We start from the raw sequence: 50,794 nt of genomic DNA, 5'->3' as shown, positions 1-50,794 counted from the left end.
TTATATCTTGCCTATTCTAATGCACTTAATGTAGTTGAAGGGTTAGTTCTTGTACTTGCTGATTATTACCAGTTTGACATTAATGTAATTTTGTTTAAAAAATTACATTCTCATTTAACTAATCATTCTTAAACTCAATTTTAGACTTGCAAAGTAGGAAGCAAAAGAAGAGATAGTGGGTATTTCAAAATATATTTTGAATACCCACTTTTTATTTTCATAAAAGACATTGTAAAAATGTATTTAAGCTAACTGGTGCGAAAGTTCAATAAGGCGGTCATTTAAACGATTGTCTTTTTTTCTAAGAAATGTTTTTTGAATATTATGGTATTATGAAGAAGGGAACGTTAAAATACGTATATTTAGCAATCTGGAAGAGACTATTAGCATTCATACGTAATAAACTAAAAAAAAGACTTAGTGGCAGAAACTTTAAAATAGAAAAGGGAGTTTTATTATGACAAATAGGTCAACTAATGGAAGAATAGACTCTGCTTCAAGAGTGATTCTGGCATCACCACAAACCATCTCAGGCATTCTTGAATCCAGAATCGTTAGTTTTATGGCTTCCACCTAAAGGAATGTCGGGTCATATTGACATGTTTGAGCCTCGAAAAGGTGGAAATTATAGTATGACCCTCACGTACGAATTAGACCATTCAACCCCTGGAAAGACTTCGGAAAACACTGATGTTTCCCAAGGGATGTTTTTGGAGTTGGTTCCAGACAAGAAAATTGTACTATCAGTAAAATTCGATTCGAATCATCCTGCATTTTCAGGCGAGATGATACAGACGTGGTACTTAGAAGCCGTTTCAGAAGGCACAAAGGGCACTATCGTTTGTGAAAACGTACCTGAAGGAGTAAGAAAGGCGGATCATGACGAGGGGTTAATCTCCACACTGGAGAATCTAGCTACCTTTACAGAATGACAAACTATAAAAATCATTTTTAGTATCTTTATAAATAACATAGACCTTAAGCAAAGGGCACGATAGTTGAATAAACGTCGCTTTTCTTGTTCAACTATAGGGTGTGTTAGTTCAATTACACAGTTTATATTTAAGATGAAGAAACTGGAGAACGAATAAGATTTACCAAAACTGTACGACTGAAAACTATGTCCAAACGAGCAATTAATAAAGCTATTACAGATTCCGAGATAGAAACTGCCAATAAAGAGAATATAGAAAAAGGAGATAATATTACTTTTGGTAATTTTGTAGATAGATGGCTAAACAATTATGTTCGTGTAGATCTGTCTGTTAAATCAAAAGACGATTATCTATACCTCTTAAATAATGGTATATTAGACGAATTCAAAAACCATAAATTATTCAAAATGAAAACATTTCACATTGTTGAAAAGCTGAAAGAATGGAAAGAACAAAGTGAGCATATGGCATTAGCTAAGTATGTTGTTCTCAAAAGCATTTTTGCTAAAGCTATTGAGTGGAGAGTTATCAGTGATAATCCTATGAATGGTATGAAGCCTCCAAAAGTAAAAAAGAAGGAGAAGAAACTGAGATTTTACGATGGACAACAACTACAGAATCTTTTTGAAATACTAGATCACGTAAATGAGAAGCATAAGATACAAATTAAATTGGCAGCTTTGGTTGGTTTACGAATGGGAGAAATAGGCGGAATTCGACTAGAGTGTATAAACTTTAAAAACAATACCATTCTTATTGATAGATCCCTGCATTTTGATACAGAAAAGAAAAAACTTACACTAGGACCACCTAAGAACAAAATACCTCGTACAGTAAACGTGCCAGACTCGTTTATGAAAGAAGTAAAAAGTTATGTAAAAAAACAAAAGAAACTTCGAGTCGAAATGGGAAGTGCTTGGAAGCCAATGGTCGATGACGAAGGAAATATTATTAATTTTCTTTTCACGAAAGAGGATGGATATCCACAACATCCACGATCTGCAGGAGCTGCTTGGGTAAGGATTATTGAGAAATACGACCTCCCTAAAATAACTTTCCATGAGTTACGACACTCTTATGCGTCTTTCATGTTGAGTAAAGGGGTTAATTTCAAAATTCTCCAAGAACAATTAGGGCATAGCGATATCAGCATCACTATGAATATTTATAGCCATTTAACTGAAACAGACAAATCAAAAGCTAGTGACTTGTTCAATGAAATACTCTAATCTGGTCACTTTTTGGTCACTTATTAACACCAGAGCACTTATAAACATTGATATACTAGCACCTTACTATCACTGTAGCACTATTATCTAGATAAATCATGTCGTAACTCCTCTGTTTTTCAATTAACATTGGCATAGCTTATGATATTTTGCTGTATTTAAAAATAGTTATGCCTGTCTATACAGTAGAAAAGATATCCCTTTGTCAAAACAGGAATATCTTCTCTCTTTACTATTCATACGCAATATCTAATGCAGATAACAATTCATCGATTCCAACCATATCATCATCACTAATCTGATTAACAACATCTTCTAAAGACGACTGTTGCTCTTGCTCATCTATTGGGTCCACTTTCTCATCAGGAGGAAACTTTCCATCTATTACCGATATTGATGCTTTCACTTGCAATGGTTGCACCCTGCCTTCTGCGGCAGTTGACAGATGACTATCCTCCCCTGTTTGAAATGACAGATATAAAACTACTCCCCAAAGGCTAACAGTTAACGCAGACAGTGCGACTACAATCCACTTCATATCTATTTAACATCCTTTATCATGACTAATTAGCCATTTGCTGTAAAGCTTTATCCATTTCTTCAATTTTAGCCATAGCATTTGCATCTACTTGTTCTAATGCTTGCACAGCCGTTTCTAATGCTGATTCATATTTGTGGTTTCTAAACAATTTCTCCGCTTCTGCTAACTGTGCAGCAAGCTGTGGTTGTGAACTGCGGTATCTATTCCCATACTGAATTGCTAACTCAACTAAACGTGCTTGATCAAGTAATAAATTTGTTTGTTCAACGAAATGATCGACAGATTTTGCTGCTTCTGTGATACTATGTTGTACTTTCCCCATATCTAATGGTGATCTCTCTAAATAACCCAATACCACTTCACATTTTTCTGTTGACTCTTCTAATGAATTGATAATGAATGATGGTACTCCAGGTATATTACTCTTTTGCAATTTCTTCTCGGTATAAATCAATTGTTTCTTCAATTCAGCAATTTTTTCTTTTGCTTCTAGTTCGTCTTTTCTTAAATCTTTTACTTGTAATTGAAAATCTTCCTGTGCTTTCTCCAACTTACTTACTTCTTCTGAGAAGATCTCTAATTTTTCTTTAATATCTAAATGATTTGCCTTACGTCCTTCATAATCTTCTTCAATGTTTTTAAATTGATTTACTGTCTTATCTAACCATTTCTCTATACTTAACAATAATTCTAAATCTGTTTCTTCTAAATAATATGTTTTTTGTAGTTCCTTCATTTCCTCTGAAGCACTCTCAATTTGCTCCTTAACTGTTTGTAATCGTTGCTTCTCATTCGGAAAATGACTTTCAACGATTGACTTGGATGTTGCCTCTTTCTCTAACAACTGAAACATTTCATTAAGACGGTCTTCCATTTGAACAAGTGATTCCTCAATAGATTGTATTTCACCATTATCCAGCTCTTTCATTGCGGCTTTTAGCATGTTTTCATACTGTTTTAATTCTTTGTCAAATCCAAACTGCTGAACCCGATAGCCATCCTCTTCCATTTCGGCCATCCCTCTAACTAATTCCTTCATTTGTTCAGGAATATGTTGCTTACATTTGCGATAGAGCTCTGGAAAGGCACTAATACGATCATTTATTTTCTCGACTTCTTGTTTTAACTCTTCGATCAAACCTTGTGCTTCAATATAATTTCCCTCTTCTGTTAAAGAGGAATATTCAGATAGTCTCTTTTCTTGCTTCGTTAATTCAGATTCAAAAATGTTTTCTGCTTTACCAAATTGTGTTCGGTTATGTAATAAATATTTCTTCAACTCTTTTAATTTTGGCTCTAATTCTTCTATTTCATTACGCACATATTTTTCAGAATTCAACAAATGATCCAATTCTTTATACATGGTTTCAATATTATTTTCAATTTTTTGTAGTGCTTTGTCTACTTGTTGTAGGTCTTTTTTAGCTGTTTTAATGCGGAATTTATCTGCTGATTCTTCTGCATCTAATAAGTATTCTTCCAAATCAGGAAGTTCCTTTGTCAGGATATAGTCCCAATTGTCTTTCCATCCTTCAAATTTTTCTAGTGTTTCCCCTGATAAATTTAGTTTTTTTACTTTTGCTAATTCAGCAGTCACATTTCGATTCATAATGTCCATTTTCCAAGCTTCTAGCTGATCGACATTATCATAGACCTTCTTCCTAAAGATTAACCCGACAATAAGTAGTGCGATAATAATAAGAATTCCGCCGATCACGAATTCCAACATAAGTAATCCTCCTTCATAGCAACCGATAAACTTGTATATGTATATAATTTCTCCCTATTTTTAAACGACTTTATTATTACTAGTTATGATACCATGTTTCTACACCATTTTGCTAAGATTTTTACTATTTTTGAATATTTTTATCGAAATCTGTTTATTTCTATAAATATTACTGTATAGCATTCATTATTTCATTACATTCTATCTGATAAGTTGGTTAATTTGTCACTTTTTATAATCTATTGTATGATAAATAAAATTAACACTGTGTTTACTTGAAAAAGGAGCGGGGAACTATGTTCGAAACAAAAGAATATAAAGGAACAAAAGAGAAAAATTATCCAATCGTTATCAAACAATTAGATGCTTTATTATATGATGAGCCTGATGTGATCGCTAATTTATCAAACGCATCAGCTTTATTAAACCAATTTTTAGATGAAGTGAATTGGGTTGGTTTCTATCTTTGGAAAGAAGATGAATTAGTGCTTGGTCCATTCCAGGGATTACCTGCATGTGTTCGCATCAAGAGTGGCAAAGGGGTTTGTGGTACAGCTGTTGCTGAGAATAAAACACAATTAGTAGCAGATGTTCACCAATTCCCTGGTCACATCGCTTGTGATGCAGCTAGTCAATCCGAAATTGTTGTCCCAATTTTAAAAGACGGCGAAATCTTTGGTGTACTTGACATCGATAGCCCTATTAAAAACCGATTTGATGAAACAGATCAAAAATATTTAGAAGAATTCGTGAAAACACTAGAAAAATATTTATAGAATAAACAGATACTGTTGACATTAGCAGCTTTGCATCATATAATGGACTTTGTGTAAAAAAGGTAGCCTATGTGAACCGCCGGCTGACCATTCTGTTCCTTATCTAAATAAGGTGTATCGAGTAACTCTCTGCTACTAGGGCGAGGATACATGAAAACAAAATGGCTGTCAGGAGAGGGACGCACTGTCTTATTTTATGCAAAATTCATATATAAAGGAGAAGATGCACAATGGCTCGCTATACAGGATCTGTATGGAAAAAGTCTCGTCGTCTTGGTATCTCATTAACAGGTACTGGTAAGGAGTTAGACAAACGCCCTTACGCACCAGGTCAACACGGACCTAATCAACGTCGTAAACTATCTGAATATGGTTTACAATTACAAGAAAAACAAAAATTACGTTTCATGTACGGAGTGAACGAACGTCAATTCCGTAAACTATTTGATCGTGCTGCTAAGATCAAAGGTATCCACGGTGAAAACTTCATGATTCTTCTTGAATCTCGTTTAGACAACCTTGTTTACCGTCTAGGTCTTGCTAGAACTCGTCGTCAAGCACGTCAGTTAGTAAACCACGGTCATATTACTGTTGATGGAAGCCGTGTAGATATTCCATCTTACCAATTAAAACCTGGTCAAGTTATCGGTGTTCGTGAAAAATCTCAAAAGCTTGATATTATTGCCGAAGCTGTAGAGGCTAACACTTTCACACCAGAATACGTAACTTTCGACGCAGACAAATTAGAAGGTACTTTCACTCGCTTACCAGAGCGTTCTGAATTACCAGCTGAAATTAACGAAGCGCTAATCGTTGAGTTCTACTCTCGTTAATTTTAGAGAATATTTTTTAACAGTATTAGAAACCCTAGAAACCTTGTTTATCAAGTTTTCTAGGGTTTTTTGTTCATTTATCTATTTACAGTAAATTTGCGGTAGTTTAATACATAGCCCAGATCCATGAAAAGAAACTGTTTATGAAGCTCTTTGAAAACCATTATGTACAATAGCGACGAATTCATGATTACTCAAACGTTAAAATATCTAGAAAAAATTCAAACTTATCTTAACACATCTCCTGTTCTTGTACTGTAATTTAAAAATCGACTTACCAATTCGGTATCTTTTTTTATCAATACCACTTCATCATGTATAGCTAATTGACTAGGTGAAATAAATTGTTTCAGCAGGAGTTTATTTCGTTGTTTTACTTTAAAAGATGCTCTTTGATAATTTAGCAGATGAGCAATCTCAATCGTGCATCGCTTATAACTCTGTGTTACTTCAATATAATTGTACAGTACAGTAAAGTTAATTCATACATTGTATCAGGTATAAGTTCTCTGGATCACACAGATCGAAAGTTTCAATTTTCACAGGATAATCAAGCTCCAACACTTTTTGTTCGCTTTTCATTATATCGAGAGTATTATCTACACTTACTATCTCTTGTCTATTCTAAAACCCTCTTCACTATGTAACCCCGCATGAAGCTCTATATCTGCAGCAATATAATAATAGGTTAATTCATCACCTTCCTTTCGTCTATGTTTAATGCTACAATATATTGTATATAAATTCCATTCATCCAATTAATGTAATAAAAGGAGCATACATATGGAACGTTATTTCATTAAATCAGGGCTATATGGCTTTTTGTTCGGATTAGCTATCTCTATCTTGTTTGTCAGTTATACGCAAGTAAATCCGCTCGGCAACGGAGTTTCTATCATAAGTTCCTTGCCAGCAGACGAGTATATGATCACTATTTTACGTGGTGGAATAATCGGCATGTTTATCGGTCTCCTTACTGGATGGCGACTGTTTACGAAAAACAAAGATGAGCAGAAAAAGAAAACGTATTATCTTCCAATATTTTTTGTTTCTTTTGTTACTGCAAGCATTTTCATTATCTTTCTTTAGTAGTTAACAACAAGCCCCTTCCCGCTTTAACTGAAGGATATAATATAGTAATTATCGTCCGTATATCCTCTTTTGTTACAACTCGAACCGTAGATTACGGACGTTTCTCCCATGATATCCCCCTCTTCCTACAACCTTTCCCTAATCACTTTCTTCATAAATCTATTCAGGTTTTGATTCATTTTCATCCGCTCCATAAAAGAAAAACCTTCTGTAAACAAAACGAATTCTACTTGTCGACCTTGATGATCTTCTGCATATAATGCATTGTTTAAAACAAAGGCAGTAGAGCCTCCTTTTCCACCAAGTTGTGCATATTGCTGTTTGTTCACCTTATTCTCCATTGGCCATTCCATGATATTACGAAGGATACTTGCACCTTTCGGTAATGTAGCCTCATCATTAGAAATAGCATGCATCACTTTTGCATAGTCTTTCACTGTCGCATTCGGTAATCTATCAGACCATATTTTTTGCAAATTCAGCGGTATTATCTTCCAATTATCTTTCAAAGAAGAATCACCTTGTTTCAATTGGTGATGAACGGACCACGTAATCCCTCGATATTCTTCCATATCCATCGCTTGAAGCTTTTCTTTCACTTGCAAGGAACTTAATTCACTTTGATGTTTTTCTACATATGATGGAACTAGTAAAGCTGACACTAAAGGATATACAGGGTCATGATCTTTTAAAGCTAAATCTGCTATTACTTGATTAATAGAATCTGCTCCTAATTTATCTATCAAAAATTCCGTATTAGCATTGGAGCTATATTTGATCATCCCTTTTGTTATAGCATGTAATGTTACTTCATTATTGGATAGATTACCTGATGTCTTCATCTCTTTTAACCAAGCTGGATGCGCTCCTCCATCGGTATTTGGAATATAAAACTTCTCTAATTCTGCTATATTCACACGTTCATTACGAGCAAGCTTTCCTTCTACTACTTGATTCGTGTAAGCAATCGCTATCAATATTTTTACGACACTTGCAAGCGGCCGCTTTACCTCACTTCTAGCACTCATTACTTCTTTTCCATTTACGCAAATAATCAATGATACTAATTCTGGGTACTTATCGATATATCGTTGCACGTAATCTGGATCATCATAACTTAAAGACAGAATAACGATTATTATTCCAATATAAAGGCAAAACACAAATAGAGAGACGTCTAAAATTGCTATCATCCATATAGCTAGTAGAACAGCAACAGTCACAATAACTGCCCGTTTCATCTGCCAACTAGTTCTATTCTGCTTTAAAAATAAAGGTAGTACGGATAAAAAAATGATAAAAATAGCAATAAACCATAAGTAAAAAGGCATTTACTTTAATCCTTTCTTTTCTCGAATCAATTATTATTTAGTTAGACTATTTACGTGTTAATGTTTCTTCGAATATTGAGAACGGTTACTACTAATCCGTATTGTATCATAAAAAGAATAATATGGTAACGAAATTCCGCCCCACAATTTTTAAATGATAAAAGTCTGATACGTTGAATAAAAAGTTAAAACAGCCTAAACAAAAAATCTAGGCTGTTTCATATATATATTATATTTACACCGTCTGAGCACTTGATGGAAAATAACGATTCTTCAACCTTGTAGAAACCAATTCGAGAATAATCGCAATAATTAAGATTGCATATGTGATAAATCCTACTTCTCGTAAGTCGAAGTAAAAACCAGATGCCATAAACAATTCGAATCCAATTCCACCTGCACCTGCTGCAGCTCCCATTGCAACTGCTACAGAAAAATTGATTTCAAATCGTAAAAATGTCCAGGATAATAAATATGTAAATGTCGATGGTAATACCCCTTTTACCACAATATGCCACCATTTAGAGCCTGTTGCTCTTAGTGCCTCAATAATTCCTGGATCTATCTCCTCAAACGATTCGGAAAAAGCCTTTACTAAATAAGCTACAGAGTGAAATAACATCCCTAAAACAGCTGCCTCGCTTCCAAGACCTGCCGCTATTGCAAAAATCAATACCCATAATACAGTCGGAACAGCTCTAATTAATGCTACAACTACTCGAACAGAGCGTGACAACCAAGGCTTTGATAAATTTTCCGCTGCCATTAACGCAAGGAAGAATGCAATAATCGCACCTAATATTGTCGCTAGTACACCTAAACCTAACGTAATCCCCACTTGATAAAAGGCTTCCCCCCAGCTAAAGTGGTTTAACGTTGGCTCAAGAAACATCACTTTTAAGTTATGAAATGTTCCAGTAATTGCTCTTTCTAAATTTAAACCTGTATAATCAAAAAAGAAAAACGCTAATATCGTTAAAATACCTAAAATCCATATCGTCCAGTTCACTACTTTATCAATTTTATTACCTGACTTAATATTGATCTTTCCATTTTTCTTACGCTTAACTAGTGCTGTATTCAATTCTTTCGCCATTTCCATTACAAGATCACTCTCCGTATTTTATTAGAAGCTAATTCAATAAGGATAACCGTAATGATAATTGTTAATGTTATCAGTGCAACAAGATTATAATTCATTGTTTTATAGTATAAATCAAACATATAACCAATACCTGTCCCTGTTAATATACCAACAAGTGTAGCACTACGAATGTTTGTCTCAATCATAAATAGGATCCAACTTAACATCTGTGGTAAACTTTGCGGAAGCACGGCCTTACTAATCATATGAAAATAAGTAGCACCAGTCGCTGTAAGTGCCTCAACCGAGCTTTGATTTGCTTCGTCTACCGACTCAATAAATGCCCTTGTCAAGAAACCAACCGTTCCAACAAACAACGCTAAAAAGCCTGTTAACGAATTTTGACCAAATGATATTAATAGAATAAGTGACCATGCGACAACCGGTATATTCCTAGAAAACGAGGCAATTAATCTTGCAATCGCACTGAAAAAATTATTAACCTTCGTTGTTTTTGATCCCATTATTGCTAGAAATAACGAAACGACAGCAGCCAATGTAGTAGCAGCAATCGACATAAAGACTGTTTCACCTAATTTATCAAGTATTTGCGGTAGTTTTTCTAATGATTCCATAGAAACAATTAGATTCGAAAGTATCCACTCAAACGCTTTCGGTATCGTTTTTACACTATCTATAAAATGAAAATTTGTAATTGCGGCAGATAAATACGTAATAATAATGATCACAATAAAAAAGAATGTCGTTTGCCATCTGTTCTTGCGCATTTGCTTCTCATTCATCCTACTATCTTCTCCTTACACCGTAATTAATTCCCTTGATTCAATGCCATAAATATTCTCAATCTGCTCATTATATAGAAATTGACTAGCACCATCAAAAACTACTTCACCTTTTCTAAGTCCTATTATTCTACTTGCATACTCTTTGGCTACTTCTACTTGATGCAGATTGACAATACAGGTAATTCCCATTTCAGAACTAATAGACTGTAAATAATCCATTATTACTTTTGAAGAATTGGGATCTAATGAAGCAATTGGTTCATCACAAAGAATTAATTTTGGCTCTTGAATAAGTGCGCGACAAATACCTACACGTTGCTGTTGTCCACCACTCAATTGATCACAACGTTTATACGCATGTTCAGCAATACCTAGCTTCTCTAGTAAGTGAAATGCTTGCTCTTTTTCTTTCTCGGTAAACATGCCTAAAACACCTTGTAATGTTGACTTATACCCAAAGCGACCATGAAGCACATTTTCAATAACTGTTAATCGTGGAACAAGATTATAATGTTGAAAGATCATTCCAATATTTGTACGCAATTTGCGTAATTCTTTCTTTTTCATAGAGGCTACATCTAATCCATCAAACAATACCTTTCCTTCATTAATATCTACTAATCGATTAATACAACGAAGCAACGTAGATTTACCTGCACCAGATGGGCCAATTACAGATACAAACTCGCCAGATTTTATTTCAAAATTAATGTCGTTTAATACTTTTGTCTCTCCATCATAAAACTTACTTAAGCCTTCTACGTTAAGCAGTGACATGAAAAAAACTCCTTTTTTCATTTATTTGAAAATAGGGAGTATGCATTATTCACGCATACCCCTCACAGCATTTATTACGGACACTGTCTTCCTGATAAGTTTCGCTAACAATCAGTGGGAGTTAAAACTCCCACTGATTGAAGTCTCCATTTATTCAATTAGACCTTAATTTTGTGAAAGTTCACGGATTGGATTGAACCACTCATCTTCAACTGGAACAAATCTTTCCTCACCTGATTTACTAAATAGTCCTGATGCATCTGAATCACTAGGAACAAAAACATCCTCATTATTGGCCATTTCATCAGAAGCAAACGCTTCTTGAATCACTTCATAATTTTCTTCCCCTAATACATCCATATTCGCAACAAAAGGTGCATTAAGTACTGGTGTTACGCTCATTAATGTAAATTCTTCCCCGGGAACTGTATTAAAAGGTTCCTCTGCATCATCTTTTACACGATACACACTTCCAACTGTATTCTCTTCACCTTCTGCTATCTCAACATAATTATCAACACAAGAATCACAGAACGCTGCTACATCCGCACTATCATTTAATAAATTAACAGCTGAGCCCTGATGTGATCCCCCAAATAAAACTTGTGAAAATAGTGGACCGTCTTCCATCAAATCTTCTTCTGTTAAATCTTTATCCGAAAAATAATCTAAAATGGTTGATGATGGAACGACAAAGCCAGATGTTGAACTATTTGAAACAAATGAGAATCGCTTATCTTCTATCGTATCTAGAGAAAACTCACCATTGTCTTTGAAGTCGTCTGCCTCATCTACTTTTACTGCTAACCAACTATGGTACATAGCATCATCTAATGTACCAGATGAACCTGTCGATACAACTATTGGTTTAATTGCATCATTTTGTTCATTAGCTTCGATATATCCTTGTGCACCCATAAAGGCTAATGCTGCATTATTATTCACAATCGTTTCAATCGCAATCGCATAATCTGTTGTTAAGTGATGCTCTACTTCCTTTCCTGTCGCTTCAGCAATTTGCTCGCCAATTGCATCACGTGCAGTTTTTAAATCATTCCCCGACTCATTTGGATACCAGACGATATCAATTACATCACCTGCTCCACCTTCTTGTCCTTGTGCATCATCAGATGAACAAGCTGCTAAACCGAATAAAGCCACTGCAAACACTAATACTGCCATCCATTTCTTTTGCATCATAATTCCCCCATGATCAATTTAATTTAGCCATGCAGTTGTCTCTAAGAAGCTAGTCATATTAAACCACAAAAAATAGTATAAATGGTTAAATTTACATTTTATTTACATTATTTTAAGATAATTCACATTATTAAAACATAAGGCTTACACTGTTACAACTTGAACCTTAAAGTCGATATTTTATGGATGATTGTTTATGCATCCACTTAAGTTATGTATTTACTTCTTAATGCTAACGCAAAAAAATCCTTCTAATAAGTCATCAGCTTATTAGAAGGATCCCTCCATTACTTATTATCTTTTTTTTCGTCTTGTGCGCCCCACCATGAAATATTTTTTAGACCTTTAACATTTTTATAATGGAACACTGGATCTTTCCCTTGTTTTCGCTGTCCCACATAATCTTGCAAGACATCTAGAGCGATTTTACCTAGTAATAATATCGCAACTAAGTTTACTACAGCCATTAGCGCCATAAATAAGTCTGCCATGTCCCAAACAAGTTGGATCGATGCCATTGAGCCGAACATGACCATCGCTAAAACCGCTAAACGATAAATCGTTAACCAAATACCTTTTGGACTTAAGAAGCTAACGTTCGTTTCACCATAATAGTAGTTCCCAACTACAGAACTGAAGGCAAAGAAGAAAATTGTAATGGCTAAGAAAATCGATGCCCATTCACCTACTTGTGAACTTAAAGCTACCTGCGTTAACTGAATTCCATCCTCTGGTGCATTCATCACATTATCATACAAAATCACAATGAATGCTGTTAGACTACAAATGACAATCGTATCGAAAAAGACTGCCAACGATTGTACAAGTCCTTGTTTAACTGGGTGGTTGACACCTGCTGTTGCCGCAGCATTTGGTGCGCTACCCATACCACCTTCATTAGAGAAAAGCCCGCGGCGGATACCATACATCATTGCTGCACCAGCTCCACCACCAAACACTTCTTCTAATCCAAATGCGCTGTTAATAATTAACATAAACACATGTGGTATTTCCGTAATATTAATAATCACGACATAGAATGCAACAAGCATATAAATGATTGCCATGATAGGAACAATTACTCCAGCAACATTTGCAATACGTTTAATACCACCGAAAATAACTAAGCCAGCTAACACAACAAGTACTATGCCCGTCCATACTTTATCGATGTGAAAAGCTTCCTCCACAGCAGCAGAAATCGTATTTGCTTGTACGGCATTAAAAATAAATCCAAATGTAATAGTAATGAGAATCGAGAACAAGATACCCATCCATTTTTGCCCTAAAGCTTTCTCCATGTAATAAGCTGGTCCACCTCTGAAACCATCCTTATCTGGTACTTTATATACTTGGGCTAGTGTACTTTCAATAAATGCTGACGCCATCCCGATAAAGGCAATAATCCACATCCAGAAAACTGCACCTGGTCCACCAATCGCAACAGCTAAAGCTACACCAGCTAAGTTCCCTGTTCCAACTCGTGATGCGATCGTTATACTAAACGCTTGGAAAGCATTGGTTCCTCTTTTTCCACTTTGATCTGTAGCTTCTTCCGTTATTACTTTAAACATATCACCGAACAAACGGAACTGGACAAATCTTGAGCGAAGGGTAAAATACAGACCCGCACCGATAAGTAAATAAATCAGCACATAATCCCATAAAACCGAATTACCCCATTCAACTATTTTAGAAGCAATAAGTTCAATAGTTTCCAAATTGTCACTCCTCTCATATAAAAACTATCCTTCAAAAATATAAATATAATATATTTTTAGGCAAAAAACAAGTAGAGCCTTCATCCAATTTATGGACAAAGGCTGTAAACAGTAATATACCTAGCTTTTCAAGCTGGCTTATTTTTTATCCTAGTGAAAGCTTTCGCTATCCCGACTAATTGTAGTTTCACTTTACCTTGAGACTGTATGCTCCGCCATTAATCTGCTTGCAATCCTGTCAGTAAATTCAATGGTTGTTTTCGGAACAATCGATTTTAATACATTATTAATAACTGGTGCCATCATTCCACCAGCTGCAATTTGGAGGTAACCGGTAATATTTGTTACCTCTTTCCCATCTCTCTCTGCTAAGAAATATCCGTCACCTTTCACGTTCTCCCCAATGCCAGTTAAATCAAATGTTACACTATTTGGTTCCAACCATTCTTTAATCTGCACTTTTAGACCAATTGTCTTTTGAATCTTCCCTACATCCCCTTTGAAGTGCCATGTCGATTGACGTTCATCAATAATGTCGTGTTTGATATAACCAGGTACTAAAGGTGCCCACCTATTCATATCACTTACAAACTCCCATACATACTCAATCGGCAAATTTACTTTAACAAAATGTGTACCATTCGGCATAAATACAATCCCTCCTAAGTAAATAAAGTGAGACTTATCAGGAAGTTAATGTCCTTTTTTCTCCCACTTTGCCTCCTTGTTTTCACTGGAAGCTGAAAGTCAGAGGTATTCGGGCATTTCCACTGTGATAAAATCTCTTCCACCAATTTCTTGCAAGAAAATAATTGTGAAAAAGGTATATTCTAGCCGCGTCAGTTATACACTACCAATAGCTTCAAGCTAAACGGAGGATACAACTATGTATAAAAAACAAGAACGGTGGTTAATTTTTTTAGCTTTTTTCGTTGCTTTGGTCATTGGTTTATCTTTACTAAGACGTATCTTTATAGGATGAGAGGTAATAATTGATGGAAAGTGAACAAGCAGTCTTTTACAGTAGGTTGTTAACAGAATTAACTTTATCATTCCATATTATTTATGCAACAATCGGTGTAGGTATTCCATTTCTTATTTTTTTAGCCCAATGGTTAGGGATTAAAAAACAGGATGAACATTACATCCTATTAGCAAGAAGGTGGACAAGAGGCTTTATTATAACCGTCGCTGTTGGGGTTGTGACAGGTACTGCGATTGGACTACAACTTAATCTATTATGGCCTACATTCATGGAATTAGCTGGGCATGTTATTGCTTTGCCACTATTTATGGAAACATTCGCATTTTTCTTCGAAGCAATCTTTTTAGGCATCTATTTGTATACATGGGATAGATTTCGTGATCAACGGAAACATATGCTTTTATTACTCCCAGTAGCAATAGGAGCTTCCTTCTCCGCCATTTTTATCACGATGGTCAATGCGTTTATGAATGCGCCACAAGGGTTTGAATTAATGAATGGTGAGTTTATTAATGTTGAACCACTTGTTGCTATGTTCAATCCAGCCATGCCGACAAAAGTTGCACATGTCGTTGCTACCGCATATATGACCTCTGCTTTCGTGTTAGCAGCTATTGCAGCATTTCGTATGATTAAAGGCTCTAATCACGTTTATCATAAAAAAGCGTTACTATTCACCTTAAAGGTAGGGCTCGTATTTTCGATTGCCGCTGCTGTTATCGGTGACTTCGCTGGCAAATATTTAGCAGAATATCAACCGGAAAAATTAGCAGCAATGGAATGGCACTTTGAAACAGAAGAACAAGCTTCGTTAACCTTGTTCGGTTTTTTAGCAAATGGAGATGAAATTAGATTTTCTATTGAGGTTCCTTATGCATTAAGTATTCTTGCACATGGAAACCCAAATTCAGAGGTAATCGGTTTAGATCAATTTCCTGAAGATGAAGTTCCTCCACTTTATATCCATTATTTGTTTAATATTATGGTATTCGTCGGACTTTTTGCCACACTTATTGCTCTATGCTATGTTGTTGGAAATGCATTAAAAAGAAAGTTCGTAGCCAGAAAATCCTTCCTATGGCTAATTGTGAGTACAGGACCATTAACCATTATCGCCATCGAAGCAGGCTGGTGGTTAGCAGAAGTCGGCAGGCAACCATGGATATTAAGAGGTTTTTTACGAACAGAACATGCTGCCACAACAAGTAATCAAGTAGATCTCATGCTGTACCTCTTCATTGGGTTATACACTGTACTAGGAATTGCTAGTGTCATTGTGCTAACACGCATGTTTAAAAATAATCCAGTAGAAAAAGAGCTACTAGATCATGAACGGAATGGACGGTGATTGCTATGACATATGAAATAATTGGTATTAGCGTACTATGGCTCTTCTTGTTTGGTTATATCATTGTTGCCTCGATTGATTTTGGAGCAGGTTTTTTTCATGCCTATAGTGTATTAACGAATAAACAACATATCATTAGCAAAATTGTCAGGCGGTACTTATCGCCTGTATGGGAAGTTACCAATGTGTTTCTTGTCTTTTTCTTCGTCGGAATCGTTGGTTTCTTTCCTAGTACCGCTTATTTCTATGGTACTGTTTTGTTAGTTCCTGCAAGTCTTGCAACAGTTTTACTTGCGATACGTGGTGCATACTATGCTTTTACGACTTATGGTAAATTAAAAAGCAATGTTTGGACATACTTATATGGCTTTTCTGGATTATTAATTCCTGCTTCTCTCTCTATTGTCTTAACGATTTCAGAAGGCGGCTTTATTGAAAGACAGAATGATGCGCTTCTATTACAATACCAAACATTATTCACAAGCCCATTAACATGGAGTATTGTTGTATTAAGCTTGACTTCTGTCCTATATATATCCGCTGTATTTCTTACTTGGTATGCAAACAAAGCAAAAGATAAAGCAGCAACAGAGCTATTACGGAAGTACGCATTAATTTGGGCAATGCCAGCTATCATTACCGCATCAGGCATCATCTTCGAGCTTAGAACACATAACCCTACTCACTTCAATAGAATGTTCGATTTATGGTGGATGTTTGCTGTGTCTGGTGTTTTATTTATAGCCACCGTTTATTTAATATGGCGCAAGAAATCATATGGGCTTGCCTTCTTTTTGCTTACAGGACAGTTCTTTATCGCGTTTTATGCATACGGCGTTTCTCATTACCCGTATTTGCTTTATCCGTATTTAACAATAGATGAAGGTTTTACAAGTGAAGGAATGGCACTCGCTCTAATTATCGCCTTTATAGCCGGACTATGCTTATTAATACCATCTCTTTGGTTGTTACTTCGACTATTCTTATTTAATAAAGACTATGTGGAAGGCAAAATGAAATAAGCGAATCCACTCTTTCGTTAAAGAGGTTTCACCTAAAAATTAATGTAAGGAGAGACTATTCCATGGATGAATTTATCTATTTTTATGCCCCATTCATTGTGCTCATTATAAGTATTATGTTTACCTTTTGGTTTGTTACAAAGGATACGAAAATTGATCAATAACTAGAAGTCTAAGTACCCTACACGAAGTGAACATGAAATGTAACAAAAAAGGAACACTACTGAGGCAAACTCCCCTTTTAAGTGTTCCTTTTTTCTTACTGTTTATTTTGTGAAGCGAATTAAGAAGTATTTCTTTTTCCCTCTTCGAATAATCGTAAATTTGTCTTCAATACGGTCTGCTTCTGTTAATTGGTGTGTTAATTCTTGGTTTCTTACACCGTTAATATAGATAGCGCCACTGTTAATGTCTTCTCGTGCTTGACGTTTAGAAGAAGAGATTTTCGCTTCTACTAGTAAATCAATTAACGCTATTTCTTTGTTTTCTACTGTAACGGATGGTACATCTTTGAAGCCTTGCTCAATTTCCGCTGCATTTAAGCTAGATAATTCACCACTGAATAATGCTGCTGTAATTTTCTCTGCTTGTTGTAATGCTTCTTCTCCATGTACAAGTTTTGTCATTTCTTCTGCCAAACGTTTATGTGGCACACGTTTTTCAGGTGCTTCTTGCAATTCTTTTTCTAAGCTTTTAATCTCTTCAAAGTCCATAAATGTAAAGAATTTAATGAAGTGAATCACGTCACGGTCATCTGTATTGATCCAAAATTGGTAGAATTCATATGGTGTCGTTTTCTCTGGATCTAACCAAACAGCTCCACCAGCTGTCTTACCGAATTTTGTACCATCACTTTTCGTAATCAATGGTACAGTAAGTCCAAATACGTCTGCTTCTGTTTCTTCATTATCAAATCGTTTTCGACGAATTAATTCCATCCCCGCAGTAATGTTACCCCATTGGTCACTACCACCAATTTGAAGCGTACAGTTTTCTTTTTCGTATAAGTTCAAGAAATCGAAAGATTGTAGCATCATGTACGTAAATTCCGTAAATGATAAACCATTCTCCAGTCTTGTTTCCACTGAATCTTTTGCTAGCATGTAATTGATCGTAAAGTGCTTACCAGTATCACGTAAAAAGTCAATTAATGATAGGTCACCAAGCCATTCATGGTTATTACGAGCTACAGCACTATTTTCACCTTGGTCAAAATTTAAAATACTTGCTAATTGTTGTTTAATACTTTCACTATAGCCTTTGACAACATCATGACTATTTAATGATCTTTCTGTTGAGCGCCCACTTGGATCACCAATCAAACCAGTCCCACCACCAATTAAGGCAATTGGACGATGACCTGCTTTTTGAAATCTTTTTAACATTAAAATGGGTAATAAATGGCCAATGTGTAAACTATCCGCAGTCGGGTCAAAGCCACAGTATAATGTAACCAAATTCTCATCAAGATGTTTTCTTAACTCTTCTTCATTTGTTGTCTGCTGAATCAGACCTCGTTTAGCTAAATCGTCTAAAATATGCATATTACTGCCACTCCTTTTCGCTTTCATCAATAGTTTTAAACAATAAAAAAACTCCTCCCTCATAAAAGGGACGAGATTATTCCGTGGTACCACCCTTGTTGCAATTCAAAGAGAACTGCCACTTAAGGAAATAACGATGCATACAGGCACCGTCTTCATTCATCATGAAGAAACTCCGGAACGTAATTCATAGCTAGATTATTTACGAGCTTTCACCAACCGCTCGCTCTCTAGAAAAGGGAATCTGCTATTACTTCAAACCATCATCGTACTATCACTGTTTAATTGTTATATCATTAATAGCATATTCTGAATCGAAATGCAATGGTTTTAATAAAAAGATAATGATTTGACGATTATGTTATAATGTCTAGTGGAATAATTGGGAGGTTTTCTAATGAATTGGAAAGATTTTCTGAAAAAAATACAGAAGTCTATTAGTAATAGTTGGCAAAGAAAAAACATACAGCGTTCATCTAGAATCAGCTATCATATAATTTGGAACGTCATTTTATTCTTCATTACCATCGGAATAATAGGATTGTTCTTCACAGCAGGTATCGGTGCAGGATATTTTGCCTCACTAGTAGATGAAGAAAATGTGCAAACAGAAGAAGAAATGGTTAATGCAGTCTATAACTATGATTCAACCACAGAATTGTATTTCGCTAATGACGAGTTTCTTTCTGACGTCCGCTCTGACTTACAGCGTGATGAGACACAACTTAAAAATATTAGTGAGTATGTACAAAATGCAGTTATTGCAACAGAAGATCAATACTTTGAAACACACAACGGTATTGTGCCAAAAGCAATACTTCGAGCTGTCTTCCAGGAAATGACGAACTCCTCGACAAAAACTGGTGGAAGTACACTAACACAACAAATTATTAAAAATCAAATTTTAACAAACGAAGTATCATTCGAACGAAAAGCAAAAGAAATGGTGCTTGCCATGCGATTGGAGCATTTCTTTGACAAAGAACAAATTTTAGAAGCATATTTAAATATTGTCCCATTCGGACGTAATGCTGCTGGAGAAAATATCGCAGGAGTTCAAACAGCGGCGCAAGGAATATTCGGAGTAAATGCCGATGAATTAAATTTAGCACAAGCAGCTTTCATCGGGGGATTACCTCAGAGTCCTTCTTATTACACTCCTTTTCAAAATAGTGGCGGCTTAAAAAATGAGGAAGGACTCCAGCCTGGTTTAACTCGAATGAAAACTGTCTTAAACAGAATGTATGAGGCAGGATATATTAGCCAAGATGAATACAACGAAGCAATGGATTATGATATTGTTGCTGATTTCAAAGAAGCAGAGGAATCTGTTTATAAGAAATACCCATTTTTGGTAAATGAAGTGCAAAAAAACGCAGTTGCCGTTTTAGCCAAGCTACTAGCTGAACAAGATGGGTATTCCGAAGAAGATTTAGTAAAAGATGAAGAGTTAAATGAGCAATATCATATAACAGCTGAGCGAGAAATCAGTAGTAATGGTTACCGAATCCATTCAACGATTGATAAAGATATTTATGATGTTTTCCAAAAGATTACTCGTGAATACAACAATTATGGAAGTGACAAGCTGGCAAGAAACAATGCAAATCAACCAATCATGGTAGAAAATCCAGAAACTGGAGAAGAAGAGCAACTCGTTCAACCCGTACAAGTTGGTAGCGTCTTGATTGAAAATAATACGGGTCGAATTATTAGTTTTGTCGGCGGTCGTGATTATGATATAGCCGAAGCGAATCATGCTACATCTGTCCCCAGACCAAATGGTAGTACGATGAAACCTCTTGCTGCATATGGACCTGCCATGGAATTAGGTAAAGTTCAGCCTGGCTCTGTTCTACCAGACGTTGCGCAAAATTTTCGAGGCTACAATCGACCACCAACAAACTATTCGGGTGTCTATTATGGACTTGTGACAGCGAGAGAAGCACTTTACAAATCACATAATATTTCCGCGTTGTCAGTCTATAACAGTATTATTGATCAGGACCCTGCTGAGCAATTTCTAACAAAAATGGGATTTGACTCATTAACAGAAGGTGACCACGTAAACTTATCCTTAACACTAGGTGCTACTAAAAACGGTGTTACTGTTGAAGAAAATACCAATGCTTATGCAACCTTTGGGAACAATGGAAGCTTTGTTGATGGTTATATGATTGATAAGATTGAAACAAAAGATGGCGAGGTTATCTATCAACACGAGAGTGAACCAGTCGAAGTATTTAGTCCACAAACTAGTTACTTAATGATCGATATGATGCGTGATGTTTTATCACGTGGTACCGGTACAGCTGCCAGATCTAGCTTATCTAATCCTGGTGTAGATTGGGCAGGCAAAACGGGTACTTCCAATGACTATAAAGACACATGGTTTGTAGCAACAAATCCTAATGTCACACTCGGAAGCTGGATGGGGTATGATTATAACCAAAGTCTCGATGATGGTTATAGTAATCGAAACAATGTATATTGGGCAAAACTTGTTAATGCAGCAACCGAAATAAATCCTGAATTAATGGCACCATCTAATAGATTTGAACGACCAAATGGTATTGTCTCCAGATCTTATTGTGCCGTGTCTGGCCTACTTCCTTCAGATGAATGTAGTAAAGCTGGGTTAGTCGAATCAGATATTTTCAATGCGAATTTTGTACCATCGAAAAAAGACTATAGTTTAATTCAAGATAAATATGCAACAATTGATGGAGATGTTGTATTAGCGAATGATGATACACCAGAGGAATTTATCGATGGTGACGGCTTTACATTTAATCCTGAGTGGTTAAAAGATATGGGCTATGACAAGTTATCAAATATGAAGCAGCTAACTGCTAGAAAATCTGGTCCATGGCAAGATATTCAATATCCGACAGACGACACGCAAGTAGAAAAAGGAAAAACACCTAGTGCACCTAGTTCCTTAAAAATTGACAGTAAGAAATTAACGTGGAAAACAGCTAGCGGTGACAACATTATCGGTTATCGAATTTATCGAGCAAGTGATCCTGAGGATGATAACTTTAAACGAGTTGGTTCTACTACAGATACAGACTTTTCTATACCAAGTAACGATGCCGTCTATCATGTAACAGCAGTGGACTTCTTTGGACAAGAATCGAAGCCAAGTAAAGTGATCGAAAACGGTGACTTCTCTGACGATGAGGAAGAGGATGAAGAAAAGGAAGAGAAGAAGAACAAGAAAGAAAAGCAAGAAAGTAAAGAGAAAGAAGAGAAAACTGAAAGCAATGAAGATAGTGAAGCTGATGTAGATACGAATGATGAAGAAGAAGTTCAAGAGGCTGATGACCGCCAAGAAAATGCTGAGGATGATTCCGATTCAGATGCTGAGGAAAACGAAGATAGTGAAGATTAAATAAAGAAAAGCACTTTCCTGTGATGGGAAGTGCTTTTTCTTATGAAGTATGGCTTCAATCAATTGCTTTTTACATATATTTACATCACGTGATACAAAAAACGGTGCTATGTCATGGACATATTACACCGCTTATAAGAACAATATTGCTGTTTAATCATCAGATGCATCAAGAATAACGATTTCTACACGACGATTTTCACTCCAACCCGATGGATTGTTATTAGAAGCAGCTGGTCTTGTATCACCAAATCCTGTCGCAATAAATCTATCATTATCAAGGTTATCATTATTTTCAAGAAAATAGCGAATCACACTACTTGCTCGCGCTCCAGACAACTCCCAATTAGATGGATAACGATAGCTAGAAATAGGGCGATTATCTGTATGACCTTCTACACGAACTTCATTCGGAATATCAGCCAATAAGGCATTTACTTTATTTAAAAAAGGTTTTGCTGGGTCAAGAATTTCTGCTTCACCTGTTTCAAACAAGACACTCTCCTGCAAGACAAGCACAACTCCCTGATCACTTCTTGTCGCAGAAATAACATCATTTAAGTTATGTTCTTCTAAATAATTCTCGACTTCAGATAATAGCAAATCTAACTCATCTTGATCCGGAATTCCATCTACTGTATCACTTACATCATCCTGTTCATCGACAGCAGTCGTATCTTCAGATTTATCATCATCTTCTTCCTCTTTTAAAATCTCCATATTTTCCGTTGGATGTTGTTCCTCAATGATAGATGGCATGGCATCAAATATTGTTTCGCTACGAAAAGCCTCTGCAATAGCTTTGAATTTCACTGCATCAATTTGAGACATTGAAAACAATAATACAAAAAATACTAAAATCAATGTCACTAAATCAGAATAAGTGACCATCCATTTCGGAGCCCCTTTTGGCACTGAACGTCTTTTCTTACGCTTCATTGAAAGATTCCTCCGTCACGTTCTCCGCTTCTTCTTCCTCTTCTACTTTACGTTGTTTTTCTTTCTCAGATAAAAATGCACTTAATTTCTCTTTTAAAATTCTCGGGTTTTGACCAGATTGTACTCCGATAACCCCTTCGATAATGATTTGTTTCATAAATACTTCTTCATTTGTCTTTGTTTCAAGCTTACCTGCCATTGGTGTAAAGAATAGATTAGCTAACACTGATCCATAAAATGTCGTTAACAAAGCAACCGCCATACTAGGACCAAGTGTTGAAGGATCATCTAAATTTTGCAACATTAAGATTAAACCAATTAACGTCCCGACCATCCCCCAAGCAGGAGCATATTCAGCAGCTTTTTCGATGATTAACCTACCACGATAATGACGCTCTTCCATCGCGTCTACCTCAGCATTCATTATATCGTTAATAACTTCCGGCTCAATACCATCAATAGCTAATAGAATACCTTTCTTGATATAGGGATCTTCTACTTCCTCTAATTCATTTTCTAATGCAAGCAAGCCTTCACGTCTAGCACGGTCAGATAAACGTTCAAATAGAGCTATTAACTCCGGTAAGTTTTGCTCATTTCGCTTAAATGATTCTTTCAAAACATTTCCGGTTACTTTAATCTGTTGAATATTAAAATTTACAAGAAGTGCTGCTGCTAGACCTCCAAGCACAATAAATATGGAGGATAGTTGCAAAAACGCCACAAAACCTCCACTTCCATCAGCACTAACAATCCCGAAGATAATCATAAAGAAACCGACAGTAATGCCAATTGGAGTAAATAAATCTCTTTTATTCATACGTATTCTCTCCCCAGTAAAAACTCAAATAATTAATAAAACTAGGATGCGATCACACACCCTAGTTTTATTATCGTCAGTTATATTATTTTGTTGAGTTTCTTTTCATAATTTGATGAGGTAAAATAACATTTTGTTCTTCAACTGTTTCTTTATTCATAAATTTCGTTAATAAACGCATTGCTACCGCACCGATATCATACATAGGTTGGACAACTGTTGATAAAGTTGGTCGTACCATTGTTGATAGTTTTGTATTATCAAACCCAATAACCTCTACATCTTCTGGTACACGAAGTCCATTATCTTGTAGCCCATGAATTACACCAAGTGCTAATTCATCTGAAGCAGAGAAAATAGCTTTAGGGAAATCTTTTAATTCCATTACTTGTTTTGCAGCTTCCACACCTGACTCATAGGATAAACCTGCTTTAATTACAAAGTCTTCGTTAATTTCTTGGTTTGCTTCTTTAAGCGCTTTAGCGTATCCCGCATATTTTCTTTCATTAACAGCAGAATTTGTTTCTTCCGTAACGAAAACAGGGTGTTTTGTACCATTTTCGATTAGGATACTAGTTGCCTCATACGCTGCTTGTTCATAATCAATATTTACTGATGGGATTGTTTCACTTGAATCAATTGTTGCTGCTAAAGCTACTGGTACTGGTGAAGTTTTCAATTGTTGAACGTGTTCTTCACTTATTTCTGCTCCCATATAAATTAATCCATCCACTTGCTTTTCATACATTGTATTAATTAAGCGTAACTCTTTTTCTTTATTTTGATCAGAGTTGCTTAAAATAATATTATATTTATACATAGTGGCAATATCGTCGATACCTCTTGCTAACTCAGAGAAGAAAATATTGGAAATATCTGGAATAATAACCCCGACAGTAGTTGTTTTCTTACTCGCAAGTCCACGTGCAACCGCATTTGGACGATAACCTAGTCTTTCAATTGTATTCAATACTTTCTTTCTAGTTGCTGGCTTCACGTTAGGGTTACCATTTACTACCCTTGATACTGTTGCCATAGAGACGTTTGCTTCACGAGCTACGTCATAAATTGTTACGTTCATTCTAATAACCTCCATTATTTTTCACGGTATATTTCCCTTATCATACGCTACAAAGCATCGTTTCGCAAAAATTAACCGATATCTACATTATTTATGTATATCATTGATATTATAACAAATTTCGCGGAAAAATTAACGAAAAAACTTCTATTTTATGAAAATTTTCATTTTGTTTAAGAAAAGCGCTCAGAGCTAGAAATATACTTATATTTTATCCTTTCGAAAAAAAAGAAAACAACACTCCATCGAAATGAATGAAGTGTCGCTTCCCATCATGAATTATTTGTTTAATAATTCTTTCATAAAGTTATTAAATGTTGGAATATCCATTTGCTGTGCTGCATCTGATAATGCTACGGCAGGATCTGGGTGCACCTCTGCCATAACACCATCCGCACCAATTGCTAGGGCCGCTTTCGCTGCAGGTAATAATAAATCTCTTCTACCAGTTGAGTGGGTAACATCTACCATTACAGGTAAGTGTGTTTCCTGTTTCAAGATTGGTACGGCCGTAATATCTAATGTATTACGTGTTGCTGTTTCATATGTTCTAATACCACGTTCACATAAAATGATTTGTCCATTACCTTTAGAATTAATATATTCAGCTGCGTTAATAAAATCAGAAACAGTAGCAGACATACCACGTTTTAATAATACTGGTTTATTCGTTTCACCAGCAGCTTTTAATAATTCAAAGTTTTGCATGTTACGTGCACCAATTTGAATAACATCGATATAGTTAACTGCTTCTTCAATATGTGCAGGATTTACAATTTCACTAACGACTGCTAAACCATACTCTTCCGAAACTTTCTTCAAGATTTCCAAACCTTCAAAACCTAAACCTTGGAAGTCATATGGAGATGTTCTTGGTTTAAATGCTCCACCACGAATTAAATTCAAGCCTTGAGATTTAATAGCTGATGCTACTTCCGCTACTTGCTCATAACTTTCAACTGCACATGGGCCAAAAATAAAGTGTTGGTTACCATCACCAAATTTCTCACCATTTATCTCAATTACTGTATCTTCAGGTTTTTTCTTTCGGGATACTAGTAACGCTTTACTATGATCATCCTCTTGTAATTCTAAACCTGCTTTAAAAATTTCTTTGAACAAATGTACAATTGTTGAATTTTCAAATGGGCCATTATTATGCTTCGTAATTAAGTTTAGCATGTCACGCTCACGAACTGGATCATAACTACGATTAGCACCTTGTTTCTCTTTTACCTGACCAGTCTCTTGAACTAGTTCAGCACGTTTGTTGATTAATTCTAGTATCTCTAGATTAACCTGGTCAAGCTTTTCACGAAGCTGATCCAATTGCTCATTGCTCATTATAAATCCCCCTAATCCTATTTTAAATTCTAGAAAAATGTTATACTTTCTTATAGAATTATCGATAATTATAGCTAAAAAAAAGCAACTTGTCACCCTTAAAAAAGATATTTATTGATTATTTATTATTTTTTAGTGCAGAAAGGAAAAAAACATAATGAATGAGCAAATGTTCGCATTAGATATTGGAACGAGATCTGTAGTAGGTCTATTAATGGAAAAAACAAATGAGCAATATCAACTAATCGATTACCATGTGATAGAGCATGGTGAACGTTCCATGCTAGATGGCCAAATACATGATGTCGTCTCTGTAGCGAAAGTTATAGAACAAGTTAAACATCATTTAGAAAAGAAGCATGATGTACAGCTAGATAAGGTTTGTGTTGCAGCTGCTGGGCGAGCCTTAAAAACGAAACGAGTTACCGTGCATAAAGAGATTATGAAACAACCATTAATGAATGACGAAGATGTCCTTTTCTTAGAATTAGAAGCTGTGCAAAAAGCACAATATCAATTAGCCTCAGGCAATGAAGAGGCAAACTATCACTATTATTGTGTCGGATATTCTGTTATTCATTACTCATTAGATGGGGAAGAAATAGGTTCATTAATTGATCAGCAAGGCGATATGGCTGAAGTAGAGATAATTGCTACTTTTTTACCAAAAGTAGTTGTTGAATCATTACTCTCTGCACTTAACCGATCTGATTTACAATTAGAAGCATTAACACTGGAACCAATTGCAGCTATTCATGTATTAATTCCACCATCAATGAGACGCTTAAATGTGGCATTAGTAGACATTGGCGCAGGTACTAGTGATATTGCCTTAACATCAGAAGGAACCGTCACAGCGTATGGAATGGTACCCAGAGCAGGTGATGAAATTACGGAGGCCATTAGTGACCAATACTTATTAGATTTTAATGAAGCAGAAGATTTCAAAAAGGAAATTACTTTACATAAACAGGCTACCGTATCTGATATTCTTGGATTTGAACAGCAAATAAGTTATGAAGAACTGGTCGAACACATTTCACCAGCAGTCGATCAATTGGCTAATTCAATTTCAGAAGAAATTATTACATTAAATGGAACAGCCCCTAAGGCAGTGATGTTAGTTGGTGGCGGCAGTCAAACGCCCGAACTCTCTGAAAAACTTGCATTGAAGCTCCAACTTCCAACAAACAGGGTTGCTATTAGAGGTGTCGATGCAATTCAGCTATTATCAAAAGATGATAATCTACCGATCGGACCTGAATTTATTACACCTATCGGCATTGCAATCGCAGCGAAACAAAATCCTGTTCACTATATTAGCGTGACTGTTAACGGACAGGTTATTCGTTTATTTGAAATGAAAGCTTTAACCGTTGCAGACTGTCTACTTGCAGCAGGCATGAATATTAAGAAACTATACGGTAAACCAGGCATGGCAGCTATCGTTGAATATAATGGGAAACAAATAACTTTACCAGGCGGATTTGGTACAGCACCTAAAATTGTTTTAAATGGTGAGGTCTCTACTATTGATGACGTTATACAAGATGGGGACGTCCTTATCATCGAGCAAGGAACAAACGGTGAGGATGCACAAATTAGTTTAGAAGAGTTTATTGGTGACACGAGTTTAATAACTGTTTATTATAACCAACAACCTTATCAAACAAAACCTAAGGTACTAGTAAATAATAAGACAGTGTTAGCTACTTACCAACTACAAGATGGGGACATCATTACATACACCGGAAAAGTGACATTAGAAGATTTCTTACAGGAACAGAAAATATCTGAGCAAGTATACGTACCCTTCACTATCTGGTTAGATGATAATAAAACGATCCTGGATGAGTATAGTAAAATATTACTTCATAACGGTAATAAAGCTTCATTAGATGGTGAGCTTAAAAACGGTGATAAATTGGAATATCAACAACAGGACAAGCCAACAGCACAACATTTATTAGAGAAATTAGCATTACATTATGAAAAACGACTTACTATCCTGTATAATCAAAAGCCGTTAACATTATCAAAAGAATTGATCAAGCTATACCGTAATGGTGAGTTAGTTTCCTTAACCGATTCAATTAATGATCAGGATAAACTTCAAATGATAAAACAAAAAGAAGAACCTTTTATTTTCCAAGACATCTTTCGCTTTATCTCACTAGATCTCTCGCAAGCTAATGGAAAAGTGGAGCTGACTAGAAATGATCATCCTGCAACATTCTTTGAAGAATTACAACCAAATGACCATATTGAAATCCATTTAGAGCATAACTAGTATGAAAAAGTTCCGCTCTAAGTTCTCGGACAATTAGAGCTAGCCTTATTCATTCTCCACTTATAAAAAAACCCGTTTCTTTTATCATCAGAAACGGGTTTTTGTGAAGTTTTAAGCGTTTGTGCTGTCTTCTTCCTCGACTGCCTTCGCTGCTTCTTCAATTGCTTGGGCAACTTCTTCTGCAGCCTTTTCAGGGTCGATATCTTTATTAATTTTATCTTGAATTGTAGCACTTGTTTCTTTTAATTTATTCGTTAAATCATAGGATTTTTCTGTTACCACTTGACCTAATTGTTGAGATTGTTCTTTCGCATATTTTGTCCATTCGTTACCTTTTTCGTATGCAACATCTTTCCATTCATTTGCACGGTCTTTTACATAGTGTGCACCTTGATTCAAATCACTTCTTAGTTCTTTACCTGACTTAGGAGCAAAAATTAATGCTAAAGACGCACCTACAATTCCCCCAATTAATGAGCCGATTAAAAAGTCTTTACTATTAATATTTTGCCCGTTATCATTTTGATTTTCGTATGTCATTTCTCAGTCCTCCTAGTAAATTTTCTTATTTATTTTTATTTCTTTTAAACATTTCCAATACTACCGTTGTCCACTTAATCGCCTCAGCAGTTGTTTCTTTGTTTTCATCTGCAATCTTATTAACTGATTGTGAGACAGTACGGATAGAGTTACTAAAGGTTTTGACACTATCACCAATATTTTTCACACCGTCTACTACAGTATTTAGTTTTGTTGTCTTTTCATTAATATCTTCTGCAAGCTTATTGGTTTTATTAAGTAATGCAGTCGTTTCTACTGTAATACCTTCCATCTGTTTTTCTAATCCTTCTAGAGTATCTGCGACATGTGACATGGTACGCCTTGTTTCCACTAGAACTTTTACTAAAAAGAAAACTAATACAGCAAAGGCAACTGCTGCAATGATTGCTGCAAGGTATAAAAGAATTTCCATTCGAGTCGACACTCCTTTATTATGTACTACAAAAATTTATCTGATAATTATGGTATACCCTATACTCCATATTCTAAACAAGATATTGACAAAATGCACGTGAAAAGAGAAGAATTTTCAGAAAAGTAGTAGCTATCACTTTATTCTTCATTAAACTAATGAGCCCAAACACAAATCCGAACATCATTATCTGTAGACTTATCGCTTCGGCAAAACACTTTTTCTTAGTGCAATAGAAATCTATGTGTTTTGCCTACGCTAAGCCAGATTGTTCGGACACGCTATACTAATTATTTAGTTATATAGCCTTTCATATGACCTAATGAAGGTGGTCATACTTATTGCATAATTATTTCGTATGCTTCTTGGTATTTTTGAATATCTCCAGCACCCATAAATACTAACACACTTTCTGGGTGATTCTCTAATACTTGAATGTTTTCAAGCGTTAGTAGCTGGCTATTATCAATAAGTTGTTTCAAGTCATCAATCGATAAATTCGCTTGTGACTCCCTTGCAGAACCAAAAATATCACATAAATAGACAGAATCAGCTTCTGACAATGCTTCACTAAACTCATTCATGAATGTGCTTGTTCTGGAATACGTATGTGGTTGAAAAATTGCAACAACCTCTTTGTTTGTATATTTCTTACGAGCTGCTTCAATCGTTGCAGCGACCTCTTTTGGATGGTGCGCATAATCATCAATTAACACTTGTTTACCGATTGTCTTCTCCGAAAATCTTCTTTTAACCCCTTTAAAAGATACAATTTCTTTAATTTGGTCTGCTGTAAAATCTTCATAATGACAAATCGTAATAACAGCAAGTGCATTTAAGATATTATGAGTACCATATGATGTAATTTGAAATGTATCGTAAAAATTATTACGAACAAACACATCAAATGTTGTACCATTTTCATCTTCATAAATATTTTTTGCACAAAAATCATTACTCTCATTTAGTCCATAATAAAGTACTGGGACTTTTGCTTGAATGGATTGTAAATACTCATCATCACCACAAGCTACAATACCTTTTTTCACATTGTCCGCCATTTCCTGAAATGATGAAAAGACATCTTCAACATCTTTAAAATAATCAGGGTGATCAAAGTCAATGTTAGTCATAATGGCATAATCAGGCTGATACGCTAAAAAGTGACGTCGATATTCACAAGCTTCAAAAGCAAAATATTTGCTTTCTTCTGCTCCCTTACCAGTTCCATCACCAATTAAATAAGAAATCGGGGATGCATGATCAAGTACGTGTGCCAATAATCCTGTCGTTGATGTCTTACCATGTGCACCGGTTACGGCAATACTTGTATATTGGTTAAGCCATTTTCCTAAGAAATCATGATAACGATAGAAAGGTAAACCTAACTCTTTCGCTTTTTTGATTTCTTCATGGTCATCCTTAAAGGCATTACCTGCAATAATCGTTAAACCTTCTTTAATATTATCCGCAGAAAACGGTAAAACCGGGATATTCTTATTTTCTAGCGCATCTTGTGTAAATATATGTTTCTCAATATCAGAACCCTGTACTTGTTTACCAGAGTCTGCAAGTATCTGTGCCAAAGCACTCATTCCTGTTCCTTTAATACCAATAAAATGGTAAATTTCCATAAAAAAGAACCTCCAAAATCAATGATAAAAATGTATTACGGTATTTATCGCCCATAATATCTCCCAAACTCTTGTCATAAGAGAAGGAGCAATCGACTAGTTAATCAAGTATACTAATTTAAACACCCAAATATAGGTGGTCTTTTGTTTTTACTAATAGGCATTTTTTCTATGCATGAATAATTTTATAACACAAATAATAATGTTCTAACAAAATAAAGGATGTGTCAACCCCTTTATTACTTTTAGGTAAAAAGCACATTATTTATGCCATTATATACACAAACATCACGAAATGTTATTCTCTAGTATTAAAAAATCCTTAATACATGTTGATAAACACTAACCTTTTGATATGATATCTTGCTTACTTGCAAGCACTTCTCTCTGTTTACTTCCATTTTGTCCAGAAATAATACCATTATCCTCCATCATATCAATTAATCTCGCTGCACGATTGTAACCAATCTTGAATCGACGCTGTAATAATGAAGCACTTGCTCCGTTATAATCAAACACAAAATCAACCGCTTCTTGATATAATTCATCTGCTTCTTCACTCGATGTCACTTGCTGAATTAATTGCTCCTGCTCAAACAAATAATTAGGACTAGCAGTTTGCTTCACATAATTAGTAATGCGCTCTATTTCATCATCTGAAACGAAAGCACCTTGAATACGTTTCGTTTCACCAGAACCATTTTCCACAAATAGCATATCACCTTTACCTAATAATTTCTCTGCACCATTCGTATCTAAAATCGTTCTTGAGTCAACTTGTGATGATACACTAAAAGCAATTCTAGTTGGGATGTTTGCTTTAATTAAACCTGTAATAACATCAACAGACGGTCTTTGAGTAGCTATAAGCAAGTGTATGCCACATGCCCTTGCTTTTTGGGCAATTCTACAAATAGCATCCTCTACATCTTGTGGCGATGTCATCATCAAGTCGGCCAACTCATCAATTACAATGACAATGTAAGGCATATGATCATCCTGACGATTTTGCTTGTTCATTTTTTCATTATAGCGGTTAATGTCACGTGCGCCTTCTTTTACAAACTTAGCATACCTATCTTCCATTTCTTGCACAGCCCATTTTAATGCCGCAGTGGCTGCTTTCACATCAGTAATAACTGGTGATACTAAGTGTGGAATATCATTATAAGGGGTTAATTCAACCATTTTCGGGTCAATTAACAGAAATTTCACTTCATCATAATTAGCTTTATACAATAGACTAATTAAGATCGTATTAATACAAACACTTTTCCCAGATCCTGTTGCCCCAGCAATTAGTCCATGCGGCATCTTCTTCAAATCTGTCACAACAGACTCACCTTCTATATCTGATCCTAGCGCAACACTAAGTGGTGATTCATTATCCTGAAAGCTACTACTCTCAAGCGTCTGTTGTAAAAAGACTGGTTCAGAATCTAGATTAGGAACTTCAATACCAATCGTGTTTTTTCCAGGTATTGGTGCTTCGATTCGAACATCTTTAGCAGCTAAATTCAACTTTATATCATCACTTAAATTTTTTATTTTACTAACCTTCACACCTGGCTCTGGTTGAATCTCAAATCTTGTAACTGAAGGTCCTTGCGTTTTGTCTACTACTTTTGCTTTTATATTAAAATAACGTAAAGTTGTTTGTAATTTTTCCGCTTGTTCATTTATCCAATCTTCATGATTATGCTCCGTTTGTACAACATCATTAAGTAAATGGATTGGAACAGATCGCTGAGGCTGTTTAGGTTGTTCCACTTTATTTAGTGTTTTTGGTTCATCTTTTTCATTTTCAACATAGTTGCGTTTCTCATTAACTACATGTTGTCCTTTCTCCACCTGAGCTGATTGCTTCTTAAATTGTTTCCATTTATCACGTGGTGTCATCATTACATTCAACGGTTTTGTTTTTCCTGTACGCTCTTGTTTCACTTGTTTTCTCTCTGAAACAACTTTTGATACTTCTACTTTCGTGCTAGAAGGTGATTTTTCATCCATATCTGGCGGAAGCTGGCCTGTCATAATATCTTCTTCCTGTTTAGGTTCCTCCTCTTTCACTTGAGGAGTAGTTGTTGGTAGTTGCTCTTGTTTTTGTTTAGGTTTACGTTTCACGGTTACATTGTCTAACGAAACATGTTTGTCACGATCTTCTACCCTATTACTCTTTTCTTCTACTTTAGGAATTGATCGTTTACGGAATCCATGTACTGGCGATGGTATATCTCTTGCTTTAAATGGCTCCCGATTCGTTTCAATGGTTTGCTTCTCCACCGGTTCTTCAGGCTCATTCACTTGTTCTTCTTGGTAGACTGGTTTTCTTTTTATAATTGTATCAACCTTGTTTGTTTTCGGATATTGATATGCGATTTTCGTTTCTAATGATTTATGCTGAGATCTATTTGGCGGTTTAATGGTTTCTTTTGATTCACTTTCCTCATCAAATAGATGTTCCCATTTCTTTTTAATATTTTTCCACATCGTACGTTCACACTCACTTCCTCATTTATCACGTTGCTAATCGTCCGATTTCAAAGGTGCTGTATTCTAAAGGCTTGTTCAGACGCTAACACCTTGATATGTTTGTCACGACACAAACCACCTATTTAAAACAATCCAATAGCAGGCGGAACGTTCGGATCCATCTCATTGTTATGTACGATTATTTCATCAGCTTTCCATTCCTTATTCTATCATGAAAAAGCATTATGTAATAGATACAAATTTCACGCCATTCAAAAGTCCTATTTTAGAATAAATCAAAGGCAAGAAAAAACCTCTGTCCGAAGACAAAGGTTCTAGAATTGGAACTCAGTACCTACTGCAGTCTCAGCAGGTAATACATAAATTCCTTTTTCTTTTGGGGCGTTTGGTAAACCTAGTTCCTTTTGTGAACAAATCATCCCGTGTGAAGCTACACCTCTTAATTTTGTTGGTTTGATTTCCATACCACTTGGCATAACCGCTCCAACTTTTGCAACGACAACCTTTTGGTCCTTGTCCACATTTGGTGCACCACAAACAATTTGTAATTGTTCATCACCAACATCTACTTGACAAACACGTAATTTGTCAGCATTCTCGTGTGGCTGAATATCACTTACATAACCTACAACAAATTTTGGTGTTAAATCTAGATCTAAAGAATCAGTTAATTGGTTTTGCGCAAATACTGATTTCATGGTATCTAACATTTGCTCTGTTAATTTAATCTTACCTGTTGGCAATTCAGAAAAGTAGTTAGATGCATGGAAAATATTATAGCCTACAAGTTCATTAGACGCTTCGTCCAATATTTTCACAACATCTCCATATGATTCATGCTTCACTTTTTCACTATTTTTGATCGGGAATAATAAAACATCGCCAATACCTTTTTCGTTGTAGTATACAAACATCTTTTCTTTTTCCTCTCTTATTCTTTTGGTTTATTTTTTGCTAAAATAAAGATAGGCTCTAAATGCTTATCTTCATATATGAATGGTAATGATGTGATTGGTACACGACCTTCAGCAAAAAACTTCATCGTCATCTGTGCCATAATATCATAACCAGTTTCATTTTTCATATCTGCCACAATTAATACGTCTTGGTGCGGCACCGCAACGACAACCTCACCAACGGCATTTGCCTTCATTTCTTCTAGAAATGCTTCATTTAATATTCGACTTGCATCATAGCCATCTTGAGGAGCTATAAAATAAAAATCATTACCGGCTACCGTATCTTTACGAGGGGAAACAGGTAAAGATCGAATATTAAATAATGAAATTTCCTTCAAACGATCTATGGACCAACCTTGTTCTTCTAGCATTTTTTCGTCAATTAGCTGATAGGTTGTACCTAAATCGAGTGCATAGTAAACATTCGTTTCTGCAGTATGCTTCGTATAAACTAAGCGTGTACCTGCTTTAGTTTTCTTAGGAAACGAGGTTGCACGTATCACAGGAAAAATACTTTTCTCTTGTCCTTCTAATTGATGTTCTTCACGCATCATATTTAAAGATTCACTTATATGAAACTGTAGCTCTTCTAATGCAATATCGCCTCTTCTTTCATGTTTAGCAATAACATTGGGGATATTTATCGTGACACCCTGTTTCGTATCTTTCCATTCAATACGATACGTATCTTCATCCCTATTAAAAGAAACGCGCCACTCTTCATTTGTAAATAATTCATCTAGTTTTCTTTTCATTTTTATGGAAGTCATTTTCATTATATCCATCCTCCTCTTGCGGAAGAAAACGCTAATTCGTATTGTAACATTTTTTCTATCAATTGGACAATAAGCAACACTTACGACAACATATTTAACACTGTCTAAAAGCGAGAGCTTCACGCGGAGTTAGGCTTTCTTCCGTTCTGTTGATGATGAGCAGTAACAGACCACTCCAGCAAAACACTACGCGTTCCTAGGGTACTGCTTCAGCTAACTTTTCAACCGCTCTTGTTGAAAAGTTAGTTGAAGACAAGCCCGTGCATAGAAAACACTATGAAAGCGGTCTGTGCTTGAATAGATGTTGAACTTGTGCCCCGAGGGTGAAAGCGGAGTATTCTGACGTAGCGATTGCCTACCACTCACTAGAAGTAATAGAGGTGAGCGCATTTCATGAAGTAGCTAACATGTATCAGTACGGACTATCGCTTTTGGACAGTATAGGTGAAAGTGTAATAATAGGGGGATACTTGTGTGACAGGTTCATGCTTCCTTGTAGCCAATTAAAATCCGAACTCCTGGAGTTTCATTAGTACTATCGCATAATGTTCACTCAAAAGTTCGGATACTTATGTTATTTGCTTTTTTATTTACGCTCGCCAGCTTACGCTAAGCCTTCAATAAAGTTTTCAATTTCTTCTTGTGTTTTTCTATCTTTACTTACGAAGCGGCCAAGTTCATTTCCATTTTCATAAGCTAAAAAGCTTGGAATACCGAAAATGTCATTGTTAATACAAATATCGATAAATTCATCTCTATCAACATAAACAAATTGATACTCACTATATTTATTTTCAATTTCAGGTAATACCGGTTCAATCACACGGCAATCTGGACACCAATCTGCTGAGAAAAGAAAGATCACTTTTTCTTCATTTTTCAACTGCTCAAATTCTTGTTCTGATTGTAATGTTTTCATCTTATATTCCTCCACTTTCTTCATATTCTAAGGAGATAGCTATATCCATCATATCTTGTATGTTTTCAGTCAATTCATCTCTATTACTTAAGGTCGTAACCTTCACACCACCTACACCAATTTGGATCTCAAACTGATCAGCTTGCTCGACAATATATATATACCCGAATCGGTCTTGATTTTCAAATGATGTTAACCATTCGTCATCATTCGCTTCTCTAGCTATCTCATAGTTCACTTTGCTTTTTGCTGATTCAAGTGAATTGTAAAATACAATATACACTTTATCTGCTTTTGTCAACAATATATTACTGTTGGACTGATCGTCTATCTCAAATCCTTCCGGTATATACAAGGATAAACTATCTAGTTTCTCATTTGGTTGTTTTGCATTCTGCTGAAATTGCTGTTCAGCCTCTTCTATTGCTCCTGACAGGACTTCTTCGATCGGTGGCTTTTTTGTATAAATACTTATTACTATAACAAAAATAGCTAATAAGCTTATAACAACCCAACCGCTTTTCTCCATTTTCATATCGATCCTCCTGATAACATAGTGCTAATTATCCTTTATTAGTATAATACTCCTTTAGGAAGAATGCATGTATTTCGCTCGGAATGTAACGATTTTTGTAGAATAGATGGAATCATTCAAAAAGTGAACCCAGATAAGATTACGAATAGATAAAAAACTTGGCGTTCACAAAAGAATGCCAAGTTTTTTATTAAGAATGTTTTCTAAAATAACTTAATTGGCCTGCTAATAGTTCTACAACATGTGCAAACATTGTTTGTCGTGAAATGTACGTATCAGTAAAAATTCCAATAGCTCCTTGATGATGACGGATATCGTTAATTTGGGTCCATTCACGCATTACGTCACCGAGTTCACGTTTGGCTAATTGTTGCGCTACTTCATCTGGTAAAGGAATTCTAGCACCACTAGCAACAAACAATTGCTCTTCTGGTGTGACAAGCGCACCCCAGTTACACAAATATACTTGCTCACCTAATTGCATCACTCCACCTTCAAGGCCAATCCCATAGCTGTTATTTTCTAAGTTCCTAGACGATCTTGCTCTGTTAATTGCGCCATGCATCGTTTCATCATCTGACTTTGGTTGAGCAGCTACTTCTGACTCGACGTCTCTCGCCAATACAATCGCATCCGTAAAAGTTTGCTGTACGGCATGTAGTTTTGCTTGATTATGAGAACCAACGATTATCTTCATTTTTACCCGTTTTGGCGAATCTTGTCAACCGTATTTTGGTCTGTGCTCTTCACAAGCTTCACTAACAATTCTTTTGCTGCTTGATAATCATCGACATGAATAATCGATGCATGTGTATGGATATAACGTGAACAAATACCAACAACCGCAGAAGGTACACCGTGATTAGAAAGATGGACACTTCCTGCATCTGTACCACCTTGAGAAATAAAGTATTGATACGGAATATTATTACCTTCTGCCGTATCCAATACGAAGTCTCTAATTCCGTGGTGTGTAATCATTGAGCGGTCGAAGATTCTAAGTAACGCTCCTTTACCAAGCTGACCAAATTCTTGATTATTTCCAGACATATCATTGGCTGGTGAAGCATCTAATGCATAGAAGATATCTGGATTAATCATATTTGCTGCCACTTTTGCTCCACGAAGACCTACTTCTTCTTGAACGGTTGCACCTGAATAAAGCTCATTAGGAAGTGTCTCCCCTTGTAGTTCTTTTAATAACTCAATGGATAAACCACAGCCATAACGATTATCCCATGATTTCGCCAAAATTTTCTTTTCATTTGCCATTGGTGTAAATTCTGAGACAGGAATAATGGATTGACCCGGCTTAATTCCCATACTTAATGCATCTTCACGATCATCTGCGCCAACATCAATTAACATATTCTTCTGTTCCATTGGTTTCGCACGTTCTGCTGGTGTTAAGTTATGTGGAGGTATGGACCCAACAACACCTATAATTTTTCTTTCATCTGTATGTATTTCTACTCGCTGAGATAATAATACTTGTGACCACCAGCCACCTAATGGTTGAAAACGAATCATGCCGTTATCCGTAATTTGTGTTACCATAAACGCCACTTCATCCATATGACCTGCTACAAGCACACGAGGTCCTTGGCCTTTTTTCACACCGAAAACACCACCAAGTCGATCTTGTACAATTTCATCAGCATATTTGTTTAATTCTTGTTTCATAAAATTTCTTACTGCATGTTCATTACCTGGTGCACCAGGTAATTCTGTTAGTGTACGGAAAAGATCTAACGTTTCCTGTTTCATTTATTTTCATCCTTTCTTGAATACCTATTCCACCTTTTCACTATATCATTTTTACCTATTCATCAAAAGCATCTTAGCTTTTCACTTGCTTTTTTTCTAATATTATCCTTAAGATGGAAGTAGTAAATTTTTCTTTAACTTATCAATGGATGGAGTGAAATGATGAAAAAGAAAAATGTATTCATAATTGCAGGTATTGCGTTTGCCCTAGGGTATTTATTAAAACAAACACAAAATGAAAAGCAACGAATCAAACCTGAAAAGGCCTTGAAATCAGTGAAAGATCGTTTAGAAAAGCAGTTTAATGTTAGCGGATCCTGGATTTATATGAAGGCTGAACCATTTAGAAAAAATGGTTTTGAATATGAAGCATATCATGGTGGCATAACCAAACATACCGATGGAAAATATATTCCGTACGAATTTTACATTGACGCATACAGCGGGACAGTAATTGATATGTTTCCACAACATAAAGAACAAATGAATACAGCTCTTTGAAACTACCCCCACTTAACCTCCTTTCAGAATGTTTGAAGTGGGGGATTCTTGGGAACAGAGCGTACTTGTTAGTGTATTTCTTCCCTAACAGCGATTTCTCTTTTTTACCAAGCTATCCCCGTAGGTCCTACGGTTTTATTGATTGTTTAAACCAGAAGTAATGACTCGTAATCCTTCGGCTAGAATATTTTTACTCGCATTGACATCTCGATCATGATGCGTATGACAAGCTGGACAAGTCCATTCCCTTATATCTAGCGACTTCTTACCATCGTGGTGTCCACAAGTAGAACATAGTTGACTGGACGGAAACCATCTACTTATTTTCACGATCGCTTTGCCATACCAAGCAGCTTTGTATGTTAGTTTGGATACGAAGCTTGACCATGATACGTCTGAAATGGACTTCGCTAGTTTATGATTGTGCAACATTCCTTCTGTGTGCAAGTCTTCGATACAGATCACATCGTGGTTTTGGGTGATGTCTGTACTTAACTTGTCCAAGAAGTCATTACGTTGATTCGTTACTTTTTCATACAATCTTGCTACTTTACGTTTTTGTTTCTGATAGTTTTTGGCATCAAGTAGGTTGACTCCGTTATTTTTCGCATGGAGAGCACGTCTGGATAGTTTGCGTTGTTCTCGTTTTAATTTCTTTTCCATTTTAGCGGTGAAGCGATGATTATCCTCTTTTTGACCATCAGAAAAAATCGCAAAGTCTGTGATACCTAAGTCAATTCCGATTGCTGATGCTGTTTTTTCTAATGGTTGTACGTCAGTTTCTGCAAGGATAGAGATGAAATAGTTTCCGCTTGGATTACATCTAATCGTGGCACTTAGTATCTGCCCTTCGACTTCTCGACTTTTGGCAAAGCGAACGAACCCCAACTTAGGTAGTTTGATTTTGTTCTCTTCAATGGAGATATTTCCGTTTGTCTGCTTGGTTGTGTAGGATTGAACAGGATGTTTTTTCGACTTGAATCGTGGCGCTTTATTTTGCTTTTTAAAGAATCTAGAAAAGGCATCTGAGAGGTTTTTCAAAGAGGTTTGAAGGGCAATGCTGTCTACTTCTTTTAACCAGCTTAATTGTTTTTTCAACGGAGGTAATTGAGCAGAACAAGCGTTATACGTCAGTCCTTTTCCTGTTTCTTTGTACGTATCGTTCCATTTTGCTAAAAAATAGTTGAAGACAAAACGAGAACAGCCGATGGTTTTCGCAAGCTGTCTTTTCTGTTCTTTCGTTGGATAGATACGGAATTTGTGGGCTTTTTTAACGAGCATTGCTTTCACCTCTTTCTGTATCACGATGCATCTATTATACCATATTTTGCATGGAGGATAGAGCATTTTAGAGGGGGAAAAGAAAGAGTATAGGCACTTGAATAGCCGTACAATCGAGGTGGCGATTCATCTCCCACCTACTCATTTCTCATTCCTTGAGGCGGGAGTCTTCTCGCCTAGTGATGATAAAGCAAGACTTATCAGAGCGTTAACGTCCGTTTATCCCCCGTCTTCGCTTCCTCGTTTTTACTCGAACCTTGAAGTGGGAATTCTACGGACTCATGTACCCGTGATAAATAAACAAAACCCGAACTCTGTTAACGATGAAACAGGTTCGGGTTTATTGATTCTTTATAACATAACGTTCTATAAATTATTGTGGGAATGTAACTCGGCATCGGTAAATTGGTTGACCTTTTGCGGAGAATTTTTCCTCATATTCCGTCATAACATTAGTAGGATCTTCTGCCGCATGTAAGTCGACATTAATCTCTTCCACTGTACAGCCAAATTGTGAAAAACTAACTACTGAATATTCAAATAATCCTCGATTATCTGTTTTCAATACTAATTCCCCATCAGGTTTTAGTATATGTTTGTATCGTGCCAAAAAGGCTTCGTAAGTCAATCTTCTTTTTTCATGTCTATTCTTTGGCCATGGATCAGAGAAATTCAAATAAATTTGGTCTACTTCATTCTCTTCAAATATGTCCAAAAGGTCTTCTGCATTTTCATTGATCAATGTCACATTAGGTGAGCCCGCTTCTTTTACTTTCTCTACCGCAGACACAATAATGCTTTTCACCACTTCTATCCCTACAAAATGTACTTCAGGATACTGCGCAGCCATCCCTCTAATAAACTGCCCCTTTCCCGTTCCTATTTCAACGTGTAAAGGTTTTTCATCTGTAATTTCTTCTTGCCATTTTCCTTTGTATTCAGCAGCACCTAATTTAACAACATCATCATTTTCCTTCAAATAATCTTCTGCCCAAGGTTTATGTCGTGCTCTCATCTGTTTTGCTCCTTTGAAAGAGTTTTTATATTCATTCGTTTTTCCATATTCTTCATCGTCATACATGAAATTGGCTTTTGCTAATTATCAGCAAAAGCCATCTATATTTATTCTGTATAGTATTGTCTATTTTAGAACATGCTAATAGTAAAGGTGGGAGATAACTTATGGCATTAACTATTAATAACCAGTTAGAGCTACTTCATGATCTTTTAAGTTTACATGCTGAAGAGCAATGTGGTAGTGCTTCAGAGTGTGAACAAATATCCAGACTAATAAAAGTGCTGGGCAATCAACCACAATTTCAACATACTGATCTAGCTCAACTAACTGATGCTATTGATCAATACGGAATAGCTGGAGCTACTTCAACTAATATTGATAACCATATACAAATGCATCAATCAGATATACAGCAATGGTTACAAGTTATTAAAGACTCCAATCGTTAACCTGATGAAGAAGCTGATTTAACTCCATTAAATGAGTGTCGGCTTCTTTTCTTTTCGTTTGCTTCTCCGCAACCACATAAGAAATGATTTCATCAATAATTAAATACCAATGCATTCTTTGCATGAAATATTTACTGTTTTCCATTCCATATTTTTCAAGCCATTGATCCCATTCATGCTTTGGTATATAAGATTGGAGGATCCTACCAATATCCATAGCTGGGTCACCTACACGAGCATTATCCCAATCGATTAAATATAACTCACCATTATCAGATAGCATCCAATTGTGATGGTTTAAATCACAATGACACACTACCTGTTGATCGTAATATACATCTAATAAACGTTTCTCAAGAAATTTAATTGCCTTAAAAATCGTCAGCGATTCTCGTGCTTCTTTACTTCCTAGTACAACTTTCTTCGCTCTTACTAACATTTGATCCGGTGTAATCGTCGTTCTCTCGATTCGTAATAACATATCTAATAGTTCAGAGGAATGGTGTATTTTACTTAGTAATCGTGCTACTTTAGGGTGCTGCATTTCTTCGACATTTAAGGCTTTTCCATCTAACCATTGCTGTGCTGTTACTACATCACCGTTCTCAAGGCGTTTTGTCCATACTAATTTAGGCACAATTCCTTGCGCAGATAAAACAGCCAAAAATGGAGACGAATTTCGTTTTAAAAATAATTTTTTCTGTTCAGATTGGGCAACATAAGCCGCACCAGTTGATCCACCAGCAGGTATAATCGTCCAATCTTCACCTAGAATGTTTTTCACAGCTGTCACCCTCAATTCCTCCTGAAAATCTCTTAACCTCTTTATCTTTAAAAAGGGAATAGTAATAATAGATTAACGCAAAATATGGGGTAATTTCAAGTAAAAATTTAAATTCCGACAAAAAAATATTGTTTTTTGTTAAAACGAGAAAGAATCTCCCGAATCAGCTTGTTTCCATTCTGGCCTTTTAACAGCAATCGATTCACTATGTTTTAGTAATGCTTCTGCAACTTTTAATTGCAAATGTTTAAGTGGAGTAAAGAGCTGTTGTTTTTCTTTTAACCATTCTTCATGCTTATTACTACCTATATACTTTGTATGATACGGCTCTGATTGATAATCAATCACATTCGTACGTGATAAAATAACCTTGTTAATCGGAAATTCTAATTGATATTTTTTTAATACACTTTGAATTACCTTTTCTGTACGTTTCACACTAATTAACGGGTTTAGTATTTTCGATTGAATTTGATTATCTTCTACATACCAAAGTCTTGAATCATTCGGAATAATCACTTGGTTACTCGGCTTTTCTATAAGTGTAATAATTTCAATTCCTAATGGACTAATTAAAATAATATCCCCTTCTAACGGCCCATTCTTTAATTGAAAAACAGGGCGATACATAAGTAAATGTGTGTCTGGTATTCGTTGAAGGAAATACTTAAGCAAGAAATCTCGCTCATATCTCCTATCAATAAAAGACATTTCGTTAATAGTAGTAGATGCCCATTTTAATTGGAAAGGAAATAGTGTATCTAAAAAATAATGTTTTAATTCCTCTTCTGAACTCGGTAAAATATCTACATTTACTTTATCCGCTTCTTCTTCATTTATATTAACTGACTCTACACCTGTACGTTTTTTAAATAAAGAACGCCATTTCGAAAAATTAGTTTGCTTTAGCTCCTCTTCATTTTCCATTGTGAGTTTTAACTCTAGCTGTTCTTCCCAGAGGATCTTTAAACGATCCCAATTTTCTTTTTTTAACCGTGAATATTGACTTGGATAATGAAAAGTATCACGTTGGTAGCGTGATATATAGTTATCTAACTTAATTAATTGAGCCATAGCTGTCACCTCACTTTAATTGATAATGTCGCCATACTTGGTACTTTTGCTGTTTATCCGGATGGATTTCATAAATCACGATACTATTTACGTTTGTAAGGTGTTCACCTGTCGGATAATGAAGGATATCTAGGTCCGTTAGGGGGTGATCACTAGACCACTTTTTGCCCAATGTAATATGTGGCCTAAATGGGCGCTTATCAATCGGTACATACCTTTCAACTATTTGAATAATATCAGCATGCAATTGTATTAACAAAGGTGTCTTCTCCACACCAACCCATAATACACGTGGTTTGTTTGCTAACCCAAATGTTGATAATCCAACTAGTTTTAGTGGAAATGATTGGTTAGTTAACTGTTTTAATTCTTCTCCAATTGTATGTAAAAGAGAAGATTCTACCGCTCCAAAAAAATGCAAGGTAATATGAAAGTCCTCTTCCTCTACCCAATTTTTAAAATGAAAATGATGTTTTATTGCTTGTTGATTATCATATAACCATTTTTTTGTTTTCGCATCTAATTCAATCGCTATAAAATAATGTTTTTGTTTTTGATTCATTTCATTATCCTTTCTTCCATCTTGCAAATGTAACAATTTCATTACGATGAAATCGTTAACGTTAAAAGAAGTTTAAATAATTTGTAAATTCAGAGCAATTTGTAGAAAATATCTAAAATTAAGTGTAAAATATAAGTACATCATGAATATACTTTACCAAGGTTTAACTGAAAACTTTGAAGGAGTGATTTTTTGAGTCAATCAACCACCCGCATGCTAACTCGTGTTAAGGATGTCTACCTGTTTATTAAAGAGAATGGACCAGTAACGACGAGTCAAATAGCAGAAGAGTTTGGCATTACGGATCGCACAGTACAACGAGATTTACATTTGCTAGCATACAATGGACTTGTTAACAGTCCAAATCGGGGACGTTGGAAAATCACAAAGAGAAAAGTAAAGATTTCATAATATAAAGCACGAAAATACATCTTTAGCCAGTATTATAGCAATACTGGCATTTTATTTGTCTTGCAATGACTTCCATTCTTGCTCTGTTAATTCACGATAATCACCAAGTTTCAACTGTTCATCTAATAATAAAGTTCCCATTGACAAACGCTTTAAGTATGTAACTTTATTATTTACTGCTTCAAACATTCTTTTTATTTGGTGAAACTTACCTTCTGTTATCGTTATTTCCACTATCTTATCATCTATAATCTTTAACTTAGCTGGCTTTGTTACATAACCATCATCCAATGTTACTCCTTCTTTAAATCGCTCCACATCACTTTCGGAAACATGCTTTTCCACCTCCGCTAAATATCTTTTATCAACATGTTTTTTAGGTGATAAAAGCTCATGGGCTAATTGACCATCGTTTGTTAATAATAGTAACCCTTCTGTATCCTTATCCAATCGTCCAACAGGAAAAGGTTCTAACACCTTATCCTGTTGTTTGATCAGATCCAAAACAGTCTTCTGTTTATCATCTTCTGTAGCAGAAAGATAACCGGCTGGTTTATGCAACATAATGTATATAAATTCTTGATAAGATATAACTGTATCATCTAATTTTACTTGGTCTACATTTGGGTCAATGTGCATTTCACGTTTTACTGCTATTTGATCATTTACCGTAACACGCTTCTTTTTAATTAACTCTTTCACTTCTTTCCTACTGCCATGACCCATATTAACCAAAAATTTATCTAAACGAATCAGAGACATCTCCCTTCTATCTTCGTATGATTCGATCTAATATAGCGATTCGACGCCCTGTAATCTTTTCAAATAACGTAGAGGCGTACCCAAGGTATAGATAGACACCGCCACCTAAAACAACTCCGATTATCATCATAAGAATAGCATCTGTTCTACTTGTATGAACATCCAAGAATAAACCTAAGACATATTTAACAAGTAGCAAAACAATAGACATTGCTATAGTAAATATCAACATTAACAATGATAACTTATAAAACTTCCGGAAGCTAAAGTTAATCGTTCTTTTAATTTGCCAAAGGTTAAGTAGTACTGCGATACCACTTGCTATAAATGTCACAATGACCGCACCTTTTGCCTCAAACAGTTGAATAAACAATGAATTGAACAATACTTTAATAAGTATTCCTACCGATAAACTTATTAAAGTAAATTTTTGTTTCTCTATCCCTTGTAAAATAGATGAAGTTACTGTAAAGAAAGCAAATGTCAATGCAGCTGGTGCATACCAAGTAAAGACTTCAGCAGTTATATGGAGATCTTGTATCCCAAACAAACTACCATAGATAGAATCCCCGAGGAGAAGTAATCCGAATACAGCTGGTAAAACAAAAAACATAATAATTTGTAACGATTGGTTGATTTGCGCTTTTACTTTCTCCATTTTATTATCATTAAAAGCATTAGTAATCTCAGGAATGAGGGCAAGTGACATCCCCGTCGCGATAGTAACAGGAATAATGATTAATTTATGCCCTTGTGCAGTAAAAGCTGAGTAAGTAATGGCAGATATATCATTTAATCCTATTTTAGCCATTGCGTGACTAAACGTAAATTGATCAATCAATTGATATAAAGGAATTGCAATCCCTACTAAAACAAACGGACCGGAATATCGGAACAATTCTTTTAATAGAATAGAAATTGGTATGTTCACCTTATTTGTCTGTTTTTCGATATTTTCATCTAGATGGCTTTTTCTTTTTTTCCAATAGAAGCCAAGAACGATCCAAGACGCAATCCCACCTATAACAGCAGCAAACGTTGCAAATCCAATAGCTGATGTTCTATCACCTTTCATCACATATAAAATGATAAAAACACCTAAGAGTAAAGCGACAATCCTAACAACCTGCTCAATAACTTGAGAAACGGCTGTAGGCCCCATAGATTTGTTTCCTTGGAAAAAGCCTCGCATTATAGCCATACTCGGAATGATAAGTAAAGCAAAACTAAGTATTTGAATAACATATTTCACTTCTTCAATTGAAATACCTTTCGCATTTTCATCCCAAGACCTAGCTGCAATAAAATCCGCTCCAAAGTACATAACGAGAAAAGCAATAACACCCATAATCAACATTATTATCGAGCCGATCTTTAATATTCTTCTACTCGTGTAATAATCACCTAACAAATTATATTTAGAAACAAATTTTGATACGGCAAGTGGTATTCCTACGGTAGATAGACTTAGTAATATTGTATATGGCGTATAAGCCATCTGATACAGCGACATTCCAGTTGCGCCTACCATGTTCGTAAAAGGAATAACATAAATCATTCCTAAGAATTTTGATAAAAAACTAGCTCCTGTAAGTAGAAGGGTTCCTCGTAAAAAGTTGTTTGAACTTGACATGCTTTCACCTTTATTCTTTAAAATATATAACGTTATTATTTTACCACAGCACTTTGCAGAATGTTATGCATTTCGACAGATAATTTGTGAATTTGAGCAAACTAGGATAAAATTTGACTACAAAGAAATTAGTGCGGAAGGAAGAATGTTAAAGATGATCGATGTAACTATTATAGGTGGAGGACCGGCTGGTCTAATGGCGGCAATTGCTGCAGCAGAACAAGGAGCAAAAACAATGCTGATTGATAAAGGAAATAAACTTGGAAAAAAACTAGCTATTTCCGGCGGTGGTCGCTGTAATGTAACGAACCGATTACCTGCAGATGAAGTAATTAAACATATACCAGGAAATGGCCGCTTTCTTTATAGCGCGTTTTCCATTTTTGATAATTATGATATTATCGACTTTTTTGAAGGTCTTGGTGTGCCACTAAAAGAAGAAGATCATGGAAGAATGTTTCCTGTCAGTGATAAAGCAAGTGACGTTGTCAATGCATTATTAAACAGATTAGACGAGCTACAAGTTATAGTTAAAAAGAATACAGTAGTCCAAGCAATTGACTATAGAGAAGATTCACACCAAGTTATCCTCGAGGGTGAACCAAACATTGCAACAAAGACAATTATTATTGCTGCTGGAGGGAAAGCAGTTCCACATACAGGTTCTACTGGTGACGCTTTTCCGTGGGCAAAGAAAGCTGGACACACAATAACAGAATTATATCCAACTGAAGTACCGATCATTTCAAATGAAGCGTTTATTCGTCAAAAAACATTACAGGGAACGGCATTACGTGATATTGCTTTATCCGTATATGATAATAAAGGGAAAAAAATCATTACCCATCAAATGGATATGCTTTTTACTCATTTTGGTGTATCTGGTCCGGCTGTTTTAAGATGCTCACAATTTATCGTTAAATTGTTCATGCAAGGACAAGAACAAGTAGAATTACAAATTGATACACATCCAAACGAATCATTTGATCAGCTTTTTACAAATGTCGCAAGACTAATCGAGGAAAACCCGAAAAAGTCCTTTAAAAATGTTGCGAAAGGCATTGTACCTGAAAGATATTTAGACTTTTTATTAGACCGAAATGACATTAGCCAAACACTCAAATGTGCAAATATTTCCCGGGAAAAGCTAGAAAGTTTTATCAAAGATCTAAAAGGTTTTTCTTTCCATGTACACGAAAGTCTTCCATTGAAGAAAGCTTTTGTAACAGGCGGAGGTGTGTCAATTAAAGAAGTAGTGCCAAATACAATGCAATCAAAATTAATGCATGGTCTTTATTTTTGTGGAGAAGTGCTAGATATTCATGGATATACAGGCGGATATAATATTACCTCTGCACTAGTTACCGGAAGAGTATCTGGTATGCATGCAGCTTGGGAAAGTCAAAGTTAATTGATATATACACATAACCCCCATTTGATTTGCATAATCAAATGGGGGTCCTTTATTACATATTTTCTTTTAACTTAGATTGATATAATTTTTTCGATAGTAACTGTTGGGCAATTAAAAATAGCCCCCCTACTGCCCAATATAGAGGTAAGGCTGCTGGTGCAGCGAAAGAAACAACACCAATCATTACTGGTGAGATTAATCCAAAAATAGCCATTTGTTTTTGTTGACTTGGCTCCATTCCAATTTGTGATACACGAAACTGAACATAATAAATCAAAGCTGCGATAAACGGCATAATCATATCACTCTGACCAAGATTAAACCAAAGAAAGTTATGCTGAGCAATTTCTGGGGTAGATCTGATTGCATAATAAAAACCGATTAGAATTGGAAATTGGATAATCATCGGCAGACATCCCATAGATGCAATTGGATTAAAATGATGCTTTTGATATAATTCAAGCGTTTCTTGTTGCATTTTTCTTTGTGACTCTGCATCTTTTTTATCTTTATATTTCGCTTGAATAGCTTCCATTTCCGGTTTTATAACCTTCATTTTATCTCTTGTTTCAAAGCTTCTCTTCATTTGCTTAAGCATTAATGGCATTAAAGCTAATCGAACAATTAAGGTCACTACCACAATAGATAGACCATAGTTGTCACCTAGTACAGAAGCAACCACTTTAATGATATGAGAAAATGTTAAAACAAAGTATTTATCAAAAAATCCTGCCGTTTCGGGATCAATTGGTTCACCCGAAGCTGCTTGACAACCAGATAAAAGAAAAATAGCTAAAATACCAAGTCCAATATAACGATATTTTTTAATGAAAGTGAATACAGATTGCATGTTTCTCCTCCTCGTTTAAATACAATTGATTGATTGAACGAGAAGGATTGATTGTCTTCATCATCTGGACTATCTTTGCTTTTCATTTTGTTCGTGAGCCAACTTTGGATACTTATCCACTGCCAAACTATCACCACTTTCTGCTTCAAGTGTTGATAAAAGGAATAATCATGATAGTTAATGATTTTTTCATTGGCTGCTAACTGATATTGGTTCATATGGAACAAGCCGTAAGAACAAATCAATAAAAGGCAAAACGTTAGGTAAATATAGAGTGGGTGCAAACTATAATTCAATTCCCCAATCATTTCTAATAGCATCTGTATTCACCTCCATTTCATTAAAAATTATTAGTCTCTCACTATAATGATACATTTACTTGCAAAAGTCAAAGGATGATGTAAAATACGTAATTGATTACTATTTATTGAATGGGTAGAGCAATTTAAAGCGCTCACAAACTACTAACATTTGTTCACTGAATGATTGGTTGATTGTCAGTAACTCCCTTGCAAAGAACGCTTCATGTACATCTTTCCAATATTGTAAACTACGATCTCCTTCTCCTTCTAAATACGCATGCTCTGATGAGATTTGATCAAAAGGTATCACATCTACTACTGTAGTTTGTACAATAGCGACAGGTTCATCTTGACCGTCTAGGATGATATTATATTGCCCCACCTCAGGAAGCTGATCGTTTTCTGCTTGATACATAGCATAAGCAGAAGCTGTAGCCGTCTTTTTTCCTTCTAACACAAGTTGGGCTAACTCTGTTGCTAGTTCTGGGTTATCACCAAAGGGCCATGCTTCATACGTATCAGAAGTCGTAGTATGTAATTGTTTGAAGTTATTCCAATATTTTTCTATTTTATTCAAATTCATGTTCCCCGCCTCCAAACATTTTCAATTTGTTCATTTGTATATTTATATAGAAAAAGCTTCCTAGTCAAAAGACTGAGAAGCTTTGGTTGCCTGGCAACGTCCTACTCTCGCAGGGGCGTAAGCCCCAACTACCATGGGCGCTGGAGAGCTTAACTACTGTGTTCGGCATGGGAACAGGTGTGACCTCTCCGCTATCGCCACCAGACTATATAAATGTTAGGAATATACCCTAAAAACTAGATAAGAATGTATCAACAAGTTCAAACGTAAAGATATAGTTAAGTCCTCGATCG

General features: G+C 35.6%; 48 protein-coding genes, 1 rRNA gene and 1 other annotated feature. Of the genes, 14 read left to right on the top strand and 35 right to left on the bottom strand.

All coding sequences use genetic code 11. From position 1 onward, the window contains the following. Positions 1–581: 581 nt before the first annotated feature. Positions 582–932, top strand: coding sequence for an SRPBCC domain-containing protein (locus SH601_RS16190; protein WP_319959378.1), 351 nt, complete (start codon positions 582–584; stop codon positions 930–932). Between the two features lie 188 nt (positions 933–1,120). Next, positions 1,121–2,164: a tyrosine-type recombinase/integrase gene (locus tag SH601_RS16185; RefSeq protein ID WP_319959376.1), complete on the top strand. Its 1,044-nt coding sequence runs from the start codon at positions 1,121–1,123 to the stop codon at positions 2,162–2,164. 232 nt (positions 2,165–2,396) lie between these two features. On the opposite strand, the gene SH601_RS16180 is transcribed toward SH601_RS16185, so the two are convergent. After that, entirely contained in the window at positions 2,397–2,702 is a 306-nt protein-coding gene (locus SH601_RS16180; RefSeq protein WP_319959375.1) for a hypothetical protein, read from the bottom strand. 25 nt (positions 2,703–2,727) lie between these two features. After that, positions 2,728–4,434: a septation ring formation regulator EzrA gene (gene ezrA / locus SH601_RS16175; RefSeq protein WP_319959374.1), complete on the bottom strand. Its 1,707-nt coding sequence runs from the start codon at positions 4,432–4,434 to the stop codon at positions 2,728–2,730. Positions 4,435–4,730: 296 nt separating this feature from the next. Here ezrA and SH601_RS16170 point away from each other — a divergent pair, with 296 nt between their 5' ends. The 3 genes from SH601_RS16170 (at position 4,731) to SH601_RS16160 (ending at position 7,132) form a co-directional block, all read left to right on the top strand. After that, positions 4,731–5,210, top strand: coding sequence for a GAF domain-containing protein (locus SH601_RS16170; RefSeq protein ID WP_319959373.1), 480 nt, complete (start codon positions 4,731–4,733; stop codon positions 5,208–5,210). Positions 5,211–5,440: 230 nt separating this feature from the next. Then, the gene (gene rpsD / locus SH601_RS16165; protein ID WP_319959372.1) at positions 5,441–6,043 is read left to right on the top strand and encodes a 30S ribosomal protein S4; all 603 of its coding nucleotides are present in this window, start codon (positions 5,441–5,443) and stop codon (positions 6,041–6,043) included. A 783-nt stretch (positions 6,044–6,826) separates the two neighbouring features. Then, positions 6,827–7,132 (top strand): hypothetical protein, encoded by a 306-nt coding sequence (locus SH601_RS16160; RefSeq protein ID WP_319959371.1) that lies wholly within the window; start codon positions 6,827–6,829, stop codon positions 7,130–7,132. A 128-nt stretch (positions 7,133–7,260) separates the two neighbouring features. Here the strand turns inward: SH601_RS16160 and SH601_RS16155 are convergent, their stop codons facing one another. The 7 genes from SH601_RS16155 to SH601_RS16125 form a co-directional block, all read right to left on the bottom strand. After that, the gene (locus SH601_RS16155; protein ID WP_319959370.1) at positions 7,261–8,466 is read right to left on the bottom strand and encodes a serine hydrolase; all 1,206 of its coding nucleotides are present in this window, start codon (positions 8,464–8,466) and stop codon (positions 7,261–7,263) included. A 235-nt stretch (positions 8,467–8,701) separates the two neighbouring features. After that, a complete protein-coding gene (locus tag SH601_RS16150; protein WP_319959369.1) occupies positions 8,702–9,568 on the bottom strand; it encodes an ABC transporter permease subunit in 867 nt (288 codons plus the stop codon). Then, positions 9,568–10,353, bottom strand: coding sequence for a phosphonate ABC transporter, permease protein PhnE (gene phnE, locus SH601_RS16145; protein WP_319959368.1), 786 nt, complete (start codon positions 10,351–10,353; stop codon positions 9,568–9,570). Before phnE ends, SH601_RS16150 begins: the two co-directional genes overlap by 1 nt. A gap of 15 nt (positions 10,354–10,368) precedes the next feature. Further along, positions 10,369–11,133, bottom strand: a complete 765-nt coding sequence (gene phnC / locus SH601_RS16140) for a phosphonate ABC transporter ATP-binding protein (RefSeq protein WP_319959367.1) — start codon at positions 11,131–11,133, stop codon at positions 10,369–10,371. Between the two features lie 165 nt (positions 11,134–11,298). Beyond that, positions 11,299–12,330, bottom strand: coding sequence for a PhnD/SsuA/transferrin family substrate-binding protein (locus SH601_RS16135; RefSeq protein WP_319959366.1), 1,032 nt, complete (start codon positions 12,328–12,330; stop codon positions 11,299–11,301). A gap of 290 nt (positions 12,331–12,620) precedes the next feature. Further along, positions 12,621–14,045: an alanine/glycine:cation symporter family protein gene (locus tag SH601_RS16130; protein WP_413775140.1), complete on the bottom strand. Its 1,425-nt coding sequence runs from the start codon at positions 14,043–14,045 to the stop codon at positions 12,621–12,623. A 201-nt stretch (positions 14,046–14,246) separates the two neighbouring features. After that, positions 14,247–14,702 carry an SRPBCC family protein gene (locus SH601_RS16125; protein ID WP_319959364.1) on the bottom strand — a complete coding sequence of 152 codons (456 nt, stop codon included), beginning with the start codon at positions 14,700–14,702 and terminating at the stop codon, positions 14,247–14,249. A 347-nt stretch (positions 14,703–15,049) separates the two neighbouring features. On the opposite strand from SH601_RS16125, the gene SH601_RS16120 reads away from it, so the two are divergent. The 3 genes from SH601_RS16120 to cydS all read left to right on the top strand — a co-directional run bounded on the left by SH601_RS16120 (position 15,050) and on the right by cydS (position 17,573). Further along, positions 15,050–16,387 carry a cytochrome ubiquinol oxidase subunit I gene (locus SH601_RS16120; protein ID WP_319959363.1) on the top strand — a complete coding sequence of 446 codons (1,338 nt, stop codon included), beginning with the start codon at positions 15,050–15,052 and terminating at the stop codon, positions 16,385–16,387. A gap of 5 nt (positions 16,388–16,392) precedes the next feature. Further along, positions 16,393–17,409 carry a cytochrome d ubiquinol oxidase subunit II gene (locus SH601_RS16115; RefSeq protein WP_319959362.1) on the top strand — a complete coding sequence of 339 codons (1,017 nt, stop codon included), beginning with the start codon at positions 16,393–16,395 and terminating at the stop codon, positions 17,407–17,409. Positions 17,410–17,471: 62 nt separating this feature from the next. Next, positions 17,472–17,573 carry a cytochrome bd oxidase small subunit CydS family protein gene (gene cydS, locus SH601_RS17680; protein ID WP_413775139.1) on the top strand — a complete coding sequence of 34 codons (102 nt, stop codon included), beginning with the start codon at positions 17,472–17,474 and terminating at the stop codon, positions 17,571–17,573. A gap of 102 nt (positions 17,574–17,675) precedes the next feature. On the opposite strand, the gene tyrS is transcribed toward cydS, so the two are convergent. Then, entirely contained in the window at positions 17,676–18,953 is a 1,278-nt protein-coding gene (gene tyrS / locus SH601_RS16110; protein ID WP_319959361.1) for a tyrosine--tRNA ligase, read from the bottom strand. Positions 18,954–19,016: 63 nt separating this feature from the next. Then, positions 19,017–19,229 (bottom strand) — a binding site (T-box leader). Positions 19,230–19,350: 121 nt separating this feature from the next. On the opposite strand from tyrS, the gene SH601_RS16105 reads away from it, so the two are divergent. Further along, positions 19,351–22,347, top strand: coding sequence for a transglycosylase domain-containing protein (locus SH601_RS16105; RefSeq protein ID WP_319959360.1), 2,997 nt, complete (start codon positions 19,351–19,353; stop codon positions 22,345–22,347). Between the two features lie 153 nt (positions 22,348–22,500). Here the strand turns inward: SH601_RS16105 and motS are convergent, their stop codons facing one another. The 4 genes from motS to SH601_RS16085 all read right to left on the bottom strand — a co-directional run bounded on the left by motS (position 22,501) and on the right by SH601_RS16085 (position 26,531). Beyond that, a complete protein-coding gene (gene motS / locus SH601_RS16100) occupies positions 22,501–23,286 on the bottom strand; it encodes a flagellar motor protein MotS (protein ID WP_319959359.1) in 786 nt (261 codons plus the stop codon). Further along, a complete protein-coding gene (gene motP, locus SH601_RS16095) occupies positions 23,276–24,106 on the bottom strand; it encodes a flagellar motor protein MotP (protein ID WP_319959358.1) in 831 nt (276 codons plus the stop codon). The genes motS and motP overlap by 11 nt, the downstream gene beginning before the upstream one ends. An 85-nt stretch (positions 24,107–24,191) precedes the next feature. Further along, positions 24,192–25,187 (bottom strand): catabolite control protein A, encoded by a 996-nt coding sequence (gene ccpA, locus SH601_RS16090; protein ID WP_319959357.1) that lies wholly within the window; start codon positions 25,185–25,187, stop codon positions 24,192–24,194. A 279-nt stretch (positions 25,188–25,466) separates the two neighbouring features. Next, complete coding sequence (locus SH601_RS16085; protein WP_319959356.1) at positions 25,467–26,531, bottom strand: bifunctional 3-deoxy-7-phosphoheptulonate synthase/chorismate mutase; 1,065 nt, start codon at positions 26,529–26,531, stop codon at positions 25,467–25,469. A gap of 157 nt (positions 26,532–26,688) precedes the next feature. Between SH601_RS16085 and SH601_RS16080 the strand changes: the two genes are divergently transcribed. Continuing rightward, complete coding sequence (locus SH601_RS16080) at positions 26,689–28,821, top strand: cell division protein FtsA (protein WP_319959355.1); 2,133 nt, start codon at positions 26,689–26,691, stop codon at positions 28,819–28,821. A 111-nt stretch (positions 28,822–28,932) separates the two neighbouring features. On the opposite strand, the gene SH601_RS16075 is transcribed toward SH601_RS16080, so the two are convergent. From SH601_RS16075 to SH601_RS16030, 10 genes are all read right to left on the bottom strand, one after another. Then, positions 28,933–29,361 (bottom strand): YtxH domain-containing protein, encoded by a 429-nt coding sequence (locus tag SH601_RS16075; RefSeq protein ID WP_319959354.1) that lies wholly within the window; start codon positions 29,359–29,361, stop codon positions 28,933–28,935. Between the two features lie 25 nt (positions 29,362–29,386). After that, positions 29,387–29,794 carry a DUF948 domain-containing protein gene (locus tag SH601_RS16070; protein ID WP_319959353.1) on the bottom strand — a complete coding sequence of 136 codons (408 nt, stop codon included), beginning with the start codon at positions 29,792–29,794 and terminating at the stop codon, positions 29,387–29,389. A gap of 338 nt (positions 29,795–30,132) precedes the next feature. After that, the gene (gene murC / locus SH601_RS16065) at positions 30,133–31,428 is read right to left on the bottom strand and encodes a UDP-N-acetylmuramate--L-alanine ligase (protein WP_319959352.1); all 1,296 of its coding nucleotides are present in this window, start codon (positions 31,426–31,428) and stop codon (positions 30,133–30,135) included. A gap of 342 nt (positions 31,429–31,770) precedes the next feature. Next, positions 31,771–33,918 carry a DNA translocase FtsK gene (locus tag SH601_RS16060; protein WP_319959351.1) on the bottom strand — a complete coding sequence of 716 codons (2,148 nt, stop codon included), beginning with the start codon at positions 33,916–33,918 and terminating at the stop codon, positions 31,771–31,773. Positions 33,919–34,235: 317 nt separating this feature from the next. After that, a complete protein-coding gene (gene ytpR / locus SH601_RS16055; RefSeq protein WP_319959350.1) occupies positions 34,236–34,835 on the bottom strand; it encodes a YtpR family tRNA-binding protein in 600 nt (199 codons plus the stop codon). A 17-nt stretch (positions 34,836–34,852) separates the two neighbouring features. Beyond that, positions 34,853–35,656 carry a DUF1444 domain-containing protein gene (locus SH601_RS16050; protein ID WP_319959349.1) on the bottom strand — a complete coding sequence of 268 codons (804 nt, stop codon included), beginning with the start codon at positions 35,654–35,656 and terminating at the stop codon, positions 34,853–34,855. A 604-nt stretch (positions 35,657–36,260) separates the two neighbouring features. Then, positions 36,261–36,575 (bottom strand): thioredoxin family protein, encoded by a 315-nt coding sequence (locus SH601_RS16045; RefSeq protein WP_319959348.1) that lies wholly within the window; start codon positions 36,573–36,575, stop codon positions 36,261–36,263. 1 nt (position 36,576) lies between these two features. After that, positions 36,577–37,110, bottom strand: coding sequence for a hypothetical protein (locus tag SH601_RS16040; RefSeq protein ID WP_319959347.1), 534 nt, complete (start codon positions 37,108–37,110; stop codon positions 36,577–36,579). 190 nt (positions 37,111–37,300) lie between these two features. Continuing rightward, positions 37,301–37,807 (bottom strand): DUF84 family protein, encoded by a 507-nt coding sequence (locus SH601_RS16035; protein WP_319959346.1) that lies wholly within the window; start codon positions 37,805–37,807, stop codon positions 37,301–37,303. A 2-nt stretch (positions 37,808–37,809) separates the two neighbouring features. Beyond that, the gene (locus SH601_RS16030) at positions 37,810–38,877 is read right to left on the bottom strand and encodes a M42 family metallopeptidase (protein WP_319959345.1); all 1,068 of its coding nucleotides are present in this window, start codon (positions 38,875–38,877) and stop codon (positions 37,810–37,812) included. Between the two features lie 162 nt (positions 38,878–39,039). Here SH601_RS16030 and SH601_RS16025 point away from each other — a divergent pair, with 162 nt between their 5' ends. Further along, a complete protein-coding gene (locus SH601_RS16025) occupies positions 39,040–39,378 on the top strand; it encodes a PepSY domain-containing protein (RefSeq protein ID WP_319959344.1) in 339 nt (112 codons plus the stop codon). 135 nt (positions 39,379–39,513) lie between these two features. Here the strand turns inward: SH601_RS16025 and tnpB are convergent, their stop codons facing one another. Next, entirely contained in the window at positions 39,514–40,659 is a 1,146-nt protein-coding gene (gene tnpB, locus SH601_RS16020; protein ID WP_319959343.1) for an IS200/IS605 family element RNA-guided endonuclease TnpB, read from the bottom strand. A gap of 373 nt (positions 40,660–41,032) precedes the next feature. Beyond that, a complete protein-coding gene (gene trmB, locus SH601_RS16015; protein WP_319959341.1) occupies positions 41,033–41,674 on the bottom strand; it encodes a tRNA (guanosine(46)-N7)-methyltransferase TrmB in 642 nt (213 codons plus the stop codon). A 167-nt stretch (positions 41,675–41,841) separates the two neighbouring features. On the opposite strand from trmB, the gene SH601_RS16010 reads away from it, so the two are divergent. Next, entirely contained in the window at positions 41,842–42,126 is a 285-nt protein-coding gene (locus SH601_RS16010) for a YtzH-like family protein (RefSeq protein ID WP_319959340.1), read from the top strand. Here SH601_RS16010 and SH601_RS16005 read toward each other — a convergent pair. The 3 genes from SH601_RS16005 to thpR all read right to left on the bottom strand — a co-directional run bounded on the left by SH601_RS16005 (position 42,107) and on the right by thpR (position 44,546). Beyond that, a complete protein-coding gene (locus SH601_RS16005) occupies positions 42,107–42,919 on the bottom strand; it encodes a phosphotransferase family protein (RefSeq protein ID WP_319959339.1) in 813 nt (270 codons plus the stop codon). The genes SH601_RS16010 and SH601_RS16005 overlap by 20 nt on opposite strands. Before the next feature lie 129 nt (positions 42,920–43,048). Next, a complete protein-coding gene (locus SH601_RS16000) occupies positions 43,049–43,984 on the bottom strand; it encodes an NERD domain-containing protein (protein WP_319959338.1) in 936 nt (311 codons plus the stop codon). Between the two features lie 10 nt (positions 43,985–43,994). Then, positions 43,995–44,546: an RNA 2',3'-cyclic phosphodiesterase gene (gene thpR, locus SH601_RS15995; protein ID WP_319959337.1), complete on the bottom strand. Its 552-nt coding sequence runs from the start codon at positions 44,544–44,546 to the stop codon at positions 43,995–43,997. 192 nt (positions 44,547–44,738) lie between these two features. Between thpR and SH601_RS15990 the strand changes: the two genes are divergently transcribed. Beyond that, positions 44,739–44,957, top strand: a complete 219-nt coding sequence (locus SH601_RS15990; RefSeq protein WP_319959336.1) for a helix-turn-helix domain-containing protein — start codon at positions 44,739–44,741, stop codon at positions 44,955–44,957. A 51-nt stretch (positions 44,958–45,008) separates the two neighbouring features. Here SH601_RS15990 and SH601_RS15985 read toward each other — a convergent pair whose 3' ends face one another. Next, on the bottom strand, positions 45,009–45,710 hold the full coding sequence (locus tag SH601_RS15985; RefSeq protein WP_319959377.1) for a pseudouridine synthase: 702 nt from the start codon (positions 45,708–45,710) through the stop codon (positions 45,009–45,011). A gap of 16 nt (positions 45,711–45,726) precedes the next feature. Then, positions 45,727–47,352 (bottom strand): putative polysaccharide biosynthesis protein, encoded by a 1,626-nt coding sequence (locus SH601_RS15980; protein ID WP_319959335.1) that lies wholly within the window; start codon positions 47,350–47,352, stop codon positions 45,727–45,729. Between the two features lie 154 nt (positions 47,353–47,506). Here SH601_RS15980 and SH601_RS15975 point away from each other — a divergent pair, with 154 nt between their 5' ends. Further along, positions 47,507–48,763: a BaiN/RdsA family NAD(P)/FAD-dependent oxidoreductase gene (locus SH601_RS15975; RefSeq protein ID WP_319959334.1), complete on the top strand. Its 1,257-nt coding sequence runs from the start codon at positions 47,507–47,509 to the stop codon at positions 48,761–48,763. Between the two features lie 55 nt (positions 48,764–48,818). Here the strand turns inward: SH601_RS15975 and yidC are convergent, their stop codons facing one another. The 4 genes from yidC to rrf form a co-directional block, all read right to left on the bottom strand. Further along, positions 48,819–49,616, bottom strand: coding sequence for a membrane protein insertase YidC (yidC, locus tag SH601_RS15970; RefSeq protein WP_319959333.1), 798 nt, complete (start codon positions 49,614–49,616; stop codon positions 48,819–48,821). Then, the gene (locus SH601_RS15965; RefSeq protein WP_319959332.1) at positions 49,559–49,936 is read right to left on the bottom strand and encodes a hypothetical protein; all 378 of its coding nucleotides are present in this window, start codon (positions 49,934–49,936) and stop codon (positions 49,559–49,561) included. The genes yidC and SH601_RS15965 overlap by 58 nt, the downstream gene beginning before the upstream one ends. 100 nt (positions 49,937–50,036) lie before the next feature. Further along, positions 50,037–50,501, bottom strand: coding sequence for an ASCH domain-containing protein (locus SH601_RS15960; protein ID WP_319959331.1), 465 nt, complete (start codon positions 50,499–50,501; stop codon positions 50,037–50,039). A gap of 88 nt (positions 50,502–50,589) precedes the next feature. Next, positions 50,590–50,706, bottom strand: a 5S ribosomal RNA gene (rrf, locus tag SH601_RS15955). Positions 50,707–50,794 lie beyond the last annotated feature (88 nt).

This window comes from Gracilibacillus pellucidus (assembly GCF_033949965.1).
Classification (GTDB): Bacteria; Bacillota; Bacilli; order Bacillales; family Amphibacillaceae; genus Gracilibacillus; species Gracilibacillus pellucidus.
Note: the sequence above shows the minus strand (reverse complement) of the source record. Positions and strands in the feature narration are given on the sequence as shown.

Excerpts from the sequence above, each read along its gene's own strand:
- SH601_RS16035 (WP_319959346.1), bottom strand. The coding sequence starts at position 37,807 with ATGAAGATAATCGTTGGTTCTCATAATCAAGCAAAACTACATGCCGTA.
- SH601_RS16190 (WP_319959378.1), top strand. The coding sequence starts at position 582 with ATGTCGGGTCATATTGACATGTTTGAGCCTCGAAAAGGTGGAAATTAT.
- SH601_RS16120 (WP_319959363.1), top strand. The coding sequence starts at position 15,050 with ATGGAAAGTGAACAAGCAGTCTTTTACAGTAGGTTGTTAACAGAATTA.
- ezrA (WP_319959374.1), bottom strand. The coding sequence starts at position 4,434 with ATGTTGGAATTCGTGATCGGCGGAATTCTTATTATTATCGCACTACTT.
- SH601_RS16155 (WP_319959370.1), bottom strand. The coding sequence starts at position 8,466 with ATGCCTTTTTACTTATGGTTTATTGCTATTTTTATCATTTTTTTATCC.
- SH601_RS15960 (WP_319959331.1), bottom strand. The coding sequence starts at position 50,501 with ATGAATTTGAATAAAATAGAAAAATATTGGAATAACTTCAAACAATTA.
- SH601_RS16075 (WP_319959354.1), bottom strand. The coding sequence starts at position 29,361 with ATGACATACGAAAATCAAAATGATAACGGGCAAAATATTAATAGTAAA.
- tyrS (WP_319959361.1), bottom strand. The coding sequence starts at position 18,953 with ATGCATATTTTAGACGATTTAGCTAAACGAGGTCTGATTCAGCAGACA.
- yidC (WP_319959333.1), bottom strand. The coding sequence starts at position 49,616 with ATGCAATCTGTATTCACTTTCATTAAAAAATATCGTTATATTGGACTT.
- SH601_RS16040 (WP_319959347.1), bottom strand. The coding sequence starts at position 37,110 with ATGAAAATGGAGAAAAGCGGTTGGGTTGTTATAAGCTTATTAGCTATT.
- SH601_RS16160 (WP_319959371.1), top strand. The coding sequence starts at position 6,827 with ATGGAACGTTATTTCATTAAATCAGGGCTATATGGCTTTTTGTTCGGA.
- SH601_RS16125 (WP_319959364.1), bottom strand. The coding sequence starts at position 14,702 with ATGCCGAATGGTACACATTTTGTTAAAGTAAATTTGCCGATTGAGTAT.
- thpR (WP_319959337.1), bottom strand. The coding sequence starts at position 44,546 with ATGAATCAAAAACAAAAACATTATTTTATAGCGATTGAATTAGATGCG.
- ccpA (WP_319959357.1), bottom strand. The coding sequence starts at position 25,187 with ATGAACGTAACAATTTATGACGTAGCTCGTGAAGCAAACGTCTCTATG.
- SH601_RS16030 (WP_319959345.1), bottom strand. The coding sequence starts at position 38,877 with ATGAAACAGGAAACGTTAGATCTTTTCCGTACACTAACAGAATTACCT.
- ytpR (WP_319959350.1), bottom strand. The coding sequence starts at position 34,835 with ATGTTTGTATACTACAACGAAAAAGGTATTGGCGATGTTTTATTATTC.
- motS (WP_319959359.1), bottom strand. The coding sequence starts at position 23,286 with ATGAAGCGTAAGAAAAGACGTTCAGTGCCAAAAGGGGCTCCGAAATGG.
- SH601_RS16170 (WP_319959373.1), top strand. The coding sequence starts at position 4,731 with ATGTTCGAAACAAAAGAATATAAAGGAACAAAAGAGAAAAATTATCCA.
- SH601_RS16085 (WP_319959356.1), bottom strand. The coding sequence starts at position 26,531 with ATGAGCAATGAGCAATTGGATCAGCTTCGTGAAAAGCTTGACCAGGTT.
- phnE (WP_319959368.1), bottom strand. The coding sequence starts at position 10,353 with ATGAATGAGAAGCAAATGCGCAAGAACAGATGGCAAACGACATTCTTT.
- SH601_RS16010 (WP_319959340.1), top strand. The coding sequence starts at position 41,842 with ATGGCATTAACTATTAATAACCAGTTAGAGCTACTTCATGATCTTTTA.
- tnpB (WP_319959343.1), bottom strand. The coding sequence starts at position 40,659 with ATGCTCGTTAAAAAAGCCCACAAATTCCGTATCTATCCAACGAAAGAA.
- SH601_RS16105 (WP_319959360.1), top strand. The coding sequence starts at position 19,351 with ATGAATTGGAAAGATTTTCTGAAAAAAATACAGAAGTCTATTAGTAAT.
- SH601_RS16185 (WP_319959376.1), top strand. The coding sequence starts at position 1,121 with ATGTCCAAACGAGCAATTAATAAAGCTATTACAGATTCCGAGATAGAA.
- SH601_RS16045 (WP_319959348.1), bottom strand. The coding sequence starts at position 36,575 with ATGAAAACATTACAATCAGAACAAGAATTTGAGCAGTTGAAAAATGAA.
- SH601_RS16135 (WP_319959366.1), bottom strand. The coding sequence starts at position 12,330 with ATGCAAAAGAAATGGATGGCAGTATTAGTGTTTGCAGTGGCTTTATTC.
- rpsD (WP_319959372.1), top strand. The coding sequence starts at position 5,441 with ATGGCTCGCTATACAGGATCTGTATGGAAAAAGTCTCGTCGTCTTGGT.
- phnC (WP_319959367.1), bottom strand. The coding sequence starts at position 11,133 with ATGTCACTGCTTAACGTAGAAGGCTTAAGTAAGTTTTATGATGGAGAG.
- SH601_RS15980 (WP_319959335.1), bottom strand. The coding sequence starts at position 47,352 with ATGTCAAGTTCAAACAACTTTTTACGAGGAACCCTTCTACTTACAGGA.
- SH601_RS16060 (WP_319959351.1), bottom strand. The coding sequence starts at position 33,918 with ATGTGGAAAAATATTAAAAAGAAATGGGAACATCTATTTGATGAGGAA.
- SH601_RS16180 (WP_319959375.1), bottom strand. The coding sequence starts at position 2,702 with ATGAAGTGGATTGTAGTCGCACTGTCTGCGTTAACTGTTAGCCTTTGG.
- SH601_RS16000 (WP_319959338.1), bottom strand. The coding sequence starts at position 43,984 with ATGGCTCAATTAATTAAGTTAGATAACTATATATCACGCTACCAACGT.
- SH601_RS16080 (WP_319959355.1), top strand. The coding sequence starts at position 26,689 with ATGAATGAGCAAATGTTCGCATTAGATATTGGAACGAGATCTGTAGTA.
- murC (WP_319959352.1), bottom strand. The coding sequence starts at position 31,428 with ATGGAAATTTACCATTTTATTGGTATTAAAGGAACAGGAATGAGTGCT.
- SH601_RS16025 (WP_319959344.1), top strand. The coding sequence starts at position 39,040 with ATGAAAAAGAAAAATGTATTCATAATTGCAGGTATTGCGTTTGCCCTA.
- SH601_RS16115 (WP_319959362.1), top strand. The coding sequence starts at position 16,393 with ATGACATATGAAATAATTGGTATTAGCGTACTATGGCTCTTCTTGTTT.
- SH601_RS15965 (WP_319959332.1), bottom strand. The coding sequence starts at position 49,936 with ATGCTATTAGAAATGATTGGGGAATTGAATTATAGTTTGCACCCACTC.
- SH601_RS16150 (WP_319959369.1), bottom strand. The coding sequence starts at position 9,568 with ATGGAAATGGCGAAAGAATTGAATACAGCACTAGTTAAGCGTAAGAAA.
- trmB (WP_319959341.1), bottom strand. The coding sequence starts at position 41,674 with ATGAGAGCACGACATAAACCTTGGGCAGAAGATTATTTGAAGGAAAAT.
- motP (WP_319959358.1), bottom strand. The coding sequence starts at position 24,106 with ATGAATAAAAGAGATTTATTTACTCCAATTGGCATTACTGTCGGTTTC.
- SH601_RS16050 (WP_319959349.1), bottom strand. The coding sequence starts at position 35,656 with ATGAAAATGACTTCCATAAAAATGAAAAGAAAACTAGATGAATTATTT.
- SH601_RS16070 (WP_319959353.1), bottom strand. The coding sequence starts at position 29,794 with ATGGAAATTCTTTTATACCTTGCAGCAATCATTGCAGCAGTTGCCTTT.
- cydS (WP_413775139.1), top strand. The coding sequence starts at position 17,472 with ATGGATGAATTTATCTATTTTTATGCCCCATTCATTGTGCTCATTATA.
- SH601_RS15975 (WP_319959334.1), top strand. The coding sequence starts at position 47,507 with ATGATCGATGTAACTATTATAGGTGGAGGACCGGCTGGTCTAATGGCG.